39 protein-coding genes, 1 tRNA gene, 1 rRNA gene and 1 pseudogene are annotated in these 52,543 nt (G+C 71.3%); 27 read left to right on the top strand and 15 right to left on the bottom strand.

Features of this window, described 5'->3' with window-relative positions; all coding sequences use genetic code 11:
* The 3 genes from rrf to ACFYM2_RS33480 all read left to right on the top strand — a co-directional run.
* Positions 1 to 91, top strand: a 5S ribosomal RNA gene (gene rrf / locus ACFYM2_RS33490); the annotation flags it as partial.
* A gap of 98 nt (positions 92 to 189) precedes the next feature.
* Positions 190 to 867 carry a DegT/DnrJ/EryC1/StrS family aminotransferase gene (locus ACFYM2_RS33485; RefSeq protein ID WP_388462203.1) on the top strand — a complete coding sequence of 226 codons (678 nt, stop codon included), beginning with the start codon at positions 190 to 192 and terminating at the stop codon, positions 865 to 867.
* Positions 868 to 956: 89 nt separating this feature from the next.
* Positions 957 to 1,029 (top strand) — tRNA-Thr (locus ACFYM2_RS33480).
* 77 nt (positions 1,030 to 1,106) lie between these two features.
* Here the strand turns inward: ACFYM2_RS33480 and ACFYM2_RS33475 are convergent.
* The gene (locus ACFYM2_RS33475; protein WP_388841433.1) at positions 1,107 to 3,740 is read right to left on the bottom strand and encodes a SpoIIE family protein phosphatase; all 2,634 of its coding nucleotides are present in this window, start codon (positions 3,738 to 3,740) and stop codon (positions 1,107 to 1,109) included.
* 522 nt (positions 3,741 to 4,262) lie between these two features.
* Here ACFYM2_RS33475 and ACFYM2_RS33470 point away from each other — a divergent pair.
* From ACFYM2_RS33470 to ACFYM2_RS33425, 10 genes are all read left to right on the top strand, one after another.
* The gene (locus ACFYM2_RS33470) at positions 4,263 to 9,605 is read left to right on the top strand and encodes a HAMP domain-containing protein (protein WP_388841443.1); all 5,343 of its coding nucleotides are present in this window, start codon (positions 4,263 to 4,265) and stop codon (positions 9,603 to 9,605) included.
* Positions 9,606 to 9,852: 247 nt separating this feature from the next.
* A complete protein-coding gene (locus ACFYM2_RS33465) occupies positions 9,853 to 10,530 on the top strand; it encodes a response regulator (RefSeq protein WP_359006210.1) in 678 nt (225 codons plus the stop codon).
* A 123-nt stretch (positions 10,531 to 10,653) separates the two neighbouring features.
* Positions 10,654 to 13,428 carry a DNA translocase FtsK gene (locus tag ACFYM2_RS33460; RefSeq protein WP_388841430.1) on the top strand — a complete coding sequence of 925 codons (2,775 nt, stop codon included), beginning with the start codon at positions 10,654 to 10,656 and terminating at the stop codon, positions 13,426 to 13,428.
* Between the two features lie 316 nt (positions 13,429 to 13,744).
* A complete protein-coding gene (locus ACFYM2_RS33455) occupies positions 13,745 to 14,602 on the top strand; it encodes a helix-turn-helix domain-containing protein (RefSeq protein ID WP_388462196.1) in 858 nt (285 codons plus the stop codon).
* Positions 14,603 to 14,662: 60 nt separating this feature from the next.
* A complete protein-coding gene (gene rimO, locus ACFYM2_RS33450) occupies positions 14,663 to 16,138 on the top strand; it encodes a 30S ribosomal protein S12 methylthiotransferase RimO (RefSeq protein WP_359006219.1) in 1,476 nt (491 codons plus the stop codon).
* A complete protein-coding gene (pgsA, locus tag ACFYM2_RS33445; protein ID WP_388841427.1) occupies positions 16,135 to 16,803 on the top strand; it encodes a CDP-diacylglycerol--glycerol-3-phosphate 3-phosphatidyltransferase in 669 nt (222 codons plus the stop codon). The genes rimO and pgsA overlap by 4 nt, the downstream gene beginning before the upstream one ends.
* Positions 16,800 to 17,309 carry a CinA family protein gene (locus ACFYM2_RS33440; protein WP_388462191.1) on the top strand — a complete coding sequence of 170 codons (510 nt, stop codon included), beginning with the start codon at positions 16,800 to 16,802 and terminating at the stop codon, positions 17,307 to 17,309. Before pgsA ends, ACFYM2_RS33440 begins: the two co-directional genes overlap by 4 nt.
* 109 nt (positions 17,310 to 17,418) lie before the next feature.
* Positions 17,419 to 17,808, top strand: a complete 390-nt coding sequence (locus tag ACFYM2_RS33435; RefSeq protein ID WP_053726410.1) for a helix-turn-helix domain-containing protein — start codon at positions 17,419 to 17,421, stop codon at positions 17,806 to 17,808.
* 198 nt (positions 17,809 to 18,006) lie between these two features.
* Complete coding sequence (locus tag ACFYM2_RS33430) at positions 18,007 to 18,477, top strand: DNA starvation/stationary phase protection protein (RefSeq protein WP_359006227.1); 471 nt, start codon at positions 18,007 to 18,009, stop codon at positions 18,475 to 18,477.
* 167 nt (positions 18,478 to 18,644) lie between these two features.
* The gene (locus ACFYM2_RS33425) at positions 18,645 to 18,875 is read left to right on the top strand and encodes a hypothetical protein (RefSeq protein ID WP_388841441.1); all 231 of its coding nucleotides are present in this window, start codon (positions 18,645 to 18,647) and stop codon (positions 18,873 to 18,875) included.
* On the opposite strand, the gene ACFYM2_RS33420 is transcribed toward ACFYM2_RS33425, so the two are convergent.
* The 4 genes from ACFYM2_RS33420 to ACFYM2_RS33405 form a co-directional block, all read right to left on the bottom strand.
* A complete protein-coding gene (locus ACFYM2_RS33420; RefSeq protein ID WP_359006230.1) occupies positions 18,823 to 19,587 on the bottom strand; it encodes an SDR family NAD(P)-dependent oxidoreductase in 765 nt (254 codons plus the stop codon). The two genes, ACFYM2_RS33425 and ACFYM2_RS33420, sit on opposite strands and share 53 nt — an antisense overlap.
* Before the next feature lie 366 nt (positions 19,588 to 19,953).
* Positions 19,954 to 20,721 carry a DNA-formamidopyrimidine glycosylase family protein gene (locus tag ACFYM2_RS33415; RefSeq protein ID WP_388841424.1) on the bottom strand — a complete coding sequence of 256 codons (768 nt, stop codon included), beginning with the start codon at positions 20,719 to 20,721 and terminating at the stop codon, positions 19,954 to 19,956.
* A gap of 48 nt (positions 20,722 to 20,769) precedes the next feature.
* Positions 20,770 to 25,395 (bottom strand): ATP-dependent helicase, encoded by a 4,626-nt coding sequence (locus tag ACFYM2_RS33410; protein ID WP_388841421.1) that lies wholly within the window; start codon positions 25,393 to 25,395, stop codon positions 20,770 to 20,772.
* 130 nt (positions 25,396 to 25,525) lie between these two features.
* Positions 25,526 to 26,467 carry a hypothetical protein gene (locus tag ACFYM2_RS33405; RefSeq protein WP_388841418.1) on the bottom strand — a complete coding sequence of 314 codons (942 nt, stop codon included), beginning with the start codon at positions 26,465 to 26,467 and terminating at the stop codon, positions 25,526 to 25,528.
* 81 nt (positions 26,468 to 26,548) lie between these two features.
* Between ACFYM2_RS33405 and ACFYM2_RS33400 the strand changes: the two genes are divergently transcribed.
* The 4 genes and pseudogenes from ACFYM2_RS33400 to recX form a co-directional block, all read left to right on the top strand.
* On the top strand, positions 26,549 to 26,743 hold the full coding sequence (locus tag ACFYM2_RS33400; RefSeq protein WP_350233027.1) for a DUF3046 domain-containing protein: 195 nt from the start codon (positions 26,549 to 26,551) through the stop codon (positions 26,741 to 26,743).
* Between the two features lie 524 nt (positions 26,744 to 27,267).
* Positions 27,268 to 28,365: an AI-2E family transporter gene (locus ACFYM2_RS33395; RefSeq protein ID WP_388841438.1), complete on the top strand. Its 1,098-nt coding sequence runs from the start codon at positions 27,268 to 27,270 to the stop codon at positions 28,363 to 28,365.
* A gap of 223 nt (positions 28,366 to 28,588) precedes the next feature.
* Entirely contained in the window at positions 28,589 to 29,707 is a 1,119-nt protein-coding gene (gene recA, locus ACFYM2_RS33390; protein ID WP_388841415.1) for a recombinase RecA, read from the top strand.
* Positions 29,608 to 30,369, top strand: a pseudogene (gene recX, locus ACFYM2_RS33385) (recombination regulator RecX); the annotation flags it as partial. The gene recA and the pseudogene recX, both read left to right, overlap by 100 nt.
* Positions 30,370 to 30,394: 25 nt before the next feature.
* On the opposite strand, the gene ACFYM2_RS33380 reads toward recX, so the two are convergent.
* The 8 genes from ACFYM2_RS33380 to ACFYM2_RS33345 all read right to left on the bottom strand — a co-directional run bounded on the left by ACFYM2_RS33380 (position 30,395) and on the right by ACFYM2_RS33345 (position 37,229).
* On the bottom strand, positions 30,395 to 30,808 hold the full coding sequence (locus ACFYM2_RS33380; RefSeq protein WP_388841436.1) for a rhodanese-like domain-containing protein: 414 nt from the start codon (positions 30,806 to 30,808) through the stop codon (positions 30,395 to 30,397).
* Positions 30,799 to 31,362: a cysteine dioxygenase gene (locus tag ACFYM2_RS33375; protein ID WP_388841412.1), complete on the bottom strand. Its 564-nt coding sequence runs from the start codon at positions 31,360 to 31,362 to the stop codon at positions 30,799 to 30,801. The genes ACFYM2_RS33380 and ACFYM2_RS33375 overlap by 10 nt, the downstream gene beginning before the upstream one ends.
* An 88-nt stretch (positions 31,363 to 31,450) precedes the next feature.
* Positions 31,451 to 31,537 (bottom strand): putative leader peptide, encoded by an 87-nt coding sequence (locus ACFYM2_RS33370; RefSeq protein ID WP_324608114.1) that lies wholly within the window; start codon positions 31,535 to 31,537, stop codon positions 31,451 to 31,453.
* 125 nt (positions 31,538 to 31,662) lie between these two features.
* Positions 31,663 to 33,360, bottom strand: a complete 1,698-nt coding sequence (locus tag ACFYM2_RS33365) for an FAD-dependent monooxygenase (RefSeq protein WP_388841409.1) — start codon at positions 33,358 to 33,360, stop codon at positions 31,663 to 31,665.
* A 143-nt stretch (positions 33,361 to 33,503) separates the two neighbouring features.
* On the bottom strand, positions 33,504 to 34,418 hold the full coding sequence (locus ACFYM2_RS33360; protein WP_388841406.1) for an amino acid ABC transporter permease: 915 nt from the start codon (positions 34,416 to 34,418) through the stop codon (positions 33,504 to 33,506).
* Positions 34,415 to 35,062: an amino acid ABC transporter permease gene (locus ACFYM2_RS33355; protein WP_388462180.1), complete on the bottom strand. Its 648-nt coding sequence runs from the start codon at positions 35,060 to 35,062 to the stop codon at positions 34,415 to 34,417. Before ACFYM2_RS33355 ends, ACFYM2_RS33360 begins: the two co-directional genes overlap by 4 nt.
* A gap of 111 nt (positions 35,063 to 35,173) precedes the next feature.
* Complete coding sequence (locus ACFYM2_RS33350) at positions 35,174 to 36,094, bottom strand: glutamate ABC transporter substrate-binding protein (protein WP_359006251.1); 921 nt, start codon at positions 36,092 to 36,094, stop codon at positions 35,174 to 35,176.
* A 349-nt stretch (positions 36,095 to 36,443) separates the two neighbouring features.
* Positions 36,444 to 37,229: an amino acid ABC transporter ATP-binding protein gene (locus ACFYM2_RS33345; RefSeq protein WP_350233034.1), complete on the bottom strand. Its 786-nt coding sequence runs from the start codon at positions 37,227 to 37,229 to the stop codon at positions 36,444 to 36,446.
* A 362-nt stretch (positions 37,230 to 37,591) separates the two neighbouring features.
* Here ACFYM2_RS33345 and ACFYM2_RS33340 point away from each other — a divergent pair, with 362 nt between their 5' ends.
* On the top strand, positions 37,592 to 38,377 hold the full coding sequence (locus ACFYM2_RS33340) for a response regulator transcription factor (RefSeq protein WP_388462178.1): 786 nt from the start codon (positions 37,592 to 37,594) through the stop codon (positions 38,375 to 38,377).
* 15 nt (positions 38,378 to 38,392) lie between these two features.
* Complete coding sequence (locus ACFYM2_RS33335; RefSeq protein ID WP_388462177.1) at positions 38,393 to 39,820, top strand: ATP-binding protein; 1,428 nt, start codon at positions 38,393 to 38,395, stop codon at positions 39,818 to 39,820.
* A 63-nt stretch (positions 39,821 to 39,883) separates the two neighbouring features.
* On the opposite strand, the gene ACFYM2_RS33330 is transcribed toward ACFYM2_RS33335, so the two are convergent.
* Positions 39,884 to 40,879, bottom strand: coding sequence for a TAXI family TRAP transporter solute-binding subunit (locus ACFYM2_RS33330; protein ID WP_359006261.1), 996 nt, complete (start codon positions 40,877 to 40,879; stop codon positions 39,884 to 39,886).
* Positions 40,880 to 40,948: 69 nt separating this feature from the next.
* Here ACFYM2_RS33330 and miaB point away from each other — a divergent pair, with 69 nt between their 5' ends.
* Together miaB and ACFYM2_RS33320 are read left to right on the top strand one after the other, a co-directional pair.
* A complete protein-coding gene (miaB, locus tag ACFYM2_RS33325) occupies positions 40,949 to 42,436 on the top strand; it encodes a tRNA (N6-isopentenyl adenosine(37)-C2)-methylthiotransferase MiaB (protein WP_359006264.1) in 1,488 nt (495 codons plus the stop codon).
* Between the two features lie 125 nt (positions 42,437 to 42,561).
* Positions 42,562 to 43,263: a class III extradiol dioxygenase subunit B-like domain-containing protein gene (locus ACFYM2_RS33320; RefSeq protein ID WP_359006267.1), complete on the top strand. Its 702-nt coding sequence runs from the start codon at positions 42,562 to 42,564 to the stop codon at positions 43,261 to 43,263.
* Between the two features lie 314 nt (positions 43,264 to 43,577).
* Here the strand turns inward: ACFYM2_RS33320 and ACFYM2_RS33315 are convergent, their stop codons facing one another.
* The gene (locus ACFYM2_RS33315; RefSeq protein ID WP_359006269.1) at positions 43,578 to 43,877 is read right to left on the bottom strand and encodes a hypothetical protein; all 300 of its coding nucleotides are present in this window, start codon (positions 43,875 to 43,877) and stop codon (positions 43,578 to 43,580) included.
* A 182-nt stretch (positions 43,878 to 44,059) separates the two neighbouring features.
* On the opposite strand from ACFYM2_RS33315, the gene miaA reads away from it, so the two are divergent.
* The 6 genes from miaA (at position 44,060) to hflX (ending at position 52,397) form a co-directional block, all read left to right on the top strand.
* Positions 44,060 to 44,998 carry a tRNA (adenosine(37)-N6)-dimethylallyltransferase MiaA gene (miaA, locus tag ACFYM2_RS33310; protein WP_359006272.1) on the top strand — a complete coding sequence of 313 codons (939 nt, stop codon included), beginning with the start codon at positions 44,060 to 44,062 and terminating at the stop codon, positions 44,996 to 44,998.
* Between the two features lie 101 nt (positions 44,999 to 45,099).
* A complete protein-coding gene (locus ACFYM2_RS33305) occupies positions 45,100 to 45,684 on the top strand; it encodes a hypothetical protein (protein WP_388841402.1) in 585 nt (194 codons plus the stop codon).
* Between the two features lie 81 nt (positions 45,685 to 45,765).
* On the top strand, positions 45,766 to 46,629 hold the full coding sequence (gene dapF, locus ACFYM2_RS33300; RefSeq protein ID WP_388841400.1) for a diaminopimelate epimerase: 864 nt from the start codon (positions 45,766 to 45,768) through the stop codon (positions 46,627 to 46,629).
* 171 nt (positions 46,630 to 46,800) lie between these two features.
* Positions 46,801 to 48,915, top strand: a complete 2,115-nt coding sequence (locus tag ACFYM2_RS33295; RefSeq protein WP_388841398.1) for a RelA/SpoT family protein — start codon at positions 46,801 to 46,803, stop codon at positions 48,913 to 48,915.
* A 214-nt stretch (positions 48,916 to 49,129) separates the two neighbouring features.
* Positions 49,130 to 50,674: a M1 family metallopeptidase gene (locus ACFYM2_RS33290; RefSeq protein ID WP_388841395.1), complete on the top strand. Its 1,545-nt coding sequence runs from the start codon at positions 49,130 to 49,132 to the stop codon at positions 50,672 to 50,674.
* 220 nt (positions 50,675 to 50,894) lie between these two features.
* A complete protein-coding gene (gene hflX, locus ACFYM2_RS33285; protein ID WP_359006283.1) occupies positions 50,895 to 52,397 on the top strand; it encodes a GTPase HflX in 1,503 nt (500 codons plus the stop codon).
* Positions 52,398 to 52,543 lie beyond the last annotated feature (146 nt).

Here is a 52,543-nt window from a genome sequence, read left to right as displayed (position 1 = left end):
GCCCGGTTACATTCCGAACCCGGAAGCTAAGCCTTTCAGCGCCGATGGTACTGCAGGGGGGACCCTGTGGGAGAGTAGGACGCCGCCGAACAAATCTTCAACGCTGGTCCCTGAACTTCGGTTCAGGGGCCAGCGTTTTTTTATGCCCGATCACCTGGTGTTCATGTGGCGGGTGAACGATTCCTTGTCATGGGGATGACAGGAGCACTCAAGGCGGCCGGGGTCGCGCCCGGCGACGAGGTGATCGTGCCGGCTTTCGATACCGGCGCGTTGGCCCGGGAGGTCATAGCCGCCGAGGCGGTCCCGGTGTTCGCCGACATCGATCCGCTGACCTACTGCCTGGCCCCCGAGTCGGTGGGCCCGGTGGTCACGTCGAGGACCGCCGCCCTCGTGCTCGTACGCCGCTTCGGGTACCCGGCCGACTCCGCGCGGTTCGCGGAACTGGCCGCCGGGCACGGAGTGTTGCTCCTTGAGCAGGACGACCGGGAGGGCCTGGGCGGCGATGTGGCACAACGCCGGGAACACGCACGCTATTTGGACCGTCGGCTCGCCGGCGTGGAAACGCCCGCGCCCGCCGAGGGGCACCGCTATCAGCGGTACGTCGTGCGGGTGCCCGGCAACGGGCGGCCCGACCGGGACGCTTTCGCGCGGCTGTTGCGGCGGCGCGGGGTCGCGTGCGAGGTGCCCGTGCTCACTCCCGTGCACCGGATGAGGGAGTTCCGACGCGATCAGACGGCGCTCGCCGAGACCGAGCGGGCCGCCGACGAGACGCTTGCGTTGCCGTCGCTCGACGGGCTTTCCCCCGCTAAATTGCGGCGGTTGGTGTCCGTCTGCAACGCGCTGGGAGGACTGCTGCAACCCGCTTAGCCGGAACCGCTGACCGTGGTTCGGAACACCGTCTGATTCGGGGTATGCTTTATCTCGTTGGTGAGGGGGAAACCCCGAAACAACAACCGGCCCCTATAGCTCAGTCGGTAGAGCGTCTCCATGGTAAGGAGAAGGTCTGCGGTTCGATTCCGCATGGGGGCTCAGAACATCGAAAGGCCCCGCCCATTGGGCGGGGCCTTTCGCGTACCCGGCCTTTCGTGTGCCGGGGTCCGCTCGGGCTATCGCTTGGCCTCTTCGGGGATGCGCATCGTCAGGATCGCCATGTCGTCGGAGGCCGGTTCGGCGGCGAAGCGCTCGACCGCGCGCAGGACGCGGGCCGCGACCGCGCCCGCCGTCAGACCCGTACACATGGCGAGCACGTCCGCGAGGCCGTCGTCGCCCAGCATGCGCGTGCCCTCACGGCGCTCGGTGATGCCGTCGGTGACGCAGAGCAGGACGTCACCCGGGTCGAGCGTGATCGTCTGCTCGTACAGCTCCAGGTCGTCCATCACGCCGAGCAGGGGCTGCGGGTCGGCGGCCGGCTCGACGGTGCCGTCCTGACGCAGGCGCAACGGGAGGGGGTGGCCGGCGCAGACGACCTTCAGCAGCGCGCTGCCGTCCTCCTGGGGCCACAACTCCCCGTAGAGAAGCGTCAGGAAGCGGCTGCGGGCGCCCTCGTCGAGGATCGCGGCGTTGAGGCGTTCCAGGACCGCGGGGCCGCCGAAGCCTTCGCGGGCCAGCAGGCGCAGCGCGTGCCGGGCCAGGCCCGTGACGGCGGCGGCCTCCGGTCCCGTACCGCACACGTCGCCGATGGCGAAGCCGTACGCGCCGTCCTGGATGGGGAAGAGGTCGTAGAAGTCGCCGCCCACTTCGTTGCCCTCGCCGGCCGCGCGGTAGATCACCTCGACCTCGACGCCGGGGATCTGCGGCAGACCGGGCGGGAGCAGGGAGCGCTGGAGGGAGCGGCTGATGGCCATGCGCTCGGAGTAGAGGCGGGCGTTGTCCAGGGCGAGCGCGGCCCGGCGGGACAAATCCTCGGCGAGTTCGAGGATTTCCTGACGGAAGTGGTCGTCGGAGGGTTTGCCCAGGGTGAGCATGCCGATGACGCGGTTGCGGGCGACGAGCGGCAGGACAACGGTTTCGCCGCCCACCGCGGCGGCGGTCGACAGGGTGCTGCCGAGGCCGCCGCCGGTGTAGGAGGTGCCGGAGCGGCCGAGGTCGCGCATCGAGACGCGCAGCGCCGCCTGGTGGGCGGCTTCGCCGGGGGCCGTCCAGACGCGGGCGCCGGGCGTCGGTACGGGCTCCGGCGGGCTGATCTTGGAGAGCAGGGCCTTGAGGCCGTCGATGCGTTCCTCGTCCTCGTGCAGGACATAGGAGAGGTAGGGGTCGGAGGACTGGTCGGCGATCGTGTAGACGGCGCACCAGGTGGCCAGGGTGGGCACGGTCATCTGGGCCATCAGGGCGAGCGTCTGGTCGCGGTCCAGGGTGCCGGCCAGCAGGTCGGAGGCTTCCACCAGGAAGCTCAGTGAGCCTCTGCGCAGGCGTTCCAGTTCGCCGAGGCGGGCCGATTCGACGGCGAGCGCGATGCGGTCGGCGGCGAACTGAAGTCGCAGGGCCTCTTCGTTGGAGTAGCGGCCGGGCGATTCGGCGGCGACGCCGAGCGAGCCGGTCAGGCGGCCCTCGACCTTGAGCGGGACGGTGACGACCGAGCGCATGCCGGTGCTCTCAAGGAGCGGCACGGCGCCCGGTACGGCCGCGAGGTCCTCGTGGACGGCGGGCATGCGCGCCGACCCGTAGCGGCCCGTGCCGGCCTCGACGGGGACGCGGGCGAACCGCTGACGGGCCGAGGGCAGGCCGGTGGTGGCCCGGACCTCCAGCTCGGTCTCGTCGTCGGTGGCCAGGAGCAGGAAGGCGGAGTCACCGTCGAGCATGTCGCGGGCCCGCTCGACGGTGCGCTGGAGCAGTCCGTCGAGGTCGTCGGGGGCGGGGGAGCCGATGAAGACCTCGAAGGGGTCGACGCTGCGGCTCTCGCCAAGGATGGCCGCCTCGGTCGCGGGCTGGCGCACGGGGGTCTGGAGCACCGCGCGCTCGTCGTCGCGTACCAGCAGACAGACCGTGGAGGGCTCGCCCTCGGTGTCGCGGACCCGCAGGTGCGAGGCGTACACCGGGACCACGCGTCCGTCGGCGCCCCTTATCCCGTACGTGCCTTCCCAGCGCGAGAGTTGGAGGGCTTCGACGATGCCGGTGGAGGTGCCGGGGGTGTGCGGCCAGGCGGCGAAGTCGGTGAGCGCCTTGCCGGTGACCTGCTCGGCGGCGTAGCCGAACAGGTCCTGCGCGTCCTCGTTCCAGGCGCGGACGGCGCCGGCGCGGTCGATCTGCACGACCGCGACGCGGACTCTGCCGTCGGCGACCGGCAGCAGCGCGGTGGGCAGGGCGGGGCCGGCCGAGCGGGTGCCCACCGGCCGGTTGGTGAGGTCGAGTTGGAACCAGACGTTCTTTCTGGTGGGGGTGTATTCGACGCCCCAGCGGGAGGCGAGGGCGGCGCAGAGCAGCAGGCCCCGGCCGTTCTCGCGCTCGGGGCCCGCGATGTCGGCGGGGGAGCCGAGCAGTGGAACTTCCCGTTCGGGGTAGCGGTCGGCCACTTCGACGCGGACGCCGTCCTCGGAGCGCAGGCACAGGACGTCCGCCTTGGTGCCGGCGTGGACCACCGCGTTGGTGACGAGCTCACTGGTCAAGACCACGGCGTCGTCCACGACGTCCGCGTACCCCCAGCCCTGGAGGGTGTCACGGACGAAAGCGCGGGCGGTCGCGACGGACCGCCCGACAGGGTCGAAGCTGGCTGCCGCCCGCGCGGTGATCACAGAACTCCTCATACGCGTCTCGACGCCCGGATTTCCTTGCCGGGGCTCCGGAACGTGCCCCTGGGGAAACAACAGTCCCATCTCGGCCCGCCCCTTCGGTGTCCCGTGGTCGTCCTCCGCACCGCCCTCCCCCAGCTTTTCCGGGCAAAGGGTACGAACCGCCCCACGCCGGGCGGCTGGGGCGGTTGGACAGCCGGAATCCAGGTTACTTACCTTCGGGGCCCGAGCGGATGCCGGTCACCAGTGTTTCCGCCCGGCATGGGCGGGGACGGATATGCGAAGCTGCCGAACTGTTATGGCCTGCTCCGGCCATGGTGAAACACTGGGCATGCTTCCGGAGACAGCCCGGGTGCGGTCAACCCTTGCGGGAGGGACACGGTGGAGTCTGGCGCAGCGGCGCGCGGCGTAGGCACGCGCGCGAAAGACGATCAGCCCCGGACTCAACAGGCCCGGAACAGCAGGCAGCGGGGGAGCGGCGGCACGACGGAGGTCGACACGGCCGCCCTTCAGCGCCTGCTGACCGCGCTCGCGGCGATGCGGGACGGAAACTTCCGCAAGCGGCTGACGGTCTCGGGCGACGGGGTGATGGCGGAGATCTGCGCCGTCTTCAACGAGGTCGCCGACCGCAACCTGCACCTGACCGGCGAGATCGCCCGGGTGCGCAGGATGGTGGGGCGCGAGGGGAAGCTGACCGAGCGCCTGGAGAACGGGGCCTGCGAGGGCTCCTGGGCGGCCGCCATCGACGCCTCCAACGCGCTGGTCGACGATCTCGCGCGGCCCGTGTCGGAGGTCGGGCGGGTGCTCTCGGCAGTCACCGAGGGCGATCTGGAACAGCGCATGGACCTGCGTTCGCACGGCAGCGACGGCGCGGAGCGGCCGCTGCGCGGGGAATTCCTCAAGGTCGGGCGGACCGTCAACAATCTGGTCGACCAGCTCTCCGCCTTCACCGACGAGGTGACGCGGGTGGCCCTCGAAGTCGGCACGGAGGGCAAGCTCGGCGGTCAGGCCCAGGTGCGCGGAATGTCGGGTTCCTGGAAGGATCTGACGGATTCCGTAAACACGATGGCGTACCGGCTGACGGCCCAGGTACGTGACATTGCTCTCGTCACCACCGCCGTCGCCAAGGGCGATCTGTCGCGCAAGGTCACCGTGCACGTGGCCGGCGAGATGCTCCAGCTGAAGAACACCGTCAACACCATGGTCGACCAGCTGTCCTCCTTCTCCTCCGAGGTCACCCGCGTCGCGCGCGAGGTGGGCACCGAGGGTGAGCTGGGCGGGCAGGCGCAGGTGCCGGGCGTGGCCGGGGTGTGGAAGGACCTCACCGACTCCGTCAACGTGATGGCGACGAACCTGACCGCCCAGGTGCGCGGGATCGCCCAGGTCACCACGGCCGTGGCCAGTGGTGACCTCTCGCAGAAGGTCACGGTCAACGCGCGCGGCGAGGTCGCGCAGCTGGCGGAGACCATCAACCAGATGACCGAGACGCTGCGCACGTTCGCGGACGAGGTCACCCGCGTCGCCAACGAGGTCGGCGCCGAGGGGCTGCTCGGCGGGCAGGCGCAGGTGCCGGGGGCCGCGGGCACCTGGAAGGACCTCACCGACTCCGTCAACACCGTCTTCCGCAACCTGACGACTCAGGTGCGCGACATCGCGCAGGTCACGACGGCGGTCGCCAGCGGTGACATGAGCCAGAAGGTCACCGTGGACGTGGCCGGCGAGATGCTGGAGCTGAAGAACACCGTCAACACGATGGTCGACCAGCTCCAGTCGTTCGGTTCCGAGGTGACCCGCGTGGCGCGTGAGGTCGGCATCGAGGGCCGGCTCGGCGGGCAGGCGGAGGTGCCGGGCGCCGCCGGCACGTGGAAGGACCTCACCGACTCCGTCAACACCGCGTTCCGCAACCTCACCGGTCAGGTCCGCGACATCGCGCAGGTGACCACGGCGGTCGCCAACGGCGACCTGTCCCAGAAGGTCACCGTGGACGTGGCCGGGGAGATGCTGGAGCTGAAGAACACCGTCAACACGATGGTGGCGCAGCTGTCCTCCTTCGCCGACCAGGTCACGCGGATGGCGCGGGACGTGGGCACCGAGGGACGCCTGGGCGGCCAGGCCCGGGTGGACGGCGTCTCGGGCACCTGGAAGGAGCTCACCGACTCCGTCAACTTCATGGCCGGCAACCTGACGTCCCAGGTGCGTCAGATCGCTCAGGTGACCACGGCGGTGGCCCGGGGCGACCTGTCGCAGAAGATCGACGTGGACGCGCGCGGCGAGATGCTGGAGCTGAAGAACACCATCAACACCATGGTCGACCAGCTCTCCGCGTTCGCCGAGCAGGTCACCCGCGTCGCCCGTGAGGTCGGCACCGACGGCCGGCTCGGCGGCCAGGCCCAGGTGCCCGGCGTCGCCGGCGTGTGGCGCGACCTGACGGACTCCGTGAACGGCATGGCCGGCAACCTCACGGCGCAGGTGCGCAACATCGCCCAGGTCGCCACGGCGGTGGCCCGCGGTGACCTGTCGCAGAAGATCGACGTGGACGCGCGCGGGGAGATCCTGGAGCTCAAGAACACCCTGAACACCATGGTCGACCAGCTCTCCAACTTCGCGGAGCAGGTCACCCGGGTGGCGCGCGAGGTGGGCACCGAGGGCATCCTGGGCGGCCAGGCCGAGGTGCAGGGCGTGTCCGGCACCTGGAAGGACCTCACCCAGTCCGTCAACTTCATGGCCAACAACCTGACGTCCCAGGTGCGCAACATCGCCGAGGTCACCACCGCCGTCGCCGAGGGCGACCTCTCCAAGAAGATCACCGTGGACTCCAAGGGCGAGATCCTGGAGCTGGTCACGACCGTCAACACCATGGTCGACCAGTTGTCCAACTTCGCCGACGAGGTCACGCGCGTGGCCCGTGAGGTGGGCACCGAGGGCATCCTGGGCGGTCAGGCCCGGGTGCGCGGGGTCACCGGCATCTGGAAGGACCTCAGCGACAACGTCAACCTGATGGCCGCGAACCTCACGACCCAGGTGCGCAACATCTCCCGGGTCTCGGCCGCCGTCGCCAACGGCGACCTCACCAAGAAGGTGACGGTCGAGGCGCGCGGCGAGGTCGCCGAACTCGCCGACACCGTCAACACCATGGTGACGACGCTGTCCTCCTTCGCCGAGCAGGTCACCAAGGTCGCCCGTGAGGTGGGCACCGACGGCATCCTGGGCGGCCAGGCCCGCGTGCCCGGCGTCTCCGGCACCTGGAAGGACCTCACCGAGTCGGTGAACTCCATGGCCGACAACCTCACCGGCCAGGTGCGCCAGATCGCCACCGTCACCACCGCCATCGCGCAGGGCGACCTCACCAAGAAGATCGACATCGACGCGCGCGGCGAGATCCAGGAGCTGAAGAACACCATCAACACGATGGTCGACCAGCTGTCCTCCTTCGGCCAGGAAGTCACCCGCGTCGCCCGCGAGGTGGGCACCGAGGGCCAGTTGGGCGGCCACGCCCGGGTGCGGGACGTGGACGGGACCTGGCGCGACCTCACCGAATCGGTGAACGAGATGGCAGGGAACCTGACCCGCCAGGTCCGCGCCATCGCGGCCGTCGCGACCGCGGTGACGCGCGGCGACCTCAACCTGAAGATCGACGTCGACGCGGCGGGTGAGATCCAGGCCCTCCAGGACAACATCAACACGATGATCGCCAACCTGCGCGACACCACCGTCGCCAACAAGGAACAGGACTGGCTCAAGGGCAACCTGGCCCGCATCTCCGGCCTCATGCAGGGCCGCCGCGACCTCGACGACGTCGCCTCGCTGATCATGACCGAGCTGACGCCGGTCGTCTCCGCCCAGCACGGCGCGTTCTTCCTCGCGATGCCCACCGGCGGCGGCTCGGAGGTGAGCCCCGGTGGCGACGGCTCCTACGAGCTGCGGATGCGCGGCAGTTACGGCTACTCCGCCGGGTCCATGCCGACGTCCTTCCGGCCCGGGGAGACCCTGATCGGCACGGCCGCCGAGGAGAAGCGGACGATCCTGGTGGAGAACGTGCCGCCGGGCTACCTCAGGATCTCCTCCGGCCTCGGCGAGGCGCCGCCCGCGCACGTGATCGTGCTGCCGGTGCTCTTCGAGGGCAAGGTGCTCGGCGTGATCGAGCTGGCGTCCTTCCAGCCGTTCACGCACATCCAGAAGGACTTCCTCAACCAGATCGCGGAGATGATCGCGACAAGCGTCAACACCATCTCCGTCAACTCCAAGACCGAGGTGCTGCTCAAGCAGTCGCAGGAGCTCACCGAGCAACTGCGCGAGAGGTCGGCGGAGTTGGAGAACCGCCAGAGCGCGCTCCAGGCCTCCAACGCCGAACTGGAGGAGAAGGCCGAGCTGCTGGCCCAGCAGAACCGCGACATCGAGGTGAAGAACACCGAGATCGAAGAGGCCCGGCAGGTCCTGGAGGAGCGGGCCGAACAGCTCGCCGTCTCCATGCGCTACAAGTCGGAGTTCCTGGCGAACATGTCGCACGAGCTGCGCACGCCGCTCAACTCCCTGCTGATCCTTGCCAAGTTGCTCGCCGACAACGCCGAGGGCAACCTCTCGCCCAAGCAGGTCGAGTTCGCCGAGACGATCCACGGGGCGGGCTCCGACCTGCTCCAGCTGATCAACGACATCCTGGACCTGTCCAAGGTCGAGGCCGGCAAGATGGACGTCTCGCCCACCCGGATCGCGCTGGTGCAGCTGGTCGACTACGTGGAGGCGACGTTCCGTCCGCTCACCGCGGAGAAGGGCCTGGACTTCTCGGTGCGGGTCTCGCCCGAGCTGCCCGCGACGCTGCACACCGACGAGCAGCGCCTGTTGCAGGTGTTGCGCAACCTGCTGTCCAACGCGGTCAAGTTCACCGACAGCGGCGCCGTCGAACTCGTCATCCGCCCGGCCGGCTCCGATGTGCCGCACGCCATCCGCGAGCAGTTGCTCGAGGCGGGTTCGCTGCGGGACGCGGACGCCGGCCTGATCGCGTTCTCGGTCACCGACACCGGCATCGGGATCGCGGCCGGCAAGATGCGGGTGATCTTCGAGGCGTTCAAGCAGGCGGACGGCACGACCAGCCGCAAGTACGGCGGTACGGGCCTTGGCCTGTCCATCAGCCGCGAGATCGCGCGGCTGCTCGGCGGCGAGATCCACGCGGCGAGCGAGCCGGGGCGCGGCTCCACCTTCACGCTCTACCTCCCGCTGCACCTGAGCGAGTTGCCCCCCCAGAGCTACCCGCAGCTCGCGCCCGGCGCCACGGAAGGCGCGGCCGGCCTCGCGATCGACGCGGCCGAGCACCCCGACCTCGCGCGGCCCGGCGCCGGGACCGGCGCCCCCGAGGGGTCGGGGCCCGGGACGGCCGGGCTTTTCCGGCGCAGGCGCAAGGCGCTGGAGGCGGCCGGCCAGACGGCGCCCCCCGCGCAGCAGCAGGAGACGGGCGCCGGCGCGAGCTGGGCGCCCGAACCGGAACGCGCCCCCGCGCGCGGCTTCCACTTCGCGGGCGAGAAGGTCTTGATCGTCGACGACGACGTACGCAACGTCTTCGCGCTCACCAGCGTCCTTGAGCAGCACGGGCTTTCGGTGCTGTACGCGGAGAACGGCCGGGAGGGCATCGAGGTCCTGGAGCAGCACGAGGACACCGCGGTGGTCCTGATGGACATCATGATGCCCGAGATGGACGGGTACGCCACGACCTCGGCGATCCGCAGGATGCCGCAGTTCGCCGGTCTGCCGATCGTCGCGCTCACCGCGAAGGCGATGAAGGGGGACCGCGAGAAGGCCATCGACTCCGGCGCCTCGGACTATGTGACCAAGCCGGTCGACCCCGATCATCTGCTGTCGGTGATGGAGCAGTGGATGCGGGGCAAGTGACCCGGGGGGCCCGCGCCGGGCGGGCCCGCGCTGACGGACGGTGGCCGAAGCGTGTGAAGCGGCGTTGTACGGGGAACCTTCTGGTCTCCCCCCACGTTTCTGCTACGTGCACAGTGACATCGCGGTGACAGGGTGTGGCGACAGGCGGGGTGCGGCTACCATGACCGGCACAAGGACGGGCGACACAAGGCAGTCGCCGTCCCCTGGGGCGGCGCCCGGTGCACTGCCGGGACGAGGAGGGCGGGCCATGGTGCAGAAGGCCAAGATCCTCCTGGTCGATGACCGGCCGGAGAATCTGCTGGCGCTGGAGGCCATCCTCTCCGCGCTCGATCAGACACTGGTGCGGGCATCGTCAGGGGAGGAAGCGCTCAAAGCGCTGCTTACGGACGATTTCGCGGTCATCCTGCTGGACGTCCAGATGCCCGGAATGGATGGATTCGAGACCGCCGCGCACATCAAGCGGCGGGAACGGACGCGGGACATCCCGATCATCTTCCTCACGGCCATCAACCACGGCCCCCACCACACCTTCCGGGGTTACGCGGCGGGCGCGGTGGACTACATCTCCAAGCCGTTCGACCCCTGGGTCCTGCGCGCCAAGGTGTCGGTCTTCGTCGAGCTCTACATGAAGAACTGCCAGCTGCGCGAGCAAGCCTCCCTGCTGCGCCTGCAACTGGAGGGCGGCTCCCACGGCGGCGACGCGGCCAAGGAGTCGGCGGGCCTGCTGGCCGAACTCTCCGCGCGGCTCGCGGCAGTTGAGGAGCAGGCCGAGGCGCTGTCCAAGCAGCTCGACGACGAGTCCGCCGACGCGGCGGCCGTCGCCACCGCCGCCCACCTGGAGCGCAAGCTCACCGGCCTGCGCCGGGCGTTGGACGCGCTGGAGCCCGGCACCGGCGGCGCGCCCACCCTGCCGACACAGAACTGACCGGCCCCGCGCTGACGCCACGTCGCCCTGACGCGGCGTCAGCGGGCTTGCGCCGTACGACACGAACGGGTGAAGGCCTGGGCACAGGTGTCCACCGGCGCCGACCCAGGTAACCTCAGCACCATGGCCTCACGTACGTCCGGCAAGGGTTCCCAGGGCACGGCGGGCACCGCGAAGCGCACCGGCCGTACCCCGGCGAAGAAAGCCGCGCCCGCGAAGAAAGCCGCAGCCGGCAAGGCGCCCGCGAAGAAGTCCGCCGCCAGGAGGCCGCCCGCGAAGAGGGCGGCGGCCCCCAGGCCCGCCCCCAAGGCCGCCCCGTCCCCCACCGGCGGCCTCTACCGGCTCGCGCGGGCCCTGTGGCTGGGCGCGGCCCACGGCGTGGGCGCGGTCTTCCGCGGCATAGGACGCGGCGCCAAGGGACTCGACCCCGCCCACCGCAAGGACGGCTCGGCCCTGCTGCTGCTCGGCATCGCGCTGATCGTCGCCGCCGGCACCTGGTCGAACCTGCGCGGACCCGTCGGCGACCTCGTCCAGATGCTGGTGACCGGCGCGTTCGGCCGGCTCGACGTGGTGGTGCCGCTGCTGCTCGGCGCCATCGGCGTCCGGCTCATCCTCTATCCCGAAAAGCCCGAGGCCAACGGGCGGATCGTCATCGGCCTGTCCGCGCTCGTCCTCGGCGTGCTCGGCCAGGTCCACATCGCGTGCGGATCACCCGGCCGCAACGACGGCACCGACGCCCTTCAGGACGCGGGCGGCCTGATCGGATGGGCCGCCTCCAAACCGCTCGAATTCACCCTCGGCGACGTCCTGGCCGTACCGATGCTCGTGCTGCTCACCGTCTTCGGGCTGCTCGTCGTCACCGCGACACCCGTCAACGCCATCCCCCAGCGCCTGCGGCTGCTCGCCGTCCGCCTCGGCGTCCTCGAACCGCTGCCCGGCGAACTCGCCGAGGAGGAGCTGTACGAGGAGGAGTGGCGCGAGGCCGAGCCCGCGCCCCGAGCCCGGCGCCGCTCCGCCGCCCCCGGTGCCGGGCCGGACGCGGGGCTCGCCGAGGAGGAGGCGCTGACGCGGCGCCGGGGCCCCCGGCGCGGCTCCGTGCAGCCCGCGTTCGACAACGGCCTCGACCCGGTCGACGTGGCCGCCGCCGCGGCCGCCGCCCTCGACGGCGCCGTCATGAACGGGCTGCCGCCCTCGCCCGTGGTCGCCGACCTCACCCAGGGCGTCTCCACCGACCACGGCGCCCCTCCCGGCGCGGCCACCGAGCTGCCCACCGCACGCGCCGCCCAAGCCGAGGCAACGACTCGGCGCCCGGCCGCGCCCAAGGCCACCCCGGGCGCGCCCCCCGTCGTACCCGACCTGACCAAGCCGGCGCGTGAGAGCACCGAGCCGCTGCCCGCGCGCGCCGAACAGCTCCAGCTCGCCGGGGACATCACCTACGCGCTGCCCTCCCTGGACCTGCTGGAGCGGGGCGGGCCCGGCAAGACGCGCAGCGCCGCCAACGACGCCGTCGTCGCCTCACTCCAGAACGTCTTCATGGAGTTCAAGGTCGACGCGAACGTCACCGGCTTCACCCGGGGCCCGACGGTCACGCGGTACGAAATCGAACTCGGCCCGGCCGTCAAGGTCGAGCGGATCACCGCGCTCGCCAAGAACATCGCGTACGCGGTCGCCAGCCCCGACGTCAGGATCATCTCGCCGATCCCGGGCAAGTCGGCGGTCGGCATCGAGATCCCCAACACCGACCGCGAGATGGTCAACCTCGGTGACGTACTGCGCCTGGCGGACGCGGCCGAGGACGACCATCCGATGCTGGTGGCGCTCGGCAAGGACGTCGAGGGCGGCTACGTCATGGCCAACCTCGCCAAGATGCCCCACGTCCTGGTCGCCGGAGCCACCGGTTCCGGAAAGTCCTCCTGCATCAACTGCCTCATCACCTCGGTGATGGTGCGGGCCACCCCCGAGGACGTCCGCATGGTGCTCGTCGACCCCAAGCGGGTGGAGCTGACGGCGTACGAGGGCATTCCGCACCTCATCACGCCGATCATCACCAACCCCAAGCGGGCCGCCGAAGCGCTCCAGTGGGTCGTGCGCGAGATGGATCTGCGCTACGACGACCTCGCGGCGTTCGGCTTCCGCCACATCGACGACTTCAACGAGGCCATCCGGGCGGGCAAGGTGAAACTGCCCGAGGGCAGCGAGCGCGAGCTGACGCCCTATCCCTACCTCCTGGTGATCGTCGACGAGCTCGCCGACCTCATGATGGTCGCGCCGCGCGACGTGGAGGACGCCATCGTCCGCATCACCCAGCTGGCCCGCGCCGCCGGCATCCACCTGGTGCTCGCCACCCAGCGGCCCTCCGTCGACGTCGTCACCGGCCTGATCAAGGCGAACGTGCCCTCGCGGCTCGCCTTCGCGACGTCCTCGCTCGCCGACAGCCGAGTCATCCTCGACCAGCCCGGCGCCGAGAAACTGATCGGCAAGGGCGACGGCCTCTTCCTGCCGATGGGCGCCAACAAACCGACCCGGCTCCAGGGTGCCTTCGTCACCGAGGACGAGATCCACGCCATCGTCCAGCACTGCAAGGACCAGATGGCGCCCGTCTTCCGGGACGACGTCACGGTCGGCACCAAGCAGAAGAAGGAGATCGACGAGGAGATCGGCGACGACCTCGACCTGCTGTGCCAGGCCGCCGAGCTGGTGGTGTCCACCCAGTTCGGCTCGACGTCGATGCTCCAGCGCAAGCTGCGGGTCGGCTTCGCCAAGGCGGGCCGGCTCATGGACCTGATGGAGTCGCGCGGCATCGTGGGCCCCAGCGAAGGCTCCAAGGCCCGCGACGTCCTCATCAAGCCCGACGAACTCGATGGAGTGCTCGCCGTGATCCGGGGGGAGGCTCCCTGAGTGTGTGCGACGAAGACCGACGGCCCGCGCTCAGGCAGTGGACGGCACGCCCAGGGCGCGCCGGCGCCGGCCTGATCCGGCCGGCTGACCGCCGACCGGCCCAAACAGCACTCGTACGGGATGAGCGAGCAACCGTTTCCCCTGGCGTCACGTCAAGTTGAGCAAGACAGCGCAGCAGGTGCGGTCGGCGGTCCCTCGGACAGGGGCGCCGGCCATACCGATGGCGTACAAAGTCCACGCTCCCGGTTGCCCCACTCTTTCGTACCCCCCCTAGACTGAACATCCAGCAGGTGGCTCACGCTCGAAAGGCGCCCCCGTGTCCATCGGCAACTCTCCCGAAGACGACCGGCCTTCGATCGAAGACGACGGGCCGGCGACCGCACCTGACGGGCCATCGATCGGTCGTGTCCTTCAGCAGGCCCGGATCGGCGCTGGGCTGACGGTCGACGAAGTCAGTTCCGCCACGCGGGTGCGCATCCCCATCGTGCACGCGATCGAAGGGGACGACTTCTCGCGGTGCGGCGGCGATGTGTACGCGCGCGGACACATCCGCACCTTCGCCCAGGCCGTCGGCATCGACCCCGCCCCGCTGGTCGCCCAGTACGACGACGAGCACGGCGGCCGCCCCGCGCCCACGCCCCCCGCCCCGCTGTTCGACGCGGAACGCATCCGCCCCGAGCCGCGCCGGCCCAACTGGACCGCCGCCATGGTCGCCGCGATCGTCGTGGTCGTGGGCTTCGTCGGCTTCACCATGTTCGGCGGCGGCGACAAGGGCAAGGGCCACTCCTCGGTCGCCGAGGGCCCCGCCCAGCACAAGCCCAACAGCCCCGCGGCCAGCCCCCAGGCCCCCAAGGCCCCCGCACCCAAGCCGACCCCGGCCCCCTCCGACAGCGCGATCGCCGCGGTCCCCGCCGACAAGGTCACCGTCAAGGTCACCGCGGTCAACGACAAGAGCTGGATCTCGGCCAAGGACCACAACGGCAAGATGCTCTTCGACGGCCTGCTCGAAAAGGGCCAGGCCCAGACGTTCCAGGACGGCGAGAAGGTCGACCTGATCCTCGGCAACGCCGGGGCGATCGAGCTCTACGTCAACGGCAAGAAGATCGACAGCAAGTTCGACGACGGCCAGGTCGAGCGCCTGAGCTACACCAAGGGCGACCCCCAGGCCGGCTGACGCCGCGGCCCACGACCCTCGCGGCGGGGGCGTGGGCCAGGACAAAGTAGTCTTGAGTCCATGCCCGAACGCCGCACCGTCGCCCTTGTCACTCTTGGCTGCGCCCGTAACGAGGTGGACTCGGAGGAGCTCGCAGGCCGCTTGGCAGCGGACGGCTGGGAGCTCGTCGAGGACGCATCGGACGCGGACGTCGCCGTCGTCAACACCTGTGGATTCGTCGAAGCAGCCAAGAAGGACTCCGTCGACGCCCTCCTGGAAGCCAACGATCTGAAGGATCACGGCAGGACCCAGGCCGTCGTCGCGGTCGGCTGCATGGCCGAGCGGTACGGCAAGGACCTCGCCGAAGCGCTCCCCGAGGCCGACGGCGTACTCGGCTTCGACGACTACGCCGACATCTCCGACCGCCTCCAGACCATCCTCAACGGCGGCATCCACGCCTCGCACACCCCCCGCGACCGCCGCAAGCTGCTGCCGATCAGCCCGGCCGAGCGCCAGGCCGCCCCCGATGTGGCGCTGCCCGGACACGCCCAGGACACCTCGCCCGAGGACCTGCCCGACGGCCTCGCGCCCGCCTCCGGGCCGCGCGCCCCGCTGCGGCGCAGGCTCGACACCAGCCCCGTCGCCTCCGTGAAGCTGGCCTCCGGCTGCGACCGCCGCTGCTCGTTCTGCGCGATCCCCTCCTTCCGCGGCTCGTTCATCTCACGCCGCCCCAGCGACGTGCTCGGCGAGACCCGCTGGCTGGCCGAACAGGGCGTCAAGGAGATCATGCTGGTCTCCGAGAACAACACCTCCTACGGCAAGGACCTGGGCGACATCCGTCTCCTGGAGACCCTGCTGCCCGAGCTCGCCCAGGTCGAGGGCATCGAGCGGGTGCGGGTCAGCTACCTCCAGCCCGCCGAGATGCGCCCGGGCCTCATCGACGTGCTCACCTCGACCGAGAAGGTCGTGCCGTACTTCGACCTCTCCTTCCAGCACTCCGCGCCCGGCGTGCTGCGCGCGATGCGGCGCTTCGGCGACACCGAGCGCTTCCTGGAACTGCTCGACACCATCCGCGCCAAGGCGCCTGCGGCCGGGGTCCGCTCCAACTTCATCGTCGGCTTCCCCGGGGAGAGCGAGGAGGACTTCAAGGAGCTGGAACGCTTCCTCACCGCCGCCCGCCTGGACGCGATCGGTGTCTTCGGCTACTCCGACGAGGAGGGCACCGAAGCGCTCGGCTACGACAACAAGCTCGACGAGGACACCATCGCCGCACGCCTCGCGCACCTGTCGCGCCTGGCCGAGGAGCTGACCGCGCAGCGCGCCGAGGAGCGCGTCGGCGACACCGTGCGGGTCCTGGTGGAGAGCGTGGACGGCGACGACGCGGAAGGAGCGGTCGGCCGCGCCGAGCACCAGGCGCCCGAGACCGACGGCCAGGTGATCTTCACCGAGAGCGCGGGCCTTGCGCCGGGCCGTATCGTCGAGGCGAAGGTGGTCGCCACCGAAGGTGTCGACCTCGTGGTCGAATTGCTCGGCGGGGCCGAGGAGGCGGGCAGATGACCGGAGTCCCGGCGTCGACGGCGGGCGGTACCGGCCGTGCGCCGGCGCCCGGCGGCAAGCTGGGTGCTGCGGCCGTCAACCAGGCCAGCCTCTGGAACATCGCCAACATCCTGACCATGCTCCGGCTCGTGCTCGTGCCGGGCTTCGTGATGCTGCTGCTCGCGGACGGCGGATACGACCCGGCGATGCGGGCCTGGGCCTGGGCGGCCTTCGCCGTCGCCATGATCACCGACATCTTCGACGGGCACCTGGCGCGCACCTACAACCTGGTCACCGACTTCGGGAAGATCGCCGACCCGATCGCCGACAAGGCGATCATGGGGGCCGCGCTGATTTGCCTCTCCTACCTCGGCGACCTGCCCTGGTGGGTCACCGGTGTCATCCTCTTCCGGGAACTGGGCATCACGCTCATGCGTTTCTGGGTCATCCGGCACGGGGTGATTCCGGCCAGTCGCGGCGGCAAGCTCAAGACCCTCGCCCAGGGCACCGCGACCGGCATGTACGTGTTGGCCCTGACCGGCCCGCTGGCCACCCTGCGCTTCTGGGTGATGGCGATCGCGGTGGTTTTGACGGTGGTCACCGCTATCGACTACGTGCGGCAGGCGATCGTGCTGAGGCGCCAGGGACTCGCCGCGCGGCGCGCGTCCCAGGATCCGGCGTCATGAGCGAGGCGGCCCGGGTCCTGGCCCTGCTCACGGAGCGTAATCAAACGCTCGCGGTGGCGGAGTCCCTGACGGGTGGCCTCGTGGCGGCCGAGCTGACGTCGGTGCCCGGTGCCTCGCGTGTTTTCCGCGGCTCGGTGACGGCGTACGCGACCGACCTCAAGGGGGCCCTGCTGGGGGTGGACCGGGCCCTGCTTGCCGAGCGCGGGGCGGTCGATCCCGAGGTCGCGTCGCAGATGGCGGCGGGCGTACGCCGGGCGCTCGACGCGAGCTGGGGCATCGCGACCACGGGGGTGGCAGGCCCCGAGCCGCAGGACGGCCGGCCGGTGGGGACGGTATACGTTTCGGCCGTTGGCCCCGGGGGCGCGAAGAAAACAGTCGCTTTGCGGTTGAACGGCGACCGGGCGGAAATCCGTAGAGAGAGTGTACGCAGCGTGCTCGAACTGCTCTCCACTGAACTCCGCAAGGCTGGGCGGGCACAGGATACGGAACAGAACGGGGGGATTTGATGTTTGCAGCCCTGAGTGAACACGACATCGCTCCCCGCACGGCCGCGGCGCGAGGCGGTACGGTGGGGCGTGAAGGATGCGGCTACGCGGTCCGAGGAGGGAGCCACCGATGATTCTGCTCCGTCGCCTGCTGGGTGACGTGCTGCGTCGGCAGCGCCAGCGCCAGGGCCGTACTCTGCGCGAAGTCTCCTCGTCCGCCCGAGTCTCACTCGGCTATCTCTCCGAGGTGGAGCGGGGGCAGAAGGAGGCATCCTCCGAGCTGCTCTCCGCGATCTGCGACGCGCTTGACGTACGGATGTCCGAGCTCATGCGCGAAGTGAGCGACGAGCTGGCACTCGCCGAGCTCGCTGCCTCTGCGGCAGCGAGTGATCCGGTGCCGGTGCGTGCGCCGGTACGTCCGATGCTCAATTCGATCTCCGTGACGTCGGTGACTGGTGTGCCGACGGAGCGGGTGACGATCAAGGCGCCCGCGGAAGCGGTGGACGTCGTCGCGGCCTGATCCTCAGGTTCGCGCCCAGGCTTGTCCCGAGCCCCGTCCGGTCATGTGACCGGACGGGGCTCGGGTTTTTCCGGCGCGCCCGTTTCGGGGCTTCTGTGGCAGTGTGGTAGGAGATCGCGCATACGTCCGGACGACTCGCAGGAGTGTTCCCCTCGTGCGGGGAACGTCGCGGACGTTCCGTCCGAGTGGAGGAATCGCATGTCCTACATCAAGAGCCCGCTGTCCGACTCCGACCTCAAGGTGGTCGGCGACGCGCTCCAGGGCGCCCTGGTGGATCTCGTGGACCTCTCCCTGGTGGCCAAGCAGGTGCACTGGAACGTGGTCGGCCCCCGATTCCGCTCCGTCCACCTCCAGCTGGACGAGGTCGTCACCACCGCGCGCCAGCACTCGGACACCGTGGCCGAGCGGGCCAGCGCCATCGGCGTGAGCCCCGACGGGCGGTCCGCCACGGTGGCGAAGTCCAGCGCGATCGACACCGTCCCCGAAGGCTGGATCAAGGACATTCAGGCCGTGAAGGTCCTGGTGGACGCGCTCGGAGTGGTCATCGGCCGGATGCGCGAACGCATCGCGGCGACCGACGAGCCCGACCCGATCACCCAGGACATCCTCATCGGCCTCACCGCCGACCTGGAGAAGCACGCCTGGATGTTCCAGGCGGAAACCGTCTGAACCCCGCCGAAGGGGCGGCGGGCCACCGCGCGTGGGCGACCGCCCGGGGGCGGGGGCGGGCCCGGTGAGGCGTGGGGGACACCGAGCGCGCCGGGCCCGCACCCGGTGCGCCCTCCCGGCGGGTTTCCCGGCGGTCTAGCGTCGGCCCGAGGAGGCGACCCATGGCGGTGGCGGTGCGTTGGATACCCGCGCTCATAGTGGCGGGCCTTTGGTGGTGGGCCGTGCTGAGGCTGGTGTTCGTGCCCGGCCACGCCGGGCTCATCGAGGGCGCGATGGTCGCGGGCGGCTGGGGGCTGAGCCTGCTGCCGGTGCATGTGGCGGCCCTGCCGGCCGGTGGGGCGCGCCCTACCAGGGCATGGAGACGCCGCCGTTGGGACGCAGGATCTGACCCGTCGTGAACGCCGAGGCGTCCGTGGCGAGGTACAGCACGGTATGGGCGACATCCTCAGGGGTGCCCAGCCGGCCCAGCGGGGAGAGACGGACCATCATCGACTCCACCCGCTCCTGCTCGCCGGCCGCGTGCCGCTCGGTCATCGGGGTGCGGATCCAGCCGGGAGCCACGGCGTTGACGCGGATCCTGTACGGCCCGAGTTCGCTCGCGAGGGTCCTCGTGAGCTGCACCACCGCCGCCTTGGAGACGCTGTAGCAGAACAGATCCGGCCGCGCGGAGTCCACGGCGCCGGAGGCCATCGTGATGAGGGAACCCCCGATGCCGTGGGCGATCATCACGCGGGCCACCTCCCGGCAGGCGTGCAGCACGCCCAGGAAATTGACGGACATGACCCGCGCCAGGTCCGCGTCGTCGCTCTCCAAAACCGAGCCGGAGTGCATGATCCCCGCGATCGCCGCCAGCACATGGACGGGCCCCGCCGCCCGCACCGCCGCTTCGACCTGGGCGCGGTCGGCGACATCGAGACGGTGCAGGTGGGCGGCGCCGCCCGCCTCGGCGATCAGCGCCCGGGTCTCCTCCAGGCCCGCCTCGTCGCGGTCCGCGCAGTGCACCCGCGCGCCGGCTCCCGCGAGCAGCAGGGCGCTCGCGCGGCCGATCCCGCCGGCGGCGCCGGTGACGAAGGCCGTGCGGCCGCTGAGGTCGTACGCCGTGAGGGCCACGCCGGGACCGTACGACTGGATCTGACGGGCCGTCAATAACCGTGCGGGCTGCCGGAGGTGCGGCGATCCAGGGCGGACCGTCGCGCCGGTCCGGGCGGCCCAGGGGAGGGGTGAACCGGCGCCCCCGGCTCCGGGCGGGCCAGGGCAGGGGTGAACCGTCGCCCCCGACTCCGGGCGGCCCAGGGCAGGACGTCGCCCCGCTCCGAGCGGCCCAGGGTGAATTAACCGTCGCCCCGCTCCGAGCTGCCCGGGGCGGACCGTCGCCTCGCTCCGAGTGGCCCAGGGTGAACCGTCGGCCCCGGTTCTGAGCGGGCCAGGGTGGACCGTCGCCCCGGCTCCGAGTGGCCCGGGGTGAATCGTCGCGTGTCACAACGTGGGGGAGGGCTGGCACGTGGGGCACCAGTAGGTGGGGCGCTCGCGGCCCTGCGGGTCGCGTTCCATGGTGGTGCGGATGGGGGTGCGACAGCGCGGGCACGGCCGGTTCGCCCGGCCGTAGATGTACGCCTGGCGCACCGGCCGGTCCTTGTTGGCCTCAAGGAGCCGCTTGGCGGTGTCCACCACGCGCTCCGGCGCGGGCAGTTGCCCGATCTCCAGCCACGGTACGACCCGCAGCGCGAAACAGATCTCCGACTTGAAGACGTTGCCGACCCCGGCCAGATTGCGCTGGTCCAGCAGGGCCTGGCCCAGCGGGCGCCCCGGATCGCTCAGCAGGTTGCGCAGCGCGATCTCCGCGTCCCAGTCCGGGCCCAGCAGGTCCGGGCCCAGATGGCCCACCGCTTTCGTCTCGTCGCGCGTACGCAGCAGTTCAAGGACGGGCAGCCGGTAGCCGACCGCCGTGTGCCCGGCGTTCGCCAGGATCGCCCGGATCTGGTGGGCGGGGCCGCCGTTCCAGCGCTCACCGGCCGCGAAGATCCGCCAGGATCCGTCCATCCGCAGATGGGAGTGGAGGGTCAGGCCGCCCTCGATACGGGTCAGCAGATGCTTGCCGCGCGGAGTCACATCCAGCACGGCCCGACCGGTCAGGTCGGCCGTGGCGAACCGCGGCACCCGCAGATCGGAGCGGGTCAGAACCTGTCCGGCCAGCGCTGTGTGCAGCCGCCGCGCGGCCTGGTAGACGGTGTCGCCTTCGGGCATGGGTCAATTGTGCCGGGCGCGGCGGACAAGGGCTTGCCCGCGCCCGCGTCACGGTCTCAGACGCAGCCCCTTGGGCGTCGCCACGAAACCCGCCGCCTCCAGGGCCCCAGCGAGCGGCGAGGTCAGCGCCGGATCCCCATTGGCCCGCTCCACGGTGATCGTCCCCAGCCGTCCCGCCCGCGCCGAGCCCGCCAGCGCACCCACCGCCGTGCCCAGCGCCGCGTCGTCGGGCCCGGACGCCCACGCCAGCAACGACTTCCCGCCGCGCTCCAGATACAGCACGAGCTCGCCGTCGACCAGGACGACCAGGGAGCCCGCCTTGCGGCCCGGCTTGTGCCCGGCCCCGCCCGGCGCCTCGGGCCAGGGCAGCGCCGCGCCGTAGGCGTTGGCCGGGTCGGCGGCCGCCAGGACGACGCCCTGCGCGGGCGTTCGCGCGTCGCTGCCCCGGTCCCGGGCGGTGGCCGCCGCCCGCAGCCGGTCCACCGCGCCGTCCATCGCGAACTGGGCGGCGCCGAGGCCTTCCACCACATAGCCGCGCCGCGCCTGCCCGCTGTCCTCGAACGCCGCCAGGACGCGATACGTCGCCGCGAAGCCGCCCTCGACGCCCTCGGCCTGCACCGCGCCCCGGGTGACCACGCCATGCCGGTCAAGCAGAGTGCGGGCCAGAGCGTGCGCGCGGTGCGTCGCGTCGCTCTCACGTTCGGGCAGCAGCGACCAGCGGCCCGACACCGTGGGCGGCCCCGTGCGCGACGCGGTGCGGGCGGCGGCGCTCAGCGTGCCGTAACGGCCGCGCGGGACGGGCCGCTTGGCGCGGTGGGCCGTGGACCCCGCGGTGCGCCCGGAGCCCAGCACGGAACGCAGCGGCGCCAGCGTGTCGTTGGTCAGCCGCCCCGACCACGCCAAATCCCATACCGCGTCCGCGAGTTGCACCTCGCTCACCTGCGGGTGGGTGGTGGCGCGGACCTGGTCGGCGAGCTGGCGGAAGAACAGGCCGTAACCGGGCGCGAGCGCGCTGAGCACCGACTCGTGCAGCGCCGTCAGCTCCAGCGGATGCGGGGGCGGCAGCAGCAGCGGCGCCGCGTCGGCGAGATACAGACACACCCAGCCGTCCTTGCCGGGCAGCGCGCCCGCCCCCGCCCACACCACCTCACCGGTGGTGGTGAGCTCGTCAAGGAGCGCCGGGCTGTAGTCCGACACCCGCGACGGAAGGATCAGCTTCTCCAGCGCCGAAGCCGGCACAGCCGCGCCCTGCAACTGCTCCACGGCCCGCGCCAGACCGTCGATGCCGCGCAGGGAACTGCCGCCCAGATGCTGCCAGGGCGGCAGAAAACCGGCCAGCGCGGCCGGCGGCACCGGTTCCAGCTCCTGGCGCAGCGCCGCGAGCGAACGCCTGCGCAGCCTGCGCAGGATCGTCGCGTCGCACCACTCCTGACCGATGCCCGCCGGATGGAACTCGCCCTGCACCACCCGCCCCGACGCCGCCAGACGGTGCAGCGCGCCATCGGTGACCGCGGTGCCAAGGCCGAACCGGGACGCGGCCGTCGCCGACGTGAACGGGCCGTGCGTGCGCGCGTAACGCGACAGCAGATCACCCAGCGGGTCCTTCACCGGCTCGGTGAACGCCTCGGGCACACCGACGGGAAGCGCCGTGCCCAGCGCGTCCCGCAGCCGCCCCGCGTCCTCGATCGCCGCCCAGTGGTCCGCGCCGGCGATCCGCACCCGCAGCGCGCGCCGCGACCGCTCCAGCTCCAAAGCCCAGCCGGACTCGGCGCCCCGCGCCGCCAACTCCGCCTCCGTGAGCGGCCCCAGAACCCGCAGCAGATCCGCGACGCCCTCGACGTCCTTGATGCGGCGGTCCTCGGTGAGCCACTGAAGCTCCTGCTCCAGCTCGGCCAGCACCTCACCGTCAAGCAGCTCGCGCAGCTCCGCCTGACCAAGCAGCTCCGCCAGCAGACGAGAATCCAACGACAGGGCGGCCGCCCGGCGCTCGGCGAGCGGCGAATCACCCTCGTAGAGGAACTGCGCGACATAACCGAACAGGAGCGAGCGGGCGAACGGCGACGGCTCCGGCGTGGTCACCTCCACCAGACGCACCCGGCGCGCCTCCAAATCACCCATCAGCTCGGTGAGCCCCGGCACGTCGAACACATCCTGAAGGCACTCACGCACCGCCTCCAAGACGATCGGGAACGACCCGAACTCGCTCGCCACCTCCAGGAGTTGAGCCGCCCGCTGGCGCTGCTGCCACAGCGGGGTGCGCTTGCCGGGAGTACGCCGAGGCAACAGCAGGGCACGCGCCGCGCACTCGCGAAAACGCGAGGCGAACAACGCCGAGCCGCCGACCTGGTCGGTGACGATCTGCTCGATCTCACCCTTGTCGAAAACCGTGTCCGCCGCCCCAACAGGAGCCCGCTCGCTGTCGTACGTGGTGTCCAGCCGCGCCGGATCCTGATCGAGGAGATCAAGACCCATCATGTCGGCGTCGGGCAGCCGCAGCACAATGCCGTCGTCGGCGTGCATCACCTGCGCGTCCATGCCGTACCGCTCGGCGAGGCGGGCACCGAGCGCCAGCGCCCAAGGGGCGTGCACCTGCGCCCCGAAGGGAGAGTGGATGACCACCCGCCAGTCACCCAGCTCGTCCCTGAAACGCTCCACCACGATCGTCCGGTCGTCCGGGATGTGACCACACGCGCGGCGCTGCTCGTCGAGATAGCCGATCAGATTGTCCGCCGCCCACGCGTCCAGACCCGCGCTCAGCAGCCGAAGCCTCGCGTCGTCGCCGGACATCGAACCGACCTCACGCAAGAACGCGCCCAGCGCACGCCCCAACTCCAGCGGACGGCCCAGCTGGTCACCCTTCCAAAACGGCAGCCTGCCCGGCACGCCCGGCGCCGGCGACACCAGGACCCGGTCACGCGTGATGTCCTCGATACGCCACGACGTGGTGCCCAGCGTGAAGACATCACCCACCCGCGACTCGTACACCATCTCCTCGTCCAGCTCACCGACCCGCCCGCCGCCCTTCTTCGGGTCCGACCCCGCCAGAAAGACACCGAACAGACCCCGGTCGGGGATGGTGCCGCCCGAAGTGACCGCGAGCCGCTGAGCGCCGGGACGGCCCGTGACCGTACCCCCCACCCGGTCCCACACCACCCTCGGACGCAACTCCGCGAACGCGTCCGAGGGATAACGGCCCGCCAGCATGTCCAGGACCGCCGTGAACGCCGACTCCGGCAGCGCCGCGAACGGCGCGGCCCGCCGCACCAGCGCCAACAGGTCATCCACCTGCCAGGTGTCGAGGGCGGTCATCGCGACCAGCTGCTGCGCCAGCACATCCAGCGGATTGGACGGAACCCGCAGCGCCTCGATCGCCCCCGCCCGCATCCGCTCGGTCACCACCGCCGACTGCACCAGATCACCCCGGTACTTGGGGAAGACGACACCGGTGGACACCGCGCCGACCTGATGCCCCGCACGGCCCACACGCTGCAACCCCGACGCCACCGACGGCGGCGACTCGACCTGCACCACCAGATCCACCGCACCCATGTCGATGCCCAGCTCAAGACTCGAAGTGGCCACCACCGCCGGGATCCGCCCCGCCTTCAAGTCCTCCTCCACCACCGCCCGCTGCTCCTTGGAGACCGAACCGTGATGCGCCTTGGCGAGCAGCGCGGGCGCGCCGGCCGCCGCACCCGAGCCGCCCATCAGATCCGCCGGCGCGTGGTCCTCGCCAAGCGGCGCGCCCACGGCCCGCTCGTAGGCGATCTCGTTGAGCCGGTTGCACAGACGCTCCGCGAGCCGACGGGAGTTGGCGAACACGATCGTCGAACGGTGCGCCTGCACCAGATCGACGATGCGCTCCTCCACATGCGGCCAGATCGAGGGTTTCTCCACGCCCTCCTGGGCGTCGGCCGCCGGCGAAGCGCCCAACTCGGCCAGATCCTCCACCGGCACGACCACCGACAGGTCGAACTCCTTGGCGGACGGCGGCTGCACGATCTCGACCTTGCGCTGCGGCGAGAGATAACGCGCCACCTCATCGACCGGACGCACCGTCGCCGACAGGCCGATCCGGCGCGCCGGACGGGCCAGCAACTCGTCCAACCGCTCCAGCGACAGCGCCAGATGAGCCCCCCGCTTGGTGCCGGCCACCGCGTGCACCTCGTCCAGGATCACCGTCTCCACCCCCGCGAGCGCGTCACGCGCGGCAGAGGTCAGCATCAAGAACAGCGACTCGGGCGTCGTGATCAGAATGTCCGGCGGCCGGGTGATCAGCGCCCGCCGCTCCGCCGGCGGGGTGTCCCCCGAGCGGATCCCCACGCGGACCTGCGGCTCCGCGAGACCCAGACGCACCGACTCCTGACGGATCCCCGTCAGCGGCGAACGCAGATTGCGCTCCACATCGACCGCGAGGGCCTTCAGCGGCGACACGTACAGCACCCGGCAGCGCTTCTTCGCCTCGGCGGGCGCCGGCGCGGCCGCGAGACGGTCCAGCGCGGCGAGGAACGCCGCGAGCGTCTTGCCCGAACCGGTCGGCGCGACCACCAGGACGTCCGAACCCTCCGCGATCGCCTTCCAGGCACCCTCCTGCGCCGCGGTGGGCGCGGTGAAAGCCCCCGTGAACCAGCCGCGCGTCGCGGGCGAGAAGGAATCCAGCGCTGTCCTTGCCATGGTCCCCATCGTGCACCCACCCACTGACAATGGCCCGGACCGGCGAACACGACGCAGCACAGGCCCGCGAGCACGACGCAGCACAGGCCCACGAGCAGGGGCACGGGCCGCTCGATGCCCGGGCGGCACGTCAGCCGATGAAACGGCCGTACGCCCGCAACGTACGCAACGCCTCGATCGTCACCATGGGCCGGCACTCCAGAGCCGTACCGGGCGCCCACGCACGCCAGCGGACCGGCCAGCCGCCGTCCTCCCGCTGCTCCGCCTCGAGATGATCGAGGGAGCGCTTCATCTCCTCGTCGGTGAACCAGCGCCGCGCCAGCGACTGCGGCACACGCGCGTAGTCGTGCGGAAAATGGTGCTCGCCCGGCGCGTACCCCGGCGAGATCGGAAACTCGGCGAGCCGGGCCGGATCGAGCACCGCGAGACGCTGCTCCCTGACCAGCCTGCCGAGCCGGTCCGCGGCCGCCTCGGCGCGCGAGCGGTCCGCAGCGCCATCGAGGAAGGCGACCGCGGCCTCCACCTCGTAGGGATGCGACATCTCAAGGGCGTCGACCGCGGCCCAGCAGAAGTCCGTGGCCCGAAACAGCCACGCGTGCCACACCTGATTGCGGTGCAGCAGACCCACCACGGGGCCGGTGGCCAGCAGGGCGCTGGGCGGGTCGTCCAGGACCGGAACGAAAGGCGCCGCCGGATAGCCCCGCTGCGACGGGTGCAGGACGGGCAGCGCGCCGTCCTTGGTGGAGACGCCGGTCAGATAGCGGCACACGCGCTCCACCAGGCGCCCGCCGAGCCGCCCCACCGAGTCCAGGACCCGCAGCGCGTGCGCGGTGTGCAGGGGCTGGCTCACCGGTCCGCGCAGATCGGGTTCGAGCGCGTAGCCGTAGCCGCCGTCATCGCCCTGGTAGGCGGCGAGCGCCGCCTCCACGGCGTCGGCGTCCTTGCCGAGGAAGTGGTGGGCGAACCGGCGCTGTTCCAGGACCCTGGCCGTCAGCCAGACGAAGGGCTCGGCGCGCGCCAGCGGGGAACCGGGGGAGTGGGGGGAGTGGGGGGATGCTCCAGAACCAGCCATGGAGGAGACGGTAGGGCCCCAGGGAGCGGTGGACAGGCCCGACGGCCCCGGCGGCACTCCCAGGGGCGGGATACTGACGTCATGCGGTTGACGATTTTCTGGGAGCGGATGGCCGACCACTTCGGCGCCGGGTACGCGGACTCCTTCGCGCGTGATCACGTGATGACCGAACTGGGCGGGCGCACCGTGCACGAGGCGCTGGACGCGGGCTGGGAGGCCAAGGACGTCTGGCGAGCCGTCTGCGCCGCGATGGACGTGCCGTGGGACAAACGCTGAAGCCTGCCCCTTCACGAGCGCCGGCCCGCCCCGCCGCGAGCACGGCACACGCCTTCGGGTGACGGCCACGACAAGCGCTGACACGCCCGCCCCAGCGCCCCACCCCCGAGGCCCTGGCTCCCCGGAACCCCGGCCCCGGGACCTTGGCCTCGCCCACCGGGGACTCTGGCCCCCTCCGGGACCTTGGCGCCGCCCTCCGGGACCCCGCCCCCCCCGGAACCCCGGCCCCCGGGACCTTGGCCCCGCCGCCCCCGGGACCTTGGCGCCGCTCCCCGGGACCTTGGCCCCGCCCTCCGGGACTCTGGCCCCCTCCGGGACCCTGGCCCTCCGGGACCCCTGGCCCTGGGCCTGGACTGGCTCGGCGGCTCGTTGTCGGACACATGGGCGAGACTTGGCCCGTGGCACCGACTGATGACCTCGACACCGACGACCGCGCGACCGACCGGGCGGACGGCCCACGCGGCGACGCGCCCGACCCCGGCGGCCCCTCCGGACAGCCGCCGCGGGCCGGCCTGCCCGCGCACATGCCGCGCTGGCTGCCCCGGGCGGCGGTGCTCGTGCTCGCCCTGTACGCCTGTTTCCAGCTGGGCAGCTGGGCCTTCCACCAGCTCATCGGCCTGCTGATCAACATTCTGATCGCGTTCTTCGTCGCGCTCGCGATGGAACCGGCCGTGGGCCGGATGGCGGCCCGCGGAATGCGCCGGGGCCTCGCGACCTTCCTGGTCTTCTTCGCGCTGCTGATCGCGACGGCCGGCTTCGTCGTGCTGCTCGGCTCGATGCTGGCAGGCCAGATCGTCGACATGGTCGAGCAGTTCCCCAAGTACCTCGACTCGGTGATCAACTGGGTCAACCACAGCTTCCACACCAAGCTCTCCCGGGTCGAGGTGCGCGACAGCCTCCTGCACTCCGACTGGCTGAAGAAGTACGTCCAAAACAGCGCGACCGGCGTGCTCGACGTCTCCGCCACCGTCCTCGGCGGCCTCTTCCGACTGCTGACGATCTTCCTGTTCGCGTTCTACTTCGCCGCCGACGGGCCCCGGCTGCGCCGGGCGGTCTGCTCCGTGCTGCCGCCCGCCCGGCAGACGGAGGTGCTGCGGGCCTGGGAGATCGCCGTCGACAAGACCGGCGGCTACCTGTACTCACGCAGCCTCATGGCGCTCATCTCCGGCGTCGCGCACTACGTCCTGCTCCAGATCCTGGGCGTCCCCTACGCCCCGGCGCTGGCCGTGTGGGTGGGCCTGGTCTCCCAGTTCATCCCCACCATCGGCACCTACCTGGCGGGCGCCCTGCCCATGCTGCTCGCCTTCACCGTGGACCCCTGGTACGCGGTGTGGGTGCTCGGCTTCGTGGTGATCTACCAGCAATTCGAGAACTACATGCTCCAGCCCAAGCTCACCGCGCGGAGCGTGGACATCCACCCGGCGGTCGCCTTCGGCTCGGTGATCGCGGGCACCGCGCTCATGGGGGCGGTCGGCGCCCTGATCGCGATCCCGGCCGTCGCGACCCTCCAGGCGTTCCTCGGCGCCTATGTGAAGCGCTACGACGTGACGGACGACTGGCGGGTGCACGGCCGCCACCAGCAGGGCGGCCGGGGACCGCGGCCGGACGCGGGCGCCTCGTAGCGTCCGCCGCGCCTCCCGCGCTCCGCGTGGCTCGCTTGACACAAAAATCGAACATCCATTCTCATGGGAAGGCGGCCCTGTGTTCCTGCGCCGCTCCCAGGGACACCACCGTGTTTCCGGTGGAGTTATCCACAGGCTGGACGGACGCCGGGGCCCATTGTCAGTGGCAGGGGTTAGCGTCTTTGACGTGAAGCGATCGACTCAAGCAAATCGGGTGGAACCCATGGCAGGAACCGACCGCGAGAAGGCGCTCGACGCCGCGCTCGCACAGATTGAACGGCAATTCGGCAAGGGCGCCGTGATGCGCCTGGGCGAGCGGCCCAATGAGCCCATCGAGGTCATCCCCACCGGGTCGACCGCGCTCGACGTCGCACTCGGCGTCGGCGGCCTGCCGCGCGGCCGCGTGGTCGAGGTGTACGGCCCGGAGTCCTCCGGCAAGACGACCCTGACCCTGCACGCGGTGGCCAACGCGCAGAAGCTCGGCGGCTCGGTGGCCTTCATCGACGCCGAGCACGCCCTCGACCCCGAGTACGCCAAGAAGCTCGGCGTCGACATCGACAACCTGATCCTCTCGCAGCCCGACAACGGCGAGCAGGCACTGGAAATCGTCGACATGCTGGTCCGCTCCGGCGCCCTCGACCTCATCGTCATCGACTCCGTGGCGGCCCTGGTGCCCCGCGCGGAAATCGAGGGCGAGATGGGCGACTCCCACGTGGGCCTCCAGGCCCGCCTGATGAGCCAGGCCCTGAGGAAGATCACCAGCGCGCTCAACCAGTCGAAGACCACCGCGATCTTCATCAACCAGCTCCGCGAGAAGATCGGCGTCATGTTCGGCTCCCCCGAGACCACCACCGGTGGCCGGGCGCTGAAGTTCTACGCCTCCGTACGCCTCGACATCCGCCGGATCGAGACGCTGAAGGACGGCACCGACGCGGTCGGCAACCGCACCCGCGTCAAGGTCGTCAAGAACAAGGTCGCGCCGCCCTTCAAGCAGGCCGAGTTCGACATCCTCTACGGCCAGGGCATCAGCCGCGAGGGCGGCCTGATCGACATGGGCGTCGAGCACGGCTTCGTCCGCAAGGCCGGCGCCTGGTACACCTACGAAGGCGACCAGCTCGGCCAGGGCAAGGAGAACGCCCGCAACTTCCTCAAGGACAACCCCGACCTCGCCAACGAGATCGAGAAGAAGATCCTCGAAAAGCTCGGCGTCGGCGTCCGGCCGGACGCGGCCTCGGCCGACCCCGCCAAGGACACCGCGGACGCCGCCCCGGCGGACACCGCCGCCGTGCCCGCCCCCGCCGCCAAGGCCAAGACGGCCAAGGCCGCCGCTGCCAAGAGCTAGCGGTGACCCGCAGGACCGAATGGGCCGACCCCGAGGAACCGGCCCCCCGGCGGGCCCGCTCCCGGCGGGGCGGCCCGGATGGAACGGGCGACGGCACCGACTCGTCGAGGGCCGAGAAGGAGCCGTCGTCACAGGACCCGGCTGAGCGGGCGCGGGCCATCTGCCTGCGCCTGCTCACCGGGACCCCCCGCACCCGCAAACAACTCGCCGACGCCCTCAAGAAGCGGGAGATCCCCGACGAGATCTCCGAAGAAGTCCTCTCCCGCTTCGAAGAGGTCGGCCTGATCAACGACGCGGCGTTCGCCGACGCCTGGGTGGAGTCCCGCCACCACGGCCGAGGCCTCGCCCGCCGCGCCCTCGCCCGCGAACTGCGCACCAAAGGCGTGGACGCGTCGGTCGTCGACGAAGCCGTCGCCCAACTCGACTCCGACCGCGAAGAAGAGACCGCCCGCGCCCTGGTCGCACGCAAACTCCGCGCCACCCGCGGCCTCGACCGCGACCGCCGGCTGCGCCGCCTCGCGGGCATGCTCGCCCGCAAGGGCTACCCGGAGGGCATGGCCCTGCGCGTGGTCCGCCAGGCACTGGAGCAGGAGGGCGATCACCCCGACGACGCGGACGACCTGGACGGCCCGGGCGGCCTGGGCGAGCTGTACGAACCCTGAGCCGGCCGGGCCGGGCCGGGCCGGCTCAGCCGGGCCCAGGCGTGACCGGGAGGCCCGCCGCGCGCCACGCCTGGAAACCGCCGATCAGATCGGTCGCCCGAAACAACCCCAACTGCCGCAAGGACACGGCCGCGAGAGAAGACGCGTACCCCTCATTGCAGATCACCACCACCCGCAGCCCATGACCGGTCGCCTCGACGGCGCGATGACTGCCCCCGGGATCGAGCCGCCACTCCAGTTCATTGCGCTCCACGACCAGGGCCCCGGGAATCAGACCGTCCCGGTCGCGCAGCGCCGCGTACCGGATGTCCACCAGGAGCGCACCGGCGGCCGCCTCGGCGAACGCCTCCTCGGGGCCCACCCGGTCCAGGCGTGACCTGGCCCGGCCCAGGAGTTCATCGATCCCCACCGGACCGCCACCTTCCGCGCTCAACTCCAGTCCTGCGGACGCTCGACCTGCTCGACCCGCAGCACCGCGCCCGTCCGGCTGTAACGCCGGATCAGCGGCAGCGGCGGATAGTAGGCGTGCACCGAAATCGCGTGCGCGCTGCCCGACCCGTTCCGCACCTCGTGCACATGATGCGGCCCGAAGGCCCGCCCGGCCCCCGCCTCCAACTCCCTTGAACGATCGACCCCTTCGGCCAGTTCCAGGGTCTTCCAGCCCTCGGTGGGAAGCCGCGCCGCCAGCGAGTCCTCACGCAACACCCCGGCCGCGGTCACGAACGCGCCGTAGGAGCCGCCATGATCGTGCCAGCCCGTACCCGTACCGGGCGGCCAGCCGATCAGCCACGCCTCACTGCCCCCGGGACCGTCCAGACGAATCCACGTACGCCCCTGCTCGTCCAGGGGCAGGGAAGCGACGAGCGCGGCGTCCGCGGCGGTCCGCAGCGCGAAATCGAGCAGATCCACCTCGGTGGGGGCGGACCGGGACCCCGACCCGGAGGCGGGAGCGCGTACCGACGCGCGGGCAGGAGTGAGGGGGGAAGGCGACACGGTGGACCGTCCTGGGGGAGTTCGCGAAGGCGCGCTCACGTCTGCCGGCGCACGAAGGCGCAACGGGACGGCGCGAAGGAAAGGCGAATCAGCAGGACGGACGACACACGCAGCCCGCATAGCGGACGAGGTCCATATGGACCCTCCGCCACAGGCGCACACGGGTGTCGGTCATGCTCCGGAGTAGACCATGGTCGGCGATGACGGTCAATACCTGACATACAACTGGGGTAACCAGGACAACTGGGGCAACTGGCAGGCGTCAGAAATCAGTTGACAAAAATCAGCAAATGAAAATTGTCAATTGACATCCGCCGTCCGTCCCACCGCCTCCCCCACCTCCGCAGAACCACCCACATCCGCACCACCCGCACCCGCACCACCCACATCCCCACCCACACCGCCGCCGCCCCCGCCATCCCCCCGCTCACCCCGGCCCGCACCGCCCCCCGCCGCCTCCGCCGCCGCGTACAGCTCCGCGGGGTGCACCCCGTTGAACGCGGCCACCAAGTGCCCGTCGGGGCGGACCAGCAGGACGGCATGGGCGGGCGCGCCCGGATAGTCCTCGGCGACCAGGAGCTCGGCGTTCAGGGGCAGCGCCGCCACCGCCGCGTTCAGCCGCGGCATCACCCCCGCCGTCAGCCAGTGACGGCGGTCCCACACGGCGGTGCCCGGCGCGACCAGAACCACCAGGAGCCTGCCCCGGTCCAGCCGGTCCCGCAACGCCACCGCCGACCCGTCCGGCGCCGTCACCCGCACATCGGCGACCGGCCACCCCGACGGCGTACCCACCGCGATGTGCGACTCGGCCGGCTCCGGCGCCAACGGCGAGAGCGGATAGCCAGGAGGAGCCCCGAGCGGGCCGCGCCCCAGATGCCCCTCGGTCACCAGGGCGTCATGGGAACGCGTGGTACCCGGAACCCAGGCCCGCAGCCCCGCCCCGCCCCGCAGGACCGGCAGCGACTGGTCACTCGCACGCAACCGGGCCGCGACCGCCGCCCTGCGCTCCGCCTCATAGCTGTCCAACAGGGCCTCGCCGGGCCCGTGGTGCCAGGCCCTGGCCAGCTTCCACGCCAGGTTCCGCGCGTCCCGCAGCCCCTCCTCGAGCGCCTGCGTACCCAGCGCGCCCAGCAGATGCGCCGCGTCACCCGCGAGGAACGCGCGGCGCACCCGCCAGCGGCGCGCCAGCCGGTGATGGACGGTGTGGACCCCCGTGTCGAGCAGGTCGTACGCCGGTGTCCCGCCGCACCAGCCGCCCAGCGTGTCCCTGACCCGCCCCACCAGCGCGTCCGGCGTCACCAGCTCGGCACGCGGCGGCAACAGCCACTCCAGCCGCCAGACACCCCCCGGCAAAGGACGCGCCGTCACCTCATCGCCCCCGGCCCGCCACGGCGGCAACCGGTGCAGCAACGCCTCACCGGGCCAGGGGAGTTCGGTTCGCAGAGCCGCCACCGCCTGGCGCTCCACCGCCGTACGGCCCGCGAAACGGATGTCGAGGAGCTTGCGCACGGTGGAACGGGCGCCGTCGCAGCCGACCACGTAACTGCCCCGCCACCACGTCGCCCCCGGCCCCGACGTGTGCGCGGAGACCCCCCGCGCGTCCTGCTCCAGCCGGTCGAGGCGGCTGTGCGTGACCAGACGTACCAGACCGGACGCGGACAGAGCCGCGCGCAGGCCGCCCACCAGAACGTGCTGCGGCACATGCGTCGGCGACGGCCCCCCCGCCTCACCAGGTCCGAAGGGGACGCGGCGCACCAGCCGGCCACGCCGCATCGAGCGCCACGCCACCCAGCGGGCCCCCTCCTCCCGCACCGCCTCGCAGCCGAGCCCCGCCACGAACGAGGCGACGTCCGGGCGCAGGACCACCGTGCGCACCGGCCGCGGCTCCTCGGGCCCCGCCCCCTCGTCCAGAACCACGGACGGCACACCCTGAGCGGCCAGCGACAGCGCGAGCGCCAGCCCCACAGGACCGGCGCCTACGATGATCACCGGGTCCACGGCGTGGCTCCCGAGGGGCGTCGGGACGGCTTGCAGGTGGCGCGGGGAACCCGGTGCACGATCACAGAACGTATGCAACCCACTGCGCGTGCTTGCGTCAAGTGACGGAGGCAGCGACGCGGACGTCACTGCCTCATATGCCGTCAGTTCGACGCGTCAGGAGCCCCATCGGCCCCGATGGCCCCCTCGGCCGCCACGGCGGGAGCGGAACCGGCCGCGGTGAGCGGGGCGTCGGCCGTGCCCATGGAGATGCCGGTCCTCGCCCGGCGCCCCCGCTTCTCGATCCAGGTCGCCAGCGCGGAGAGCAGCAGGCACATCGCCACGTAGATGACGCCGATGACCACAATGGTCGACACATACGGGTACTGGCCGTCGACCTGCGTGTTGCTCGCGATCAGACGGGCCGTCTGCAACAGCTCCGGATACAGGATGATGAACCCGAGCGAGGTGTCCTTGAGGGTCACGACGAGCTGGCTGATGATCGTCGGCAGCATCGCGCGGACCGCCTGCGGCATCAGGACACTCGTCATCACCTGCGTCTTGCTCATGCCGAGCGCGTACGCGGCCTCGCGCTGGCCCCTGGGTACGGAGTTGACGCCGGCCCGCAGCACCTCCGCCTGGACACAGCCGTTGTAGATCGACAGACCCAGCGCGAGCGCCCACATCGAGTAGTCGGTGAGGAACCCCACCCACACGCCGTAGATCGTGATGAGCAGCGGGATGGAACGGAACAGCTCGATGAAGGCGGTTGCCGCCCAGCGGACCGGCTTGTGGTCGGACATCCGGGCCACGGCCAGCACCACGCCGAGCACCAGCGAGCCGACGGCCGCCAGACCGAACGCCTTCAGCGTGGCGAGCACCGCGTCGGCGATGTTCTGCCGGATGCCCGCGTAGTTGAAGATGTCCCACATCGCGTAGTCGAGGTCGCCCTTGTCCGACAGGCGCAGGACCGCGACGACGACCAGGGCGACAAGCACGAGCGTGCCGACGACGGCATAGATCCGGTTGCGGACGACGGCCTTGGGGCCGGGGGCGTCATAGAGAACGCTGGCACTCATCGGGCGACCTCCAGGCGGCGCTCAAGCAGACGGAACAGGCCACTGATCGCGAACGTGACGATCAGATAGCCGAGGGCCACCCAGATGAAGACGGGCACGATGTCGTAGCCGTCCTCGCTCATCAGCTTCTGCCAGCCGAACATCTCGGTGACGCTGAAGGCACCGGCGATCGCCGAGTTCTTGGTGAGCGCGATGAAAATGGAGCTCAGCGGCGGGATCACCGTCCGCGTGGCCTGCGGCAGCACGATCAGGCTCAGCGTCTGCGGGAAACTCATCCCCAGCGAACGGGCCGCCTCGGCCTGCCCCAGCGGGACCGTGCTGATGCCCGACCTGACGGCCTCGCAGACGAACGAGGCGGTGTAGAAACCGAGCGCGACCGAACCCAGCAGGAACGGGCTCATCCCGGGGAAGAAGATCTCCGGCACGACGAAGAAGGAGACCAGGAAGAGCAGCGTCAGCGGGGTGTTGCGCAGCAGCGTCACCCACGCGGTGCCGAAGAACCGCAGCGGCGGCACCGGAGACACCCGGAAACCGGCGAGCAGCAGGCCGAGCACCAGGGCGATGACCGAGCTGACGACGGTGATCTCCACCGTGCCTATGAAGCCGTCACGGAATTCCGCGAAATGGTCGAGCAGTACGTTCATGGGGTCTCCGCGTCGGCGGGCAGCGGCCGGGTCGGTCGTCAGGGGGATCTAGGGGCGGGGTCCGGGCGCCCCGCAGCGGGTACGGGACGCCCGGGCGGCCGACCCCCGGGGTCAGTAACGGACGATGGCCGGCGGGGCCTGGTACTTCGAGCCGGACAGGCCGAGCGTCGCGTCGTAGATCTTCTTGTACGTGCCGTCCTGCTCGTGCTTCTCCAGCGAGGAGTCGATGAAGTCGCGCAGCGCCTTGTCGTCCTTGTTCATGCCGATGCCGTAGGGCTCCTCGGTGAACGGCTGGCCCACCACCCGCAGCTTGCCCTTGTTCTTGGCGGCGTAGCCCTTGAGGATCGCGTCGTCGGTGGTGACCGCGTCGACCTGCTTGGACAGGAGCTGCTGCACGCAGTCGGAGTACTTGGAAAGCTCGACGACCGAGGCGCCGTACTCGGGCTTCTTGATCTCCTGGAGCGGCGTGGAGCCCACGATCGAGCAGACCTTCTTGCCCTTGACGGAGGTCTTGCCCGTGATGGACGTGTCGTCCTTGCGCACGAGCAGGTCGGCGCCCGCCTTGTAGTACGGGCCGGCGAAACCGACCTGCTGCTTACGCTTGTCGTTGATCGTGTAGGTGCCGACGTAGTAGTCGACCTGGCCCTTGGAGATCGCGGTCTCGCGCACGCCGGAGTCGACGGTCTTCCACTCGATCTGGTCGTCCTTGAAGCCGAGGTCGGCGGCGATCATCTTCGCGAGCTCGACGTCGAAGCCGGAACGCACCCGGGTCGACTGGTCCTCGAAGCCGAGGTAGGGCTGGTCGGCCTTGGAACCGATGATGAGTTTGCCGCGCGCCTTGGCCGCCTTGAACGTCGCCGAGTCCAGGGTGACATTGGAGGCCACGGTGTACGTGGGAAGCTGCGGCGCGTCGCCGGCGCCCGGCTGGGCGGCCTGCTTGTCGCCGGCGGAGCCGGACTTTCCACCACAGGCGGTCGCGGTCAGGGCGAGCGCGGCGATCGCCGCGACGGCGGCGGACTTGCGGAGCATCATGGCGAACATTCCTTGCGTCGTTGGTCGTTGATCGTCATCGGGCGTGCTTCATCGGGTGTGCGTCGTCGGGCCGGTGCCAACGGCGAGGTCGCGTGGTCAGGCGGTCCTGCGGTTGGACGGTCGCGTGATCGGCGTCGGCGCCTCTGGTTGGGCGGTGGGGCAAGTGCCGGTCAGAGATGGTCAGTTGACATCGGATCTCCGTCATCTGTCATCTGTCATCCGTTATTCGCCGTTCACCGGTGGGAGGCGGCCACTCGTGATCGGTCCGTCACCATCGGTCCGCCCCCTCCCCGAGGGCCGGCCCGCCTGTCGCAACCCTGGCCCCGGCTCGCGCCGCCGCCCCGGAGCGTCAGTGGTGCAGGATCTTCGACAGGAAGTCCTTGGCCCGGTCGCTGCGAGGATTGCTGAAGAACTGGTCCGGCGTGGCCTCTTCGACGATTTTGCCGTCGGCCATGAACACGACCCGGTTGGCGGCTGAGCGGGCGAATCCCATCTCGTGGGTGACGACGACCATCGTCATGCCGTCCCGCGCGAGCTGCTGCATGACCTCAAGGACCTCGTTGATCATCTCCGGGTCCAGGGCCGACGTGGGCTCGTCGAAGAGCATCACCTTCGGGTCCATGGCCAGCGCCCGGGCGATCGCCACGCGTTGCTGCTGGCCGCCGGAGAGCTGAGCGGGGTACTTGTCGGCCTGGGTGGCGACGCCGACCCGGTCGAGCAGCGCCCGCGCCTTCTTCTCGGCGGCCTGCTTGTCGGCCTTGCGGACCTTGACCTGGCCCAGCATGACGTTCTCCAGCACCGTCTTGTGCGCGAAGAGGTTGAACGACTGGAAGACCATGCCCACATCGGCCCGCAGCCGCGCCAGTTCCCTGCCCTCCTGGGGCAGCGGCCTGCCGTCGATCGTGATCGCCCCGGAGTCGATCGTCTCCAGGCGGTTGATGGTGCGGCACAGCGTGGACTTCCCGGACCCGGAGGGCCCGATGACGACGACGACCTCGCCACGGGCGATGGTCAGATCGATGTCCTGGAGCACATGCAGCGCGCCGAAGTGCTTGTTGACGTTGCTCAGCACGACCAGGTCACCCGACGCGGGTACGGCGTCCTCGGTTCCCATGGCCACTGATACTCCGCTCATCGGCTTCTTGCTCCGTCCTCCTCGGTTGGGGAGGAACGTAGTGCTGAGGTGTGACCAGCGTCATTACATCTGAGCGGAACTTGAGCATAACGATCCGGTTGCGTGAGGGCACGCTCGGTGAGCGCGCGACCCCGGGGGAGTACCGGCTCCGTAACGGATGGTGCGAAGGGGCGGGCGCCCCCTTGACCGAAGTGGCGCCCATGCGCATGGATTCGGGGGTACATGTCGTGATGCGGCCGGTGAACACGCCAAGGCGAATCCGCGGATCCGACGCGCCACCGGGAAACACCCGGCACGTACCCGGGCAACGCCGAGCAACACCCAAGCAATACCAAGCAGCACCGAAACCGCGGAGGGGGGCCATGAGACTGCTGCTCGTCGAGGACGACGACCACGTCGCCGCCGCCCTGTCCGCGGTGCTCGCCAAACACGGCTTCAAGGTGAAGCACGCGCGCAACGGAGAAGAGGCGCTACAGGCGCTCCTTCCGGATGAGCACGGCGCCACACCACCCTTCGGTGTGGTCCTGCTCGACCTCGGCCTTCCCGACCAGGACGGCTACGAGGTCTGCGGCAAGATCCGCAAGCGGGCCGCCACCCCGGTGATCATGGTGACCGCCCGCGCCGACGTCCGCTCACGCATCCACGGCCTGAACCTGGGCGCCGACGACTACGTGGTCAAGCCCTACGACACCGGTGAGCTCATCGCCCGTATCCACGCGGTCATCAGACGCCCCAAGCCCGGCCCGCAGGCCGGCCCGCCGCCCGGCCCGTCTTCCGGCTCCCAGACCGGCTCCCAGACCGGTTCTCAGCCCGGCCCGCCGCCCGGCCTCCCGCCCGGCGACGACGAGAGCGTCGTGCTCATCGGACGGATGCGCATAGAACTGCTCACCCGCCGCGTCGGCGTCGACGGCGCGGACGTACAGCTGACCCGCAAGGAGTTCGACCTGCTGGCGCTCCTCGCCCAGTGGCCCGGCGTCGTCTTCCGCCGCGAACAGATCATCAGCGAGGTCTGGCGCACCAGTTGGGAAGGGACCGGCCGCACCCTCGAAGTGCACGTGGCGTCCCTGCGCTCCAAACTCGGCATGCCCGCGCTGATCGAGACCGTGCGCGGCGTGGGCTACCGGCTCGTCGAGCCGGCCGCCCGCTGACCCCAGGACTGCCCGGTGCGCACCCGTCTGCTGCCGCTGCTCATCTTCCTGCTCGCGCTCGTCCTGGTCGCGTTCGGCTTCCCGCTGGCCCTGAGCGTGGCCCACGCCCAGCAGCAGCGCGTCGTCATCGACCGGATCGACGACACCGCGCGCTTCGCCGCGCTCGCCCAGTTCGTCACCGCGCCCGACGGCAACGGCGCCGGCACGGACGGCACCGACAGCGCCAACAGCACGGAACGGCTGACCACCCTCGAAGAGGAACTGAACCGCTACTCCACCCTCTACGGGATCAAGGCGGGCGTCTTCTTCCGCGACGAGAGCGCCATGGCGAGCGCCCCCGCCGACTGGCACGTGCCCGCCAAGGGCCAGGGGTACGTCGCCTTCCACGAAGCCCTCGCGGGGCGCCGCAGCCACGACCCCGCCCAGGTGTGGCCCTGGCAGCAGGGCCGCCTCGTGGTCGCGTCGCCCGTCGTGCGCGAAGGCGACGTCATCGCGGTCGTCGTCACGGACTCGCCCACCGGCAGCATGCGTTCGGCCACCCTGCACGGCTGGCTGCTCATCGTGGCCGGCGAACTCGCGGCGATGCTGCTCGCGGTCGGCGCGGCGTTCCGCCTGACGGGCTGGGTGCTCAGGCCCGTACGCGTCCTGGACGCCGTCACCCACGACATCGCCACCGGCCGCATGAACTCGCGAGTCGCGGCCGCCGGCGGACCCCCGGAACTCAGAAGGCTGGCCCGTTCGTTCAACGAGATGGCCGACAACGTCGAGGAGGTCCTTGAACAGCAGCGCGCCTTCGTCGCCGACGCCTCGCACCAACTGCGCAACCCGCTCTCGGCCCTGCTCCTGCGGATCGAACTGCTCGCGCTCGAACTGCCCGAGGGCAACGAGGAGATCGCCTCCGTACGCACCGAGGGCAAGCGCCTGGCGCAGGTCCTGGACGACCTGCTGGGCCTGGCGCTCGCCGAACACGCCGCGGCCGACCTCCAGCTCACCGACGTCGGGGCGCTCACGGGGGAACGGGTCGCCGCCTGGCGCCCGCTCGCCGAGGACAAGGGCGTGACGCTGACCGCGGACGGCGCGGCGGCCGCCACCGGCTGGGCGGACCCGGTGGCCCTCTCCAGCGCCCTGGACGCGGTCATCGACAACGCGCTGAAGTTCACCCCGGCCGGCGAGGAGGTGCGGGTCACCGTCGCCGTCGAAGGACCGAGGGCCACCGTGACGGTCGCCGACCGGGGCCCCGGCCTCCTGGACGACGAGCTGAGCCGTGTCGGTGACCGCTTCTGGCGCGCGGGCCGCCACCAGAACGTCAAGGGCTCGGGCCTCGGCCTGTCCATCGCGCGCGCCCTGCTCGCGGCGGGCGGCGGCACCATCGCCTACTCCCACCACCCCCCACGCGGCCTGCGCGTGCGGGTCACCGTGCCGCGCACGCCGCCGGAATCGTGAACGGCACACCACCCCGCGCACCCCGAGCCTCCCGCGCCCCCCGCCGGCCCGGCGCCGGCACGCTCAGGGCTTGACCGAGCGGTAGTAGTCGCGCGCCCCGTCGTGCAGCGGCAGCGGATTGGTGTAGATCGCCGTGCGCAGGTCCACCAGTTGCGCCGCGTGCACCTCGCGGCCGATGCGGTCACGGCTGTTTATCACCGTGCGGGTGAAGCCCTCGGTCAGCGCGGCGTCGGTGCGGTCCGTGGTGACCAGCAGATTCGCGACGGCGATCGTCGGCACGGGCACACCGTGCTGCGCCTGCGGGTAGGCGTCCGCCGGCATGGTCGCCGCCCGGTAGTAACCGGTGCTGCCGTCCGCCTTGTGCAGCGCGGAGACCAGATCCGCGAGCGGCACGAGCCGGATCGGGTACGCCTGGGACAGCTTGAGCACGGCCGTCGTCGGCAGGCCACCGGACCAGAAGAACGCGTCGATCCGCTTGTCCCGCAGCAGCTCGGGCATGGTGTCGATGCCGGCGGGGACGGGCGTGATGTCCTTCAGCGGATCGAGGCCCGCCGCCGCGAGCAGCCGGTCGGCCAGGAGCCGCACCCCGGAACCGTCCTGCCCCACGGCGACCCGCTTGCCGCGCAGATCCGCGACCGAACGCACCGGCGAGTTCTGGGGCACCACCAGCTGGACGTAGTCGTCGTACAGCCGGGCGCAGCCGCGCAGCCGGTCCGCGCCGGGCCTGTCGTCCTTGCGGAACTTGTCGACGGAGTCCGCCGTCGCGATGGTGAAGTCGGAGACGCCGTCGGCCAGGCGCCGGAGGTTCTGCTGCGACCCCTCGCTCGTACGCAGCCGCACCTGGACGTCGGGCAGATCGGTGGCGAGGGCCTGCCGCAGCAGCTCCCCGTAGCGCTGGTACACCCCGGTGCGCACGCCCGTGCTGAAGTCGATCGTGCCGCCAGGGGAGGGGCCGGGGAAGGGGACGAGCCACCACGTGAGCAGCCCCAGGACCACCGCGAGCGCAGCGGCCCCTTGCAGGGCGCGGTTGCGGCTGAGCCGGGACAGGGCGGGGAGCATGGCTGGATCCTGCCAGTTCATTCCCCGCGAGGACCAGGGGGCGGCGGGCCCCGTACCCTGGTGTACGAGATGAGCGCGAAGACCTACGAGGTGCGCACCTACGGGTGCCAGATGAACGTCCACGACTCCGAGCGGCTGTCCGGCCTCCTTGAGGGAGCCGGCTATGTCCGCGCGCCCGAGGGCGCCGACGGGGATGCCGACGTCGTCGTCTTCAACACCTGCGCGGTGCGGGAGAACGCCGACAACAAGCTGTACGGCAACCTCGGCAGGCTCGCCCCGATGAAGACGAAGCGGCCCGGCATGCAGATCGCCGTCGGCGGCTGCCTCGCCCAGAAGGACCGCGACACCATCGTGGAGCGCGCCCCCTGGGTCGATGTCGTCTTCGGCACGCACAACATCGGCAAGCTGCCGGTGCTTTTGGAGCGTGCCCGCGTCCAGGAGGAGGCGCAGGTCGAGATCGCCGAGTCGCTTGAGGCGTTCCCCTCCACGCTGCCCACCCGGCGCGAGTCGGCGTACGCGGCCTGGGTGTCCATCTCGGTGGGCTGCAACAACACGTGCACCTTCTGCATCGTCCCGGCGCTGCGCGGCAAGGAGAAGGACCGCCGCCCCGGCGACATCCTGGCCGAGATCGAGGCGCTGGTCGGCGAGGGCGTCTCGGAGATCACCCTGCTCGGGCAGAACGTCAACGCCTACGGCTCGGACATCGGTGACCGCGAGGCCTTCAGCAAGCTCCTGCGGGCCTGCGGCACCATCGAGGGCCTGGAGCGGGTCCGTTTCACCTCGCCCCACCCGCGTGACTTCACGGACGACGTGATCGCCGCGATGGCCGAGACGCCCAACGTGATGCCGCAGCTGCACATGCCGTTGCAGTCCGGCTCGGACACGGTCCTCAAGGCGATGCGCCGCTCCTACCGGCAGGAGCGTTTCCTCGGGATCATCGAGAAGGTGCGCGCCGCGATCCCGCACGCCGCCATCTCCACCGACATCATCGTGGGCTTCCCCGGCGAGACCGAGGAGGACTTCGAGCAGACCATGCACACCGTGCGCGAGGCCCGCTTCGCCAACGCCTTCACCTTCCAGTACTCCAAGCGCCCCGGAACGCCGGCGGCGACCATGGAGGGGCAGATTCCGAAGGAGGTCGTGCAGGAGCGCTACATGCGCCTGTCGGCTCTCCAGGAGGAGATCTCCTGGGAGGAGAACAAGAAGCAGGTCGGCCGCGTCCTTGAGGTCATGGTCGCCGAGGGGGAGGGCCGCAAGGACGGCTCCACGCAGCGCCTGTCCGGGCGCGCCCCCGACAACCGCCTGGTCCACTTCACCAAGCCCAACCAGGACGTGCGTCCCGGCGACGTGGTGACCGTGGAGATCACCTACGCCGCCCCGCACCACCTGCTCGCCGAGGGCGCCACGACCCGGGTACGCCGCACCCGGGCGGGCGACGCCTGGGAGAAGCGCAACGCCGCACCCGCCGACAAGCAGGCCGGCGTCATGCTCGGGCTGCCCACGATCGGCGTGCCCGCGCCGCTCGCCGAGCCCACGGGCGGCTGCTCGGTCCTGTGAGACCGGGCGTCGTCGAAACCCTCACCGCGGGGCCGTGGCGCTGAAGCCGGGCGGCCCCGCGTCCCTCGCGCCGCGCCCCCGCATCGGCGGGGCCGCGGCGCGGCGACGGGACTAGGCTGCGGATCATGCTCGTAGCCGCCGCTGTCTGCCCCTGCCCGCCCCTGCTCGTGCCCGAGGTCGCCGCCGGCGCCGCGCCCGAACTCGACGCGGCACGCGACGCCTGCGCCGACGCGCTCGGGGTGCTCGCCGCGTCCCGCCCCGACCTCCTGGCCGTGGTCGGCCCGGCCGAGGAAGATGCCGTCTTCCGCCCCGGAGCCCTCGGCACGTTCACGGGCTTCGGCGTGGACGTCTCCGTACGCCTGGGCACGGGTGAGCCCGGTGCGCGGCGGCTCCCGGTGTCGCTCGCGGTCGGCGCCTGGCTCCTGGAGCGGGCCGGCTGGCGGGACGCGCCGCTCCAGGGCCTGGCCGTGGACGAGCGGATGGAGCCGGAGCGCTGCGCCGATGCGGGGCGGGAACTCGCCGCGCGGGCCGGCCGTGTCGCCCTGCTCGTGCTGGGTGACGGCAGCGCCTGCCGCACCCTGAAGGCCCCCGGCTACCTCGACGAGCGCGCGCAACCCTTCGACCGGGCCGTGGCCGCCGCCCTTGGCGCTGCCGACCTCGCGGCCCTCAAAAGCCTGGACGACGGCCTGGCGCACGAGCTGAAGGCCGCAGGGCGCGCGCCCTGGCAGGTCCTGGCCGGCGCGGCGGACGGCGCCGGGCTCGGCGGCCGCCTGCTCTACGAGGACGCGCCGTACGGAGTCGGCTACTTCGTGAGCGTCTGGTCCTGAAACCCCCGACGCCCGAAACCCTCGACGCCTGAAACCCCCGACGCGGGCCCCCGACGCTGGACCCGGGACCGCATGCTCGACCCGGCCCGGACTGGGCGCGCGCGGCGGAAGCCGACCGGACGCAGGCCCTTGCGCACGGGAGGCCAGGACACGCCGGAGGGCCGTGGAGCTTGTCGAAGCTCCACGGCCCTCCGGCGCGCGTGGTTCAGGGCGCGGACGGCAGCGGCGGGGTGCCACCGTCGTCCTCGCGGATGCGTGCGGACACGCGGTCCAGGTGCCTGCCCGGGTGGCTGCCCGGGTGGCCGTCCGGACGACTACTGCCGGGCGCCCTCGCCGGCCTCGTTGTCCGCGGCCTCCTCGGCGGACTGCTGCTTGGGGATCTCGACCCCCTCGGCGGCCGCGCCCTCGGCCCGCTCGCCCGCACCGCTCTCCCCGGCGGCCTCGACCGCGTCGGCGGCCTCGGCGGCGCAGCACCCGCCCGTGGCGCCCGTGTCGCCCTCGGCCTCGGGCCGCGCCGTCAGCGTGGCCGCCACGCCCTCCTCGGCCGGCTCCGTGCTCGTCGACTCCGTGACGGCCGCGTCGGCCTTACGGCGGAAAAGTGAAAATACGCCCATGTCTGCTCCATAACGTACGTGTGTGGGCGAAATCCCCGGCCGACCGGAGCGCCCCATTGCGTCGCCCGGCGGCACCGGCCAACAAACCGGCGTTCGGAACCTCGCAACAGGCAACGAACCCAGCCGGGTCGCGTCACGTAGCTCGTTCGAGGAGGTGCGCCGAGGTTTGCGAGACTGTGACCGTGAGAAGTGCACCTCCCGCGCCGCGGGTCATCGCCGTCGTCGGCCCGACAGCGGCCGGAAAGTCCGATCTGGGCGTCTTCCTCGCCCAGCAGCTCGGCGGCGAGGTCGTCAACGCCGACTCCATGCAGCTCTACCGGGGGATGGACATCGGCACCGCCAAGCTGACGCCCGACGAGCGCGGCGGCGTCCCGCACCACCTCCTGGACATCTGGGACGTGACGGAACCGGCCAACGTCGCCAGCTACCAAAAGCTCGCCCGCGCCGAGATCGACCGGCTGCTCGCCGAAGGACGCACCCCCGTCCTCGTCGGCGGCTCCGGCCTCTATGTGCGCGGCGCCATCGACGTGCTCGACTTCCCCGGGACCGACCCGGAGGTACGCGCCCGGCTCGAGGACGACCTGGAGCGGCACGGCCCCGGCGCCCTGCACGCGCGGCTCGCGGCCGCCGACCCCGGGGCGGCCACCGCCATCCTGCCCAGCAACGGCCGCCGCATCGTCCGCGCCCTCGAGGTGATCGAGATCACCGGGCAGCCGTTCACCGCCAACCTGCCCACCCACGAATCGGTGTACGACACCGTTCAGATCGGCGTCGACGTGGCCCGCCCCGAACTCGACGAACGCATCACCCTGCGCGTCGACCGGATGTGGGAGGCGGGCCTCGTCGAAGAGGTACGGACCCTGGAGGAGCGCGGACTGCGCGAGGGGCGCACCGCGTCCCGCGCGCTCGGCTACCAGCAGGTGCTCACCGCGCTCGCCGGCGCGTGCACCGAACAGGAAGCGCGCGACGAAACCGTACGCGCCACCAAGCGCTTCGCGCGCCGTCAGGATTCCTGGTTCCGGCGCGATCCGCGCGTCCACTGGCTGAGCGGAGCGATGGAGCACCGGGCGGAACTCCCGCGCCAGGCGCTGGCGTTGGTCGAACGAGCGGTTACAGCCTGATCACGTGATGGCATCGGGACGCCCCGCCGGTCAATGCGGCCCCGCCGCCCGTGCCATCATCAAACGTCGATCCACCAGTGGAGTCCGAGTCGGGAGGGCGCGTGGCGATGGAGGCCGGCCCTCGCAGAGAGCAAGGATCGCGGCGCGGCGCCGCGCACCCGGGCCACCGGGACGACACCCCGGCGGCCCCGGACGCGCCGCAGGCGCACCTGCCCGCACAGAACGCGAACGACGGCGCGCGCGAAACGCACGGGGCGCCGCCCGCGCTCGGTTCCGCGGTGCTCGGAGCCTCGGGCCTGAGCCCCGACGGACCGGAGGACGGCTCCGTGGGAGCCGTGTCCGACGGCGGAGAGGTCGAGGTCGAACTGCGGCCCCAGCGCCGCCTCAGGATCTGGCAGCTCGCCCCCATCGTGATGCTCGCCGCGCTCGGCTCGCTCATGTTCGCCTTCCCCCTCGCCTTCGAATTCGGCGACGGCGGACCGGTCGTGGCGATGCTCGGACTGCTCATCAGCTGCTGCGCCGCCGGCTGGGGCATGATGGCCGCGCGCCGGGTCGGCCACACCTGGCCGGGACTGCCCGGCAGAGGATCACGCGAACGCCCCGACTGGCGCGTCCTCGCCCTGTACGTGGGCGTCGCCTGCGTCCTTGTCGCACTCGCCGTCTGGCGCGTGGCCCGGCTGCGCTGAGCCGCAACGCGATACGCCGACGGCCACCCGGCGCGCCCGCCTGCCGGGCCACGTGTCAGTGCCCCACCGTAGGATTGACGCGTGAACACTTCGCCGATCGCCTTCCTCAAGGGCCACGGAACCGAGAACGACTTCGTGATCGTCCCCGACCCGGACAACGTCCTTGACCTGCCCGCGTCGGCCGTCGCCAGGCTCTGCGACCGCCGGGCCGGCATCGGCGGCGACGGCGTGCTGCACGTGGTGCGCAGCGCCGCGCACCCCGAGGCCCGCGCCATGGCGGACGAGGCCGAATGGTTCATGGACTACCGCAACAGCGACGGCTCGATCGCCGAGATGTGCGGCAACGGCGTGCGCGTCTTCGCCGGCTACCTGGCGCGCGCCGGGCTCGCGAAGCAGGGCGATCTGAGCGTCGCCACCCGTGGCGGAGTCAAGAAGGTGCACATCGCCAAGGGCGGTGACATCACCGTCTCCATGGGCCGCGCCCTGCTCCCCGACGCCCAGGTCACCGTCACGGTGGACGGCCGCAGCTGGCCCGCGCGCAACGTGAACATGGGCAACCCCCACGCGGTGGCCTTCGTGGAGGAGCTGGACCACGCGGGAGAGCTGCGCTCGGCGCCCCCCGTCAGCCCCGCCGGCGTCTACCCGGACGGGGTGAACGTCGAGTTCGTCGTGGACCGGGGCCCCGGCCATGTGGCCATGCGCGTCCACGAGCGCGGCGCCGGCGAGACCCGCTCGTGCGGCACCGGAGCCTGCGCCGTCGCCGTCGCCGCCGCCCGAAGGGACGGCGCGGACCCGGCGGCCACCGGCACCCCCGCCACCTACACCGTGGACCTGCCGGGCGGAACACTGGTCATCACCGAATACCCCGACGGTGAGATCGAGATGACCGGACCCGCGGTGATCGTCGCCGAAGGCACCGTCGACCCGGCGCTCCTGGCGGCCTGAGCGGCCGCGCAGGGAAACGGCCGTGGCCGAAACCTTCGCTCGAATGGGTGATCCGGTTCACGCTGAGCGAGAGCGGGACTGCGCCACGTGGTGGGCTCGGTAGCATCAAGCACCGGTCCGGAGGGGCACGCCGGTCCCTCCACCACCGGTCGATGCCGCCGGAGGTACCCCATGAGTGCAGAGGCCACAAATCCTGGTGCTCACAGCCGCCGACGCGGCCGCCCCCGGATCGACCTCCGCCGACTGGGCCGCGCGGCACTGCTCGGACCGGTCTCCCGCGACCGGCTGCCCGACGCCATCGGCCACGTCGCCGACGCCCACCGGGCCCACCACCCCGACGCCGACCTGGCCGTACTGCACCGGGCGTACGTCCTCGCCGAAGCCTCCCACCGGGGCCAGTACCGCAAGAGCGGCGAGCCCTACATCACCCACCCGCTGGCCGTGACGCTGATCCTGGCCGAACTGGGCGCGGAGACAACCACGTTGACCGCCTCCCTCCTCCACGACACCGTGGAGGACACGGAAGTGACGCTCGATCAGGTCCGGGCCGAGTTCGGCGCGGAAGTCACCTATCTGGTGGACGGCGTCACCAAACTGGAGAAGGTCGACTACGGCGCGGCGGCCGAACCCGAGACCTTCCGCAAGATGCTGGTCGCCACCGGAAACGACGTCCGGGTGATGTCGATCAAACTCGCCGACCGGCTGCACAACATGCGCACCCTCGGCGTGATGCGCCCCGACAAACAGGCCCGCATCGCCAAGGTGACCAGGGACGTCCTGATCCCGCTCGCCGAACGTCTCGGTGTGCAGGCCCTCAAGTCCGAACTCGAAGACCTCGTCTTCGCGATCCTGCACCCCGAGGAGTACGAACGCACCCGCGCCCTGATCGCGGCCGGCACCGGCGCCGCCGACCCGCTGGCCGCCATCGCCGACGCCGTACGCGCCGTACTGCGCGAAGCGGGCCTCCAGGCCGAAGTCCTCATCAGGCCGCGCCACATCGTCTCCGTGCACCGCGTGCACCTCAAACGCGGCGAACTGCGCGGAAGCGACTTCGGGCGGCTGCTCGTCCTGGTCACCGAGGACGCCGACTGCTACGCGGTCCTCGGTGAACTCCACACCTGCTTCACGCCGGTGGTCTCCGAGTTCAAGGACTTCATCGCCGCACCCAAGTTCAACCTGTACCAGTCGCTGCACACGGCGATCGTCGGCCCCGCCGGCGACGTGGCCGAAGTCCTCATCCGCACCCGCCGGATGCACAAGGTCGCCGAGGCCGGCGTCATCGCGCTCGGCAACCCCTACCCGCCGGGCCCCCATACGCAGGGCGCCCATACGCAGAGCCCCGGCGACGGGCCGCAGCAGACGGGCGACGAGCGCGAGGACCCCACGCGCCCGGGCTGGCTCTCCCGCCTGCTCGACTGGCAGCAGAACGCCCCCGACCCCGACACGTTCTGGTCCTCCCTGCGCGAGGAACTGGCGGGCGACGAAGAGATCACGGTGTTCTGCGCCGACGACCGCACCCTGGTCCTGCCGGCCGGCGCCAGCTGCGTCGACGCCGCCTACGCGCAGTACGGCGCGGCCGCCCACAGCTGCGTCGGCGCCCGCGTCAACGGCCGCCTGGCCACGCTCAGTACGGTGCTCAACGACGGCGACACGGTGCAGCCGCTGCTCGCCCAGGACGCCACATCGGGGCCGTCGGCCGGCTGGCTCGACCACGCCAGGACGCCGGCCGCGCGCATCGCGATCACCGGCTGGCTCGCGGCCAACCCCGAGGGCGCCACCGTGCCCGCCGCCACCCCCCGCCCCCAGGTCAACGTCCCCGCCGACCGGCGCGCCGCCGCCAACGCGGTGACCGACCTGCCCGGCGTGACCGTACGGCTCGCGGGCTGCTGCACCCCCGTGCCACCCGACGCGGTCACCGGATTCTCGGTGCGCGGGGCCGCGGTGACCGTCCACCGTCAGCAGTGCCCGGCCGTCGTGCGCATGCGGGCCGTGGGGCGGGCGCCGGTGGAGGTGCGCTGGGGGGAGGCCGCCGAATGCCGCGTCACCCTGGTCGCCGAGGCCTTCGGGCGCCCGCGCCTGCTGGCCGACCTCACGGAAGCCATCGCGGGCGCCGACGTGGCCATCGTCTCGGCCACCGTGGAACCCCCCAGCGAGCAACGCGTCCGGCACACCTACACCCTCCAACTGCCGGACGCCGCCGGGCTGCCCGCCCTGATGAGGACCATGCGGGACGTGGCGGGGGTGTACGACGTGAGCCGGGCGCAGCATCCAGCGGCGGCGGGGTGAGGCGGAAGGCCTCGACCGGGTTCGCCGGCTCGAGGACACCTGACGAACGGCGATTGACGAACGACAATTGACGGACATGGACGGTTAGCTGACACTTTTCACCGTCTGATATCCGTCATCGCACCGCCCACCACCCGCCCCCCACCACCCCCGTTCGGGTGGCCCCCATGCGCGTCGGCACGAGCGGCCCCCCTCGCGCTGGTAGCGGTAGGGCATGCCGCTCACCCCTCGCCCCTTCCGCTCCCGCCGCCTGCGTGCCGCGCTGCTTGCCGCGGCCGCGGCATCCGTAGTCGCCGCGGCCCTGCCCGCCCCCGTACCGCTCGGCATCGGGGACCCCCTCTTCCCGCACCTGGGCAACCCCGGCTACGACGTACTCGCGTACGACATCGGGCTCACCTACCCCGGCGAGAACGACAAGCCCATGGAGGCCGTCACCACCATCGACGCCGTCGCCACGGACGCCCTGGAGCGGATCAATCTCGACTTCGCCCGCGGCACGGTGCACGGCGTGGACGTGAACGGGCGCCCGGCGGCGTTCGCCGGCGCCGACGAGGACCTGGTGATCACCCCGCAGGAGTCCGTGAGCGCCGGGGAACGGCTGCGGATCACCGTACGCCACACCAGCGACCCGAACGCCGCGAGCGACGGCGGCTGGGTGCGCACCTCCGACGGCCTGGTGATGGCCAATCAGGCCGACGCCGCCCACCGGGTGTTCCCGTGCAACGACCACCCCTCCGACAAGGCGTTCTTCACCTTCCACGTGAACGCGCCCGCCGACGTGACGGTCGTGGCCAACGGTCTGCCCATCGGCCATGAACGCCAGGGCAGCCGGGTCGTCTCCTCGTACCGCGTCAGCCATCCCATGGCGACCGAGCTGGCGCAGATCTCGATCGGCCACTCCGCGGTGCTGCACCGCGAGGGGCCGCACGGGCTGCCGATCCGCGACGTGGTCCCGGCGGCGGACCGGGCGAAGCTGGAGCCGTGGCTGAGGAAGACGCCCGGGCAGATCGAGTGGATGGAGCGGCAGGTCGGGGCGTACCCGTTCGAGACGTACGGGGTGCTGATCGCGGGCGCCTCCACGGGCTTCGAGCTGGAGACGCAGACCCTGACACTGTTCGAGCGGTCGTTGTTCCTGCGGCCGGAGTTCCCCGAGTGGTACGTGGACTCGATCATGGTGCACGAGCTGACGCACCACTGGTTCGGCGACAGCGTCTCGCCCCGGGCCTGGTCGGACCTGTGGCTCAACGAGGGGCACGCGACCTGGTACGAGGCGCGGTACGCCGAGGAATTCGGCAAGCGGTCCATGGAGCGCAGGATGCGTGAGGCGTACACCCAGTCCGACGGCTGGCGCGCCGCCGGTGGCCCGCCGGCCGCGCCGAGGCCGGCCGGACCCGGCCAGAAGATCGGTATCTTCCGCCCGATCGTCTACGACGGCAGCGCCCTGGTCCTGTACGCCCTGCGCGAGGAGATCGGGACGCGCGCCTTCGAACGGCTGGAGCGGCGCTGGGTGCGGGACCACCGGGACTCCACCGCGTCGAGCGCCGACTTCGTCGCGCTGGCCTCCGAGATCGCCGGGCGCGACCTGTCCGGCTTCTTCAAGGCGTGGCTGTACGGCGAGAAGACTCCGCCGATGCCGGGTCACCGGGACTGGCGCAGCGCGCCGCCGCGCCCGGCCGGCCCGGCCCACCCGGCCCACCCGGCCCGTCCGGCACACCCGGCCCACCCGGCCCGTCCGGCACACCCGGCCGCGCACCACTGAGGCACCCGCAGGCCCGTCAACCTGGCCGGGGGCCGGCGCCGGGGCCTGAAAACCCGGGTGACGGCCCCCGAGGGCCCGTGCGACCATCGTTCACGTCGGCGGCGCCACCAGGGCCGGATTCCGTCCGGGAATCATTCGGGTCCATCACGCGTTGTGACCGACACAGCCGGATTTCCCTCGGGGTCTTCCGGTCCGCGATTCCAACGACGTAAAGGATCCAATGACCTCCTCTTCATCCCCTTCCCAGGACGAGCAGAGCTTCGCGGACACCCACCGCACCGAGAGCCTTCGGGCCGATGCCCTGATGGAAGAGGACGTCGCCTGGAGCCACGAGATCGACGGGGCACGGGACGGCGATCAGCTCGACCGCTCCGAGCGGGCCGCGCTGCGCCGCGTGGCGGGCCTGTCCACCGAGCTCGAAGACGTCACCGAGGTCGAGTACCGCCAGCTGCGTCTGGAGCGCGTGGTGCTGGTCGGCGTCTGGACCACGGGCACCCTTCAGGACGCCGAGAACTCGCTGGCCGAGCTCGCGGCTCTCGCCGAGACGGCGGGCGCCCTCGTGCTGGACGGCGTCTACCAGCGCCGTGACAAGCCCGACCCGGCCACCTACATCGGTTCCGGCAAGGCCCAGGAGCTGCGGGACATCGTCCTGGAGACCGGCGCGGACACGGTGGTGTGCGACGGTGAGCTGAGCCCCGGCCAGCTGATCCACCTGGAAGACGTCGTCAAGGTCAAGGTGGTCGACCGGACCGCGCTGATCCTCGACATCTTCGCCCAGCACGCCAAGTCCCGTGAGGGCAAGGCGCAGGTCTCCCTCGCGCAGATGCAGTACATGCTGCCGCGCCTGCGCGGCTGGGGTCAGTCGCTGTCGCGCCAGATGGGCGGCGGCGGGTCCAGCGGTGGCGGCGGCATGGCCACCCGAGGTCCCGGTGAGACCAAGATCGAGACGGACCGCCGGCGGATCCGCGAGAAGATGGCGAAGATGCGCCGTGAGATCGCGGAGATGAAGACGGGCCGCGAGATCAAGCGCCAGGAGCGGCGCCGCAACAAGGTGCCCTCGGTCGCCATCGCCGGTTACACCAACGCCGGAAAGTCCTCGCTGCTCAACCGCCTCACGGGCGCGGGCGTGCTGGTGGAGAACGCGCTGTTCGCCACCCTCGATCCGACCGTGCGCCGGGCCGAGACGCCCAGCGGGCGGCTGTACACGCTGGCCGACACCGTCGGGTTCGTACGGCACCTGCCGCACCACCTCGTCGAGGCGTTCCGCTCCACCATGGAGGAGGTCGGGGACTCCGATCTGATCCTGCACGTGGTGGACGGCTCGCACCCGGCGCCGGAGGAGCAGCTGGCCGCCGTGCGCGAGGTCATCCGCGACGTGGGCGCCGTCAACGTGCCCGAGATCGTGGTGATCAACAAGGCGGACGCGGCGGATCCGGTCGTGCTCCAGCGGCTGCTGCGGATCGAGCGGCACTCCATCGCGGTCTCGGCGCGCACCGGTGAGGGCATGGCGGAACTGCTCGCGCTCATCGACAGCGAACTGCCGCGCCCCTCGATCGAGATCGAGGCGCTGGTGCCGTACACGCACGGGCAGTTGGTCGCCCGGGCGCACGCCGAGGGCGAGGTGATCTCCGAGGAGCACGTGGCGGAGGGCACCGTCCTCAAGGCCCGGGTGCACGAGGTGCTGGCGGCGGAGCTCGCTCCCTATGTGCCGGCCGCGCACTGAGCGTTCGTCCCCAGGGCGGATACGCGACAAGGCCCGCCCCCTCGGCCAAGAGGCTTGGGTTCAGGGGGTTGTCGCAACACCACTGGGTTTCAGGTGGTGAGTAGATCACGTAGACGCTCGGCTGGGGTATCCCAGTCGAGCGTCTT

The sequence above is a fragment of the Streptomyces sp. NPDC006711 genome, from assembly GCF_042869775.1.
GTDB lineage: Bacteria > Actinomycetota > Actinomycetes > Streptomycetales > Streptomycetaceae > Streptomyces.
The sequence above is the reverse complement of the archived record's forward strand: the minus strand, read 5'-3'. Positions and strand labels throughout refer to the sequence as shown.

Bases quoted from the DNA above. Each gene is read 5' to 3' on its own strand.
- ACFYM2_RS33290 (WP_388841395.1), top strand. From the start codon at position 49,130: ATGCCGCTCACCCCTCGCCCCTTCCGCTCCCGCCGCCTGCGTGCCGCG.
- ACFYM2_RS33465 (WP_359006210.1), top strand. From the start codon at position 9,853: ATGGTGCAGAAGGCCAAGATCCTCCTGGTCGATGACCGGCCGGAGAAT.
- ACFYM2_RS33485 (WP_388462203.1), top strand. From the start codon at position 190: ATGGGGATGACAGGAGCACTCAAGGCGGCCGGGGTCGCGCCCGGCGAC.
- pgsA (WP_388841427.1), top strand. From the start codon at position 16,135: ATGACCGGAGTCCCGGCGTCGACGGCGGGCGGTACCGGCCGTGCGCCG.
- ACFYM2_RS33475 (WP_388841433.1), bottom strand. From the start codon at position 3,740: ATGAGGAGTTCTGTGATCACCGCGCGGGCGGCAGCCAGCTTCGACCCT.
- recA (WP_388841415.1), top strand. From the start codon at position 28,589: ATGGCAGGAACCGACCGCGAGAAGGCGCTCGACGCCGCGCTCGCACAG.
- ACFYM2_RS33395 (WP_388841438.1), top strand. From the start codon at position 27,268: ATGCCGCGCTGGCTGCCCCGGGCGGCGGTGCTCGTGCTCGCCCTGTAC.
- ACFYM2_RS33345 (WP_350233034.1), bottom strand. From the start codon at position 37,229: ATGAGCGGAGTATCAGTGGCCATGGGAACCGAGGACGCCGTACCCGCG.
- ACFYM2_RS33410 (WP_388841421.1), bottom strand. From the start codon at position 25,395: ATGGCAAGGACAGCGCTGGATTCCTTCTCGCCCGCGACGCGCGGCTGG.
- ACFYM2_RS33405 (WP_388841418.1), bottom strand. From the start codon at position 26,467: ATGGCTGGTTCTGGAGCATCCCCCCACTCCCCCCACTCCCCCGGTTCC.
- ACFYM2_RS33330 (WP_359006261.1), bottom strand. From the start codon at position 40,879: ATGCTCCCCGCCCTGTCCCGGCTCAGCCGCAACCGCGCCCTGCAAGGG.
- ACFYM2_RS33430 (WP_359006227.1), top strand. From the start codon at position 18,007: ATGTCCTACATCAAGAGCCCGCTGTCCGACTCCGACCTCAAGGTGGTC.
- ACFYM2_RS33355 (WP_388462180.1), bottom strand. From the start codon at position 35,062: ATGAACGTACTGCTCGACCATTTCGCGGAATTCCGTGACGGCTTCATA.
- ACFYM2_RS33415 (WP_388841424.1), bottom strand. From the start codon at position 20,721: ATGCCCGAAGGCGACACCGTCTACCAGGCCGCGCGGCGGCTGCACACA.
- ACFYM2_RS33470 (WP_388841443.1), top strand. From the start codon at position 4,263: ATGCGGGACGGAAACTTCCGCAAGCGGCTGACGGTCTCGGGCGACGGG.
- rimO (WP_359006219.1), top strand. From the start codon at position 14,663: ATGCCCGAACGCCGCACCGTCGCCCTTGTCACTCTTGGCTGCGCCCGT.
- ACFYM2_RS33340 (WP_388462178.1), top strand. From the start codon at position 37,592: ATGAGACTGCTGCTCGTCGAGGACGACGACCACGTCGCCGCCGCCCTG.
- ACFYM2_RS33360 (WP_388841406.1), bottom strand. From the start codon at position 34,418: ATGAGTGCCAGCGTTCTCTATGACGCCCCCGGCCCCAAGGCCGTCGTC.
- ACFYM2_RS33440 (WP_388462191.1), top strand. From the start codon at position 16,800: ATGAGCGAGGCGGCCCGGGTCCTGGCCCTGCTCACGGAGCGTAATCAA.
- ACFYM2_RS33315 (WP_359006269.1), bottom strand. From the start codon at position 43,877: ATGGGCGTATTTTCACTTTTCCGCCGTAAGGCCGACGCGGCCGTCACG.
- ACFYM2_RS33320 (WP_359006267.1), top strand. From the start codon at position 42,562: ATGCTCGTAGCCGCCGCTGTCTGCCCCTGCCCGCCCCTGCTCGTGCCC.
- ACFYM2_RS33350 (WP_359006251.1), bottom strand. From the start codon at position 36,094: ATGATGCTCCGCAAGTCCGCCGCCGTCGCGGCGATCGCCGCGCTCGCC.
- ACFYM2_RS33400 (WP_350233027.1), top strand. From the start codon at position 26,549: ATGCGGTTGACGATTTTCTGGGAGCGGATGGCCGACCACTTCGGCGCC.
- miaB (WP_359006264.1), top strand. From the start codon at position 40,949: ATGAGCGCGAAGACCTACGAGGTGCGCACCTACGGGTGCCAGATGAAC.
- ACFYM2_RS33435 (WP_053726410.1), top strand. From the start codon at position 17,419: ATGATTCTGCTCCGTCGCCTGCTGGGTGACGTGCTGCGTCGGCAGCGC.
- hflX (WP_359006283.1), top strand. From the start codon at position 50,895: ATGACCTCCTCTTCATCCCCTTCCCAGGACGAGCAGAGCTTCGCGGAC.
- ACFYM2_RS33295 (WP_388841398.1), top strand. From the start codon at position 46,801: ATGAGTGCAGAGGCCACAAATCCTGGTGCTCACAGCCGCCGACGCGGC.
- ACFYM2_RS33370 (WP_324608114.1), bottom strand. From the start codon at position 31,537: ATGACCGACACCCGTGTGCGCCTGTGGCGGAGGGTCCATATGGACCTC.
- ACFYM2_RS33460 (WP_388841430.1), top strand. From the start codon at position 10,654: ATGGCCTCACGTACGTCCGGCAAGGGTTCCCAGGGCACGGCGGGCACC.